At 73.5% G+C, this 56,999-nt stretch carries 47 protein-coding genes and 3 tRNA genes (2 of these 50 only partly in view); 22 read left to right on the top strand and 28 right to left on the bottom strand.

Features of this window, described 5'->3' with window-relative positions; translation table 11 throughout:
- The 3 genes from ACIP5O_RS06115 to ACIP5O_RS06125 form a co-directional block, all read right to left on the bottom strand.
- On the bottom strand, positions 1-1,198 hold the 5' portion of the coding sequence (locus ACIP5O_RS06115; RefSeq protein ID WP_401289113.1) for a molybdopterin oxidoreductase family protein. Its footprint begins 911 nt before the window's first position; only the first 1,198 of its 2,109 coding nucleotides appear in the window; the start codon lies at positions 1,196-1,198; its stop codon lies off the left edge, out of view.
- A 198-nt stretch (positions 1,199-1,396) separates the two neighbouring features.
- Complete coding sequence (locus tag ACIP5O_RS06120) at positions 1,397-2,083, bottom strand: vancomycin high temperature exclusion protein (RefSeq protein ID WP_401289115.1); 687 nt, start codon at positions 2,081-2,083, stop codon at positions 1,397-1,399.
- Between the two features lie 29 nt (positions 2,084-2,112).
- Positions 2,113-2,835 carry an aquaporin gene (locus tag ACIP5O_RS06125; protein ID WP_401289117.1) on the bottom strand — a complete coding sequence of 241 codons (723 nt, stop codon included), beginning with the start codon at positions 2,833-2,835 and terminating at the stop codon, positions 2,113-2,115.
- 76 nt (positions 2,836-2,911) lie between these two features.
- Between ACIP5O_RS06125 and ACIP5O_RS06130 the strand changes: the two genes are divergently transcribed.
- From ACIP5O_RS06130 to ACIP5O_RS06155, 6 genes are all read left to right on the top strand, one after another.
- Positions 2,912-3,385 (top strand): GNAT family N-acetyltransferase, encoded by a 474-nt coding sequence (locus tag ACIP5O_RS06130; RefSeq protein ID WP_401289120.1) that lies wholly within the window; start codon positions 2,912-2,914, stop codon positions 3,383-3,385.
- Between the two features lie 442 nt (positions 3,386-3,827).
- Positions 3,828-4,748, top strand: a complete 921-nt coding sequence (locus tag ACIP5O_RS06135) for a sirohydrochlorin chelatase (protein WP_401289122.1) — start codon at positions 3,828-3,830, stop codon at positions 4,746-4,748.
- A 36-nt stretch (positions 4,749-4,784) separates the two neighbouring features.
- On the top strand, positions 4,785-6,137 hold the full coding sequence (locus ACIP5O_RS06140) for a deoxyguanosinetriphosphate triphosphohydrolase (protein ID WP_401289125.1): 1,353 nt from the start codon (positions 4,785-4,787) through the stop codon (positions 6,135-6,137).
- A gap of 153 nt (positions 6,138-6,290) precedes the next feature.
- Positions 6,291-7,550: an NAD(P)/FAD-dependent oxidoreductase gene (locus tag ACIP5O_RS06145; RefSeq protein WP_401289128.1), complete on the top strand. Its 1,260-nt coding sequence runs from the start codon at positions 6,291-6,293 to the stop codon at positions 7,548-7,550.
- Between the two features lie 29 nt (positions 7,551-7,579).
- A complete protein-coding gene (dnaG, locus tag ACIP5O_RS06150) occupies positions 7,580-9,469 on the top strand; it encodes a DNA primase (RefSeq protein WP_401289130.1) in 1,890 nt (629 codons plus the stop codon).
- A gap of 113 nt (positions 9,470-9,582) precedes the next feature.
- Positions 9,583-10,635 (top strand): RNA polymerase sigma factor, encoded by a 1,053-nt coding sequence (locus ACIP5O_RS06155; RefSeq protein WP_401289133.1) that lies wholly within the window; start codon positions 9,583-9,585, stop codon positions 10,633-10,635.
- A 50-nt stretch (positions 10,636-10,685) separates the two neighbouring features.
- Here the strand turns inward: ACIP5O_RS06155 and ACIP5O_RS06160 are convergent, their stop codons facing one another.
- The 4 genes from ACIP5O_RS06160 to ACIP5O_RS06175 form a co-directional block, all read right to left on the bottom strand.
- Complete coding sequence (locus tag ACIP5O_RS06160; RefSeq protein ID WP_401289136.1) at positions 10,686-12,614, bottom strand: ABC transporter ATP-binding protein; 1,929 nt, start codon at positions 12,612-12,614, stop codon at positions 10,686-10,688.
- The gene (locus tag ACIP5O_RS06165) at positions 12,614-14,347 is read right to left on the bottom strand and encodes an ABC transporter ATP-binding protein (protein WP_401289139.1); all 1,734 of its coding nucleotides are present in this window, start codon (positions 14,345-14,347) and stop codon (positions 12,614-12,616) included. The genes ACIP5O_RS06160 and ACIP5O_RS06165 overlap by 1 nt, the downstream gene beginning before the upstream one ends.
- Positions 14,348-14,479: 132 nt before the next feature.
- Complete coding sequence (locus ACIP5O_RS06170) at positions 14,480-15,919, bottom strand: FGGY family carbohydrate kinase (RefSeq protein ID WP_401289142.1); 1,440 nt, start codon at positions 15,917-15,919, stop codon at positions 14,480-14,482.
- A gap of 27 nt (positions 15,920-15,946) precedes the next feature.
- Positions 15,947-16,258 carry a YtxH domain-containing protein gene (locus ACIP5O_RS06175; RefSeq protein ID WP_125665157.1) on the bottom strand — a complete coding sequence of 104 codons (312 nt, stop codon included), beginning with the start codon at positions 16,256-16,258 and terminating at the stop codon, positions 15,947-15,949.
- Between the two features lie 182 nt (positions 16,259-16,440).
- On the opposite strand from ACIP5O_RS06175, the gene ACIP5O_RS06180 reads away from it, so the two are divergent.
- The 3 genes from ACIP5O_RS06180 (at position 16,441) to ACIP5O_RS06190 (ending at position 16,831) form a co-directional block, all read left to right on the top strand.
- A tRNA-Asn gene (locus tag ACIP5O_RS06180) sits at positions 16,441-16,513 on the top strand.
- A 5-nt stretch (positions 16,514-16,518) separates the two neighbouring features.
- Positions 16,519-16,591, top strand: a tRNA-Asn gene (locus ACIP5O_RS06185).
- 166 nt (positions 16,592-16,757) lie between these two features.
- A tRNA-Ile gene (locus ACIP5O_RS06190) sits at positions 16,758-16,831 on the top strand.
- A gap of 204 nt (positions 16,832-17,035) precedes the next feature.
- Here the strand turns inward: ACIP5O_RS06190 and ACIP5O_RS06195 are convergent.
- Entirely contained in the window at positions 17,036-19,090 is a 2,055-nt protein-coding gene (locus ACIP5O_RS06195; RefSeq protein WP_401289145.1) for a phosphocholine-specific phospholipase C, read from the bottom strand.
- 285 nt (positions 19,091-19,375) lie between these two features.
- The gene (locus ACIP5O_RS06200; protein WP_125668527.1) at positions 19,376-19,792 is read right to left on the bottom strand and encodes an organic hydroperoxide resistance protein; all 417 of its coding nucleotides are present in this window, start codon (positions 19,790-19,792) and stop codon (positions 19,376-19,378) included.
- A gap of 110 nt (positions 19,793-19,902) precedes the next feature.
- Here ACIP5O_RS06200 and ACIP5O_RS06205 point away from each other — a divergent pair, with 110 nt between their 5' ends.
- Positions 19,903-20,406, top strand: a complete 504-nt coding sequence (locus tag ACIP5O_RS06205; protein ID WP_356544623.1) for a MarR family transcriptional regulator — start codon at positions 19,903-19,905, stop codon at positions 20,404-20,406.
- Positions 20,407-20,431: 25 nt separating this feature from the next.
- Here ACIP5O_RS06205 and ACIP5O_RS06210 read toward each other — a convergent pair whose 3' ends face one another.
- Positions 20,432-22,045 carry a prenyltransferase/squalene oxidase repeat-containing protein gene (locus ACIP5O_RS06210; RefSeq protein ID WP_401289149.1) on the bottom strand — a complete coding sequence of 538 codons (1,614 nt, stop codon included), beginning with the start codon at positions 22,043-22,045 and terminating at the stop codon, positions 20,432-20,434.
- Positions 22,046-22,577: 532 nt separating this feature from the next.
- Between ACIP5O_RS06210 and ACIP5O_RS06215 the strand changes: the two genes are divergently transcribed.
- The 3 genes from ACIP5O_RS06215 to ACIP5O_RS06225 all read left to right on the top strand — a co-directional run bounded on the left by ACIP5O_RS06215 (position 22,578) and on the right by ACIP5O_RS06225 (position 27,143).
- On the top strand, positions 22,578-23,072 hold the full coding sequence (locus tag ACIP5O_RS06215) for a GNAT family N-acetyltransferase (protein WP_401289151.1): 495 nt from the start codon (positions 22,578-22,580) through the stop codon (positions 23,070-23,072).
- Positions 23,069-23,254, top strand: a complete 186-nt coding sequence (locus ACIP5O_RS06220) for a hypothetical protein (RefSeq protein WP_401289153.1) — start codon at positions 23,069-23,071, stop codon at positions 23,252-23,254. The genes ACIP5O_RS06215 and ACIP5O_RS06220 overlap by 4 nt, the downstream gene beginning before the upstream one ends.
- Positions 23,255-23,468: 214 nt before the next feature.
- On the top strand, positions 23,469-27,143 hold the full coding sequence (locus ACIP5O_RS06225; RefSeq protein ID WP_401289156.1) for a S8 family serine peptidase: 3,675 nt from the start codon (positions 23,469-23,471) through the stop codon (positions 27,141-27,143).
- Between the two features lie 50 nt (positions 27,144-27,193).
- On the opposite strand, the gene ACIP5O_RS06230 is transcribed toward ACIP5O_RS06225, so the two are convergent.
- The 4 genes from ACIP5O_RS06230 to ACIP5O_RS06245 all read right to left on the bottom strand — a co-directional run bounded on the left by ACIP5O_RS06230 (position 27,194) and on the right by ACIP5O_RS06245 (position 32,977).
- A complete protein-coding gene (locus tag ACIP5O_RS06230; protein ID WP_401289158.1) occupies positions 27,194-28,654 on the bottom strand; it encodes an acyl-CoA synthetase in 1,461 nt (486 codons plus the stop codon).
- Between the two features lie 125 nt (positions 28,655-28,779).
- Positions 28,780-29,964, bottom strand: a complete 1,185-nt coding sequence (locus ACIP5O_RS06235) for an MFS transporter (protein WP_401289365.1) — start codon at positions 29,962-29,964, stop codon at positions 28,780-28,782.
- Between the two features lie 215 nt (positions 29,965-30,179).
- Positions 30,180-31,838, bottom strand: coding sequence for a GAF domain-containing protein (locus ACIP5O_RS06240; RefSeq protein WP_401289161.1), 1,659 nt, complete (start codon positions 31,836-31,838; stop codon positions 30,180-30,182).
- Positions 31,839-31,891: 53 nt separating this feature from the next.
- A complete protein-coding gene (locus ACIP5O_RS06245; RefSeq protein WP_401289164.1) occupies positions 31,892-32,977 on the bottom strand; it encodes a rod shape-determining protein in 1,086 nt (361 codons plus the stop codon).
- Positions 32,978-33,403: 426 nt separating this feature from the next.
- Here ACIP5O_RS06245 and ACIP5O_RS06250 point away from each other — a divergent pair, with 426 nt between their 5' ends.
- The gene (locus ACIP5O_RS06250) at positions 33,404-34,402 is read left to right on the top strand and encodes a hypothetical protein (RefSeq protein ID WP_401289166.1); all 999 of its coding nucleotides are present in this window, start codon (positions 33,404-33,406) and stop codon (positions 34,400-34,402) included.
- A gap of 54 nt (positions 34,403-34,456) precedes the next feature.
- Here the strand turns inward: ACIP5O_RS06250 and ACIP5O_RS06255 are convergent, their stop codons facing one another.
- A complete protein-coding gene (locus tag ACIP5O_RS06255) occupies positions 34,457-34,891 on the bottom strand; it encodes a MarR family winged helix-turn-helix transcriptional regulator (RefSeq protein WP_401289168.1) in 435 nt (144 codons plus the stop codon).
- Positions 34,892-34,996: 105 nt separating this feature from the next.
- On the opposite strand from ACIP5O_RS06255, the gene ACIP5O_RS06260 reads away from it, so the two are divergent.
- From ACIP5O_RS06260 to ACIP5O_RS06270, 3 genes are all read left to right on the top strand, one after another.
- Positions 34,997-36,010, top strand: coding sequence for an NADP-dependent oxidoreductase (locus ACIP5O_RS06260; RefSeq protein ID WP_401289171.1), 1,014 nt, complete (start codon positions 34,997-34,999; stop codon positions 36,008-36,010).
- 72 nt (positions 36,011-36,082) lie between these two features.
- Entirely contained in the window at positions 36,083-36,505 is a 423-nt protein-coding gene (locus tag ACIP5O_RS06265; protein ID WP_383151116.1) for an organic hydroperoxide resistance protein, read from the top strand.
- A 156-nt stretch (positions 36,506-36,661) separates the two neighbouring features.
- A complete protein-coding gene (locus ACIP5O_RS06270; RefSeq protein WP_401289175.1) occupies positions 36,662-37,561 on the top strand; it encodes an EI24 domain-containing protein in 900 nt (299 codons plus the stop codon).
- A 65-nt stretch (positions 37,562-37,626) separates the two neighbouring features.
- On the opposite strand, the gene ACIP5O_RS06275 is transcribed toward ACIP5O_RS06270, so the two are convergent.
- Positions 37,627-38,610, bottom strand: a complete 984-nt coding sequence (locus tag ACIP5O_RS06275) for a LysR family transcriptional regulator (RefSeq protein WP_125665175.1) — start codon at positions 38,608-38,610, stop codon at positions 37,627-37,629.
- 264 nt (positions 38,611-38,874) lie between these two features.
- Between ACIP5O_RS06275 and ACIP5O_RS06280 the strand changes: the two genes are divergently transcribed.
- Entirely contained in the window at positions 38,875-41,085 is a 2,211-nt protein-coding gene (locus ACIP5O_RS06280) for a M4 family metallopeptidase (protein ID WP_401289178.1), read from the top strand.
- Positions 41,086-41,218: 133 nt separating this feature from the next.
- Here ACIP5O_RS06280 and ACIP5O_RS06285 read toward each other — a convergent pair whose 3' ends face one another.
- Both ACIP5O_RS06285 and ACIP5O_RS06290 read right to left on the bottom strand, forming a co-directional pair.
- Entirely contained in the window at positions 41,219-41,938 is a 720-nt protein-coding gene (locus ACIP5O_RS06285; protein ID WP_401289181.1) for a carbon-nitrogen hydrolase family protein, read from the bottom strand.
- Positions 41,939-41,971: 33 nt separating this feature from the next.
- Positions 41,972-42,547 carry a TetR/AcrR family transcriptional regulator gene (locus tag ACIP5O_RS06290; RefSeq protein WP_401289184.1) on the bottom strand — a complete coding sequence of 192 codons (576 nt, stop codon included), beginning with the start codon at positions 42,545-42,547 and terminating at the stop codon, positions 41,972-41,974.
- 160 nt (positions 42,548-42,707) lie between these two features.
- Between ACIP5O_RS06290 and ACIP5O_RS06295 the strand changes: the two genes are divergently transcribed.
- Positions 42,708-45,335: a beta-glucosidase gene (locus ACIP5O_RS06295; protein WP_401289185.1), complete on the top strand. Its 2,628-nt coding sequence runs from the start codon at positions 42,708-42,710 to the stop codon at positions 45,333-45,335.
- A 102-nt stretch (positions 45,336-45,437) separates the two neighbouring features.
- Here ACIP5O_RS06295 and ACIP5O_RS06300 read toward each other — a convergent pair whose 3' ends face one another.
- Positions 45,438-46,316, bottom strand: a complete 879-nt coding sequence (locus ACIP5O_RS06300; RefSeq protein ID WP_401289186.1) for an SGNH/GDSL hydrolase family protein — start codon at positions 46,314-46,316, stop codon at positions 45,438-45,440.
- Between the two features lie 259 nt (positions 46,317-46,575).
- Here ACIP5O_RS06300 and ACIP5O_RS06305 point away from each other — a divergent pair, with 259 nt between their 5' ends.
- Entirely contained in the window at positions 46,576-47,070 is a 495-nt protein-coding gene (locus tag ACIP5O_RS06305) for a DUF3145 domain-containing protein (RefSeq protein ID WP_401289189.1), read from the top strand.
- A 67-nt stretch (positions 47,071-47,137) separates the two neighbouring features.
- Here ACIP5O_RS06305 and fabF read toward each other — a convergent pair whose 3' ends face one another.
- The 5 genes from fabF to ACIP5O_RS06330 form a co-directional block, all read right to left on the bottom strand.
- Positions 47,138-48,400, bottom strand: coding sequence for a beta-ketoacyl-ACP synthase II (fabF, locus tag ACIP5O_RS06310; RefSeq protein WP_401289191.1), 1,263 nt, complete (start codon positions 48,398-48,400; stop codon positions 47,138-47,140).
- 79 nt (positions 48,401-48,479) lie between these two features.
- Positions 48,480-48,728, bottom strand: a complete 249-nt coding sequence (locus tag ACIP5O_RS06315) for an acyl carrier protein (RefSeq protein ID WP_356544583.1) — start codon at positions 48,726-48,728, stop codon at positions 48,480-48,482.
- A gap of 55 nt (positions 48,729-48,783) precedes the next feature.
- Positions 48,784-49,815 carry a ketoacyl-ACP synthase III gene (locus ACIP5O_RS06320; RefSeq protein ID WP_401289194.1) on the bottom strand — a complete coding sequence of 344 codons (1,032 nt, stop codon included), beginning with the start codon at positions 49,813-49,815 and terminating at the stop codon, positions 48,784-48,786.
- Positions 49,816-49,833: 18 nt separating this feature from the next.
- Complete coding sequence (locus ACIP5O_RS06325) at positions 49,834-50,754, bottom strand: ACP S-malonyltransferase (RefSeq protein ID WP_365537955.1); 921 nt, start codon at positions 50,752-50,754, stop codon at positions 49,834-49,836.
- Between the two features lie 89 nt (positions 50,755-50,843).
- Positions 50,844-52,025: a PucR family transcriptional regulator gene (locus ACIP5O_RS06330; protein WP_401289197.1), complete on the bottom strand. Its 1,182-nt coding sequence runs from the start codon at positions 52,023-52,025 to the stop codon at positions 50,844-50,846.
- 92 nt (positions 52,026-52,117) lie between these two features.
- On the opposite strand from ACIP5O_RS06330, the gene ACIP5O_RS06335 reads away from it, so the two are divergent.
- Positions 52,118-52,774 (top strand): pirin family protein, encoded by a 657-nt coding sequence (locus tag ACIP5O_RS06335; protein ID WP_401289200.1) that lies wholly within the window; start codon positions 52,118-52,120, stop codon positions 52,772-52,774.
- Here the strand turns inward: ACIP5O_RS06335 and ACIP5O_RS06340 are convergent.
- The 4 genes from ACIP5O_RS06340 to ACIP5O_RS06355 all read right to left on the bottom strand — a co-directional run bounded on the left by ACIP5O_RS06340 (position 52,771) and on the right by ACIP5O_RS06355 (position 55,625).
- A complete protein-coding gene (locus ACIP5O_RS06340; RefSeq protein ID WP_401289203.1) occupies positions 52,771-53,253 on the bottom strand; it encodes a hypothetical protein in 483 nt (160 codons plus the stop codon). The two genes, ACIP5O_RS06335 and ACIP5O_RS06340, sit on opposite strands and share 4 nt — an antisense overlap.
- 86 nt (positions 53,254-53,339) lie before the next feature.
- A complete protein-coding gene (locus ACIP5O_RS06345; protein WP_401289206.1) occupies positions 53,340-53,534 on the bottom strand; it encodes a DUF397 domain-containing protein in 195 nt (64 codons plus the stop codon).
- On the bottom strand, positions 53,518-54,342 hold the full coding sequence (locus ACIP5O_RS06350; protein ID WP_401289209.1) for a DUF5753 domain-containing protein: 825 nt from the start codon (positions 54,340-54,342) through the stop codon (positions 53,518-53,520). Before ACIP5O_RS06350 ends, ACIP5O_RS06345 begins: the two co-directional genes overlap by 17 nt.
- 122 nt (positions 54,343-54,464) lie before the next feature.
- The gene (locus ACIP5O_RS06355) at positions 54,465-55,625 is read right to left on the bottom strand and encodes an Ig-like domain-containing protein (RefSeq protein ID WP_401289211.1); all 1,161 of its coding nucleotides are present in this window, start codon (positions 55,623-55,625) and stop codon (positions 54,465-54,467) included.
- A 204-nt stretch (positions 55,626-55,829) separates the two neighbouring features.
- Here ACIP5O_RS06355 and ACIP5O_RS06360 point away from each other — a divergent pair, with 204 nt between their 5' ends.
- A protein-coding gene (locus ACIP5O_RS06360; RefSeq protein WP_401289214.1) for a lipid II:glycine glycyltransferase FemX crosses the window boundary here: on the top strand, positions 55,830-56,999 show its 5' portion. Its footprint extends 9 nt past the window's final position; only the first 1,170 of its 1,179 coding nucleotides appear in the window; its start codon is at positions 55,830-55,832; its stop codon lies off the right edge, out of view.

The following is a 56,999-nucleotide window of genomic DNA, read 5'->3' on the forward strand; positions in this document are numbered from 1 at the left end:
GGGCCCGCACGTCCCCGCCGAGCGCGTCGAGGAGCTCGTACGCGCTCCGCCCCGGCCCCGGCAGCGATTCGGGCGCGACGCCCCACACCCCGGCCACGTGCGCGCGTGCGGCCGGGTCGTCGAGCTTGCGGTAGCCGGGGAGCTGGTCGGCCTTCTGGCCGTGCTCGCGGCCGCCCTGGCCGTTGCCCTGGCCGGTGAGGCAGCCGTACCCGCTCAGCGGCCTGCCCGCCCGGCCGGTGGCCAGGCACAGGTTGATCCAGGCGCCGACGGTGTCGGTGCCCTTGGACTGCTGCTCGGGGCCGCGTGCGGTCAGCACCATGCCGCCGTCGGCGTCGCAGAACATCGCGACCGCCTCGCGCAGCAGCGGCACGGGGACCCCGGTGATCCGCTCGACCTGCTCGGGCCAGTGGGACATGGCCCCGGCGCGGGCGGCCTCCCAGCCGCCGGTCCGCTCCCGTACGAACTCCTCGTCGACCCGTCCCTCGGCGACCACCAGGTGCAGCAGGCCGAGGGCGAGCGCGAGGTCGGTGCCGGGGCGCGGGGCCAGGTGCAGGTCGGCCTGCTCGGCGGTGCGGGTGCGGCGCGGGTCGACGACGATCAGCTTCCCGCCGTTCTCCTTCAACTCCGTGAGGTAGCGCAGGGCGGGCGGCATGGTCTCGGCGAGGTTGGACCCGACGAGGATCACGCACCCGGTCCGGGGGACGTCCTCCAGGGGGAAGGGGAGCCCCCGGTCGAGGCCGAAGGCCCGCTGGTGCGCGGCGGCGGCCGACGACATGCAGAAGCGTCCGTTGTAGTCGATCTGCGAGGTGCCGAGGACGACCCGGGCGAACTTGCCCAGGGAGTACGCCTTCTCGTTGGTGAGGCCGCCGCCGCCGAAGACCCCCACGGCATCGGGGCCGTGGTCGGCGCGGGTCCGGCGCAGCCCGTCGGCGACGGCGGCGAGCGCCTCCTCCCAGGACGCGGGCGCCAGGGCCCCCGTGTCGGGGTTCCGGACCAGGGGCTCGGTGAGCCGGACCCGGGAGGAGAGCACGGCGGGGGCGGTGCGGCCCTTGCCGCACAGCGCGCCCCGGTTGACGGGGAAGTCGGTCCGCTCGACCACCTCGGCGGGCAGCTCGGGGGCGCCGGTGGGGCGCAGCGACATCCCGCACTGGAGGGCGCAGTAGGGGCAGTGGGTGGGGACGGCGGTGGCGTCGGACATGCCGCCAGGGTGGGCCGGGCGTGTTACGCGGGGCGGCGCGGCGTATTACGGGCGCGGTGCCATGCCCTCCGCCGGGCGGGCGGCGGAGGGTGAGGGTCCGTCCGGCCCCACCGCGCGGGTCGGGGGGTCCGTCCGGCCCCACCGCCCGAGTGAGGGTCCGTCCGGTCCCACCGCCCGCGGGTGGAGGTCCTTCCGGCCTCACCGCCCCCGGGGTGACGCGAGGGCCTCCGTGACGCCCTCCTCCTCCGGGCCGAGGAAGCGGGGATCGGGCCGCAGGCCGGCGTCGAGGGCCGCCTTGCCCGCCGCGAGGACCTCCCGGGTGGTGCCGTAGTACCAGGTGCGGTCGTGGGGTTCGGCGACCCCGACCCCGTACGCGTCGACGCCCGCCCGGCCGCACAGCGCGACGGCCCGCTTGACGTGGAAGTCCTGGGTGACGAGGACGGCCCGGTCGACGCCGAAGACCTTCCTGGCCCGGACGCAGGAGTCCCAGGTGTCGAAGCCCGCGTAGTCGCTGACGATCCGTCCGTCCGGCACCCCGCGCCCGGTGAGGTACGCGCGCATGGCGCTGGGCTCGTCGTACGCGGTCCGGCTGTTGTCGCCGGTGACGAGGAGGACCCGCACCTTGCCCGTGCGGTACAGCTCGGCGGCGGTGTCGAGCCGGTGCGCGAGGTACGGGGTGGGGCGGCCCTTCCACAGTCCGGCGCCGAAGACGACGGCGACGTCCCGGGCGGGCACGTCGGCGGTGGTGCGGAGCTTCCCGGCGGCGGCCGTGTGCATCCAGGTGGCGGGCAGGAGGGCGAGGACGGCGCCCGCCATCACGGCCTGGACGGCGCGGCGGCGGCCCCTGACGGTGCGGGGGAGCCACCGGGTGAACCGTGCCGGCATGCGGAAACCTCCAGAGGAGCGGTCTGCTGTCACCCCGTCCGACGCGCCTCGGCCGGGTTCGGTTCACCCGGAGCCCGGTCCGTGCCGTAGAGCACACCGGCCAGGACCAGGCCGCACAGCATCCCGAGGAGCTGCGCGCCGGCGAAGGCGGGCACCGAGGCGGGGGCGATCCCGGTGAAGGAGTCGGAGAGGGAACGTCCGACGGTGGCCGCCGGATTGGCGAAGGAGCCGGAGGAGGTGAACCAGATCGCCGCGCCGATGTAGCCGGCCACGGCGACCGGGGCGAGGGCGGGGCGGCCGATGCGCCGCAGGCCCTGCACGACCAGGACGAGCCCGGCGGTGGCGACGGCCTCGCCGAGCAGCAGGTGGAGCGCGGCGCGGGGCTCGGTGGCCCAGGCGCCGGGCGTCCGGCCGAACATCGCCTCGGCGAGCAGGGCGCCCGCGACGGCCCCCGCGAGCTGGGCGCCGATGTAGGCGAGGGCCTCGCGCCCTCCCCGCTCGGGGCGCCGGGACCACCACTCGGAGAGCGTCACGACGGGGTTGAAGTGGGCGCCGGAGAGCGGACCGATGAGGGCGATGAGCAGCCCGAGGCCGAGCGCGGAGGCGGAGGCGTTGGCCAGCAGCCGGACGCCGGTGTCCTGGCTGAGGGAGTCGGCGCGGATGCCGGAGCCGACGACGACGGCGACGAGGGCGGCGGTGCCGATGAACTCGGCGGCGGCGCGTCGGGGGAGCGACGCGGGGGACATTCTCATGGTGGAAAAGATATTCCGTGATTCGGAAGGAAAAAAGAGGGGAGGAGAGGGGCGCGGCCTCCGTACGATCCGGATCATGAAGGACACGAAGACCGACGACCTCGTCGTCCGCCGCGCGGTCGGCTCCGACGCCGGAGCGGCGGCCGAGGTCTGGCTGCGCTCCTACGCGGCGGCGCTCCCGGACGTGCGCCGGGCGCACACGGACGACCAGGTCAGGGCCTGGTTCCGGGAACTGCTCGTCCCCCACCGGGAGACCTGGGTGGCGACGGCCGGGGGCTCGGCCGTCGCCGTGATGGTCCTGGACGGCGAGGAGCTCGACCAGCTCTACGTCGACCCGCCGTGGCGCGGCCGGGGCGTCGGCGAGCGGCTCGTGGACCTGGCCAAGCGGCGCAGCCCGGCCGGCCTGGAGCTCTGGACGTTCCAGGTCAACGCCCCGGCACGGCGCTTCTACGAACGGCACGGCTTCGTCGCCGCCGAGCACACCGACGGCTCGCGCAACGAGGAACGCGAGCCGGACGTCCGGTACGCGTGGCGCCCGGAAACGACCTGACAGGGCGCGCACGGCGACGGTGAGGCCCCGGCAAACAACCGTGACCCCGGCGCAACGAGCGGGCAACGCGCCCCCGCCAGGATCGGTCCATGACGGAGCCGGACAGCGCGTTCGACACCACCGCCGAACTGCTCACCAGGATCACCGAGCGGCTCGGGAACCGGCTCGGCGAGGTGCGTCCGCACGGTGCCCGCCGCGCGGGGGCTCGGGCGCCGGGGGTACGGGCGCCGGGAGTACGGGCGCCGGGAGTACGGGCACCGGAGACCCGGACGCCCTCGCCCGGCACCGACCCGCCGCAGGCGCGGACGTTCCCGTCCGGTCTCCGCCCGCCGACGACGTCGGGCACCGCGCCCCCGCCCCGTGGCCGCCCGCCGGAGGAATCCGGCCGGGTGCGTCCGTACGGCCTCCCGCAGGGGAAGTCCGACGAGGAGGTACACCCGCCATGCACCACCGCACCGCTCCCGCGCACCACCGCACCGCCCCCACCGCCGGTCGCCGTCCGGCGACCCTCGTGGCCGTCGGGCACGGCAGCCGCGACCCCCGCGCCCGCGCCACCCTCCTCCGGCTCCTCGACCGGGTCCGCGCGCTCCGTCCCGGGCTCGACGTGCGCCTCGCCCACATCGAGCTGAACGCCCCCCTCCTCGACGAGACCCTCGCCGGCCTCGCCGCCGAGGGCCGGGAGGCGGTCCTCGTCCCCCTCCTCTTCGCCCCCGGCCACCACGTCACCCACGACCTGCCCGCCGCCGTCGCCGCCGTGCCCGGCCTCCGGGCCCGCGTCGCCGCGCCCCTCGGCGCCCACCCCCTCCTCGCCGAGGCCCTCGCCGGCCGCCTCGCCGAAGCGGGCTGGACCCCCGACGGACGTCCCGACGAGCACCTCGACGGACGTCCCGACGAGCACCCCGACGAGCACCCCGACGAGCACCCCGACGAGCACCCCGACGAGCACCCCGACGAGCACCCCGACGAGCACCCCGATGAGCACCCCGGCGCGCACGACCGGCGCACCACCGGCGTCGTCCTCGCCGCCGCCGGCTCCCGCGACCCCCGGTCCGGCGCCGAGACCCGCCGCATCGCCGCCCTCCTCGGCGAGCGCCTCGGCGTGCCCGTCGTCCCCGCGTACGCCTCCGCCGCCGCGCCCACCGTCCCCGAGGCCGTCGCCGCCCTCGCCGCCCGGGGCCGCCACCGGGTCGCGGTCGCCTCCTGCTTCACCGCCCCCGGCCTCTTCGCCGCCCGCGCCGCCGCCCACGCCCCCTGGATCGCCGCCGCGCCGCTCGGCGCCCATCCGGCCCTCGCCCGCCTGGTCCTCCACCGCCACGACCGCGCCCTCGCCGCCGCTCGCGGGCGGGAACTCGCCGCCGTCTGAGGGCTTCTGTCGGCCCCTCCGGTTACCTTCGGGGACATGGAAGGCATCAAGGACACCAAGGACAGCACCGACACCCCCGAGATCCCCGGATACGACCCCGCCGCGACCGAGCGCTGGGACCCCGAGCCCGACAAGCAGCCGGGCCGCACCGCCTTCCAGCGCGACCGCGCCCGCGTGCTGCACTCCGCCGCGCTCCGCCGCCTCGCCGGCAAGACCCAGGTCGTCACCCCCGGCACCCGCAGCCACGCCTGGGACGCCAGTCCCCGCACCCGGCTCACCCACTCCCTGGAGTGCGCCCAGGTCGGCCGCGAACTCGGCGCCGCCCTCGGCTGCGACCCCGACCTCGTCGAGGCCGCCTGCCTCTCCCACGACATGGGCCACCCGCCCTTCGGGCACAACGGCGAACAGGCGCTCAACGACGTCGCCGAGGACTGCGGCGGCTTCGAGGGCAACGCCCAGTCGCTCCGCCTCCTCACCCGCATCGAGCCCAAGCGCTTCGTCAAGGACGCCGACGGCGAGCTCGTCAGCGTCGGCCTCAACCTCACCCGCGCCGCCCTCGACGCCGCCACCAAGTACCCGTGGGGGCGCGGCGGCCACCCCCAGGACCCCGGCTCGCCCAAGTTCGGCGTGTACGAGGACGACCTGCCCGTCTTCGAGTGGGTCCGGCAGGGCGCCCCCGCCCACCGCAAGTGCTTCGAGGCCCAGGTCATGGACTGGTCCGACGACGTGGCCTACTCGGTCCACGACTTCGAGGACGGCCTGCACGCCGGGCACATCGACCCCAACCTCCTCCTCGCCGAGCCCGAGCGCGCCGACATCTGGCAGGTCGCGATCGGCCGCTACGTACCCGGGGACACCGACCCGCAGGAGCTGGCCGAGGCCCTGGACCGGCTCGTCGACCAGGAGTGGTGGCCGCACGGCTACGACGGCTCGGCCGTCGCCCAGGCCCGCCTCAAGGACGCCACCAGCCAGCTCATCGGCCGCTTCTGCCTCGCCGCCGAGGGCGCCACCCGGCAGGCATGGGGGCACCGCCCAGGCCGTTCAGGCACTGGGGGAGGATCCGGCCGCCTCACACGGTACGCCGCCGAGCTCGTCGTCCCCCGCTCCACGCGCAACGAATGCGCCGTCCTCAAGGCCGTCGCCGACCGGTACGTGATGCAGCGCGCCGAGCAGGAGGCCCTCCGCGCCGACCAGCGGATCGTCGTCGCCGAACTCGCCGAGGCGCTCGTCGCCCGCGCCCCCGACGGCCTCGAACCGCAGTTCCGCGCCGCGTACGACAGGGCCCCCGACGACCGGGCCCGCAAGCGCGTGGTCGTCGACCAGATCGCCTCCCTCACCGACGCCTCCGCCCGCGCCCTCCACGCCCGCTTCCACCAGCCGCGCATCTAGGGCCTGTCCGGCGGATCATGGCCGGGGCCGCGCCCCGGCCCCCTTCCGCCGTCCCCCTCCGTGCGGGACGCTCGCATGCGGCCCCGGGGCGGTACGGCCCGAAGAACGCCCGGGGGCGTAGGTTGGAACCGGTCGCAACGAGGAGGAAACGACGTGGTCGACGCAGATCAGACCTTTGTCATCGTCGGCGGGGGCCTGGCAGGGGCCAAGGCCGCGGAGACCCTGCGCGCCGAGGGGTTCAACGGCCGGGTGATCCTCATCGGCGACGAACGCGACCACCCCTACGAGCGCCCACCCCTCTCCAAGGGCTACCTCACCGGGGCGAAGGAGCGCGACAGCACCCTCGTCCACGAGCCCGCCTGGTACGCGGCGAACGACGTCGAGCTGCACCTCGGGCAGGCCGTCACCGCGATCGACCGCGAGGCCCGCACGGTCCGCCTCGGCGACGGCACCGTCATCCGCTACGACAAGCTGCTCCTGGCCACCGGCTCCGAGCCCCGCCGCCTCGACGTCCCCGGCACCGACCTCACCGGCGTCCACCACCTGCGCCGGCTCGCCCACGCCGACCGGCTCCGCCAGGTCCTCGCCGGCCTCGGCCGGGACAACGGACACCTGGTGATCGCCGGCGGCGGCTGGATCGGCCTGGAGGTCGCCGCCGCCGCCCGCGGCTACGGCGCCGAGGTCACCGTCGTCGAGGCCGACCCCACCCCGCTGCACCGGGTCCTCGGCCCCGAGCTCGGCCAGCTCTTCGCCGACCTCCACAGCGACCACGGCGTCCGCTTCCACTTCGGCGCCCGGCTCACCGAGATCGTCGGCCAGGACGGCCTGGTCCTCGCCGTCCGCACCGACGACGGCGAGGAGCACCCGGCGCACGCCGTCCTCGCCGCGATCGGCGCCGCCCCCCGCACCGCCCTCGCCGAGAACTCCGGACTCGCCCTCGTCGACCGGGCCGACGGCGGCGGCGTCGCCGTCGACGAGTCCCTGCGCACCTCCGACCCCGACATCTTCGCCGCCGGCGACGTGGCCGCCGCCCACCACCCGCTCCTGCGCACCCGGCTGCGCGTCGAGCACTGGGCCAACGCCCTCGACGGCGGCCCCGCCGCCGCCCGCGCCATGCTCGGCAAGCCCGTCTCGTACGACCGCGTGCCCTACTTCTTCACCGACCAGTACGACCTGGGCATGGAGTACTCGGGCTGGGCGCCCCCCGGCTCGTACGACCAGGTCGTGGTCCGCGGCGACACCGGCAAGCGCGAGTTCATCGCCTTCTGGCTCAAGGAGGGGCGCGTCCTCGCCGGGATGAACGTGAACGTGTGGGACGTCACAGAGCCGATCCAGAACCTCGTCCGCTCCCGGATGCCGGTGGACCCCGAGGCCCTCGCGGACCCCTCCGCACCCCTGGACGGCCTGATCTGATCACCCCCGTCTCCCCGTAGACTTCACGCGTGGCAGGCAGGATCAACGACGACGACGTGAAGGCGGTACGGGACGCGGTCCCGATCGACGCCGTCGTGTCCGAATACCTCCAGCTGCGCAACGCGGGCGGCGGGAACCTCAAGGGGCTCTGCCCCTTCCACGACGAGAAGTCGCCCTCCTTCCAGGTCAGCCCGAGCAAGGGACTCTTCCACTGCTTCGGCTGCCAGGAGGGCGGCGACACCATCGCCTTCGTGATGAAGATCGACCACCTCTCCTTCTCGGAGACGGTCGAGCGCCTCGCCGCCAAGGCGGGCATCACGCTGCGGTACGAGGAGGGCGGCTACAACCCCGGCCACCAGCGCGGCGAACGCATCCGCCTGATCGAGGCCCACCAGGTCGCCGCCCGCTACTACGCCGAGCAGCTCGGCTCCGCCGAGGCCGAGATCGGCCGGAAGTTCCTCGCCGAGCGCGGCTTCGACCAGGCCGCCGCCGAGCACTTCGGCGTCGGCTACTCCCCGGCCGGCTGGGACCACCTCACCCGCTTCCTGCGCGGCAAGGGCTTCTCCGACAAGGAGCTGATCCTCTCCGGGCTCTCCCAGGACGGCCGCCGCGGCCCCATCGACCGCTTCCGCGGCCGGCTCATGTGGCCGATCAAGGACGTCGGCGGCGAGATCGTCGGCTTCGGCGCGCGCAAGCTCCGCGACGACGACAACGGCCCCAAGTACCTCAACACCCCCGAGACCCCGGTCTACAAGAAGTCGCAGGTCCTCTACGGCATCGACCTCGCCAAGAAGGAGATCGCCAAGAGCAGCCGGGCCGTCGTCGTCGAGGGCTACACCGACGTCATGGCCTGCCACCTCGCCGGGGTCACCACCGCCATCGCCACCTGCGGCACCGCCTTCGGCGGCGACCACGTCAAGATCCTCCGCCGCCTCCTCATGGACAACGGCTCGGCCCGCGTCATTTTCACCTTCGACGGCGACGCCGCCGGCCAGAAGGCCGCCCTGCGCGCCTTCGAGGACGACCAGAAGTTCGCCGCCGAGACGTACATCGCGGTCGCCCCCGAGGGCATGGACCCCTGTGACCTGCGGCTCGCCAAGGGCGACGAGGCCGTCGCCGACCTGGTCGAACCCCGCACCCCGCTCTTCGAGTTCGCCCTCCGCCAGATCGTGCGGCGCTACGACCTGGAGACCCCGGCGGGCCGGGCCGCCGCCCTGGACGAGGCCGCCCCGATCGTCGCCAAGCTCAAGAACCTGGCCGTGCGGCACGGCGTCGCCGTCCAGCTCGCCGGCATGCTCGGGATCATGGACGAGCGGTTCGTCGTGCACCGGGTCAGCCAGATCGCCCACTGGCAGCGCGACCGCGGCGGCCGGGGCCGCACCGACGACCGGCCACGCCGCGAGATGCCGCAGATCCAGGCCCCCGCGGCACAGCCCGGCCCGGCCCTCAACCTGCGCAGCCCCGCCCACCGCACCGAGCGCGAACTCCTCAAGCTCGCCCTCCAGCGGCCCGAGCTGGTCTCCCCGGCCTTCGACGCCTACGGCGTCGACGAGTTCACCGCCCCGCCCTACGCGGCCGTGCGCCAGTGCGTCCAGGACGCGGGCGGCGCCACCGGCGCCCCCCCCGACTACCTCGACGCGGTCCGCGCGGCCGCCCCGAACGACACCGTCCGGGCCCTCGTCACCGAACTCGCCGTCGAGACGATCTTCGCCAAGACGGTCGACGAGGCCTACGCCGGCGACCAGCTCGTCACCGTCCGCCTGCGCGCCGTCGACCGCCGCATCCGCGACGTCCAGGGCGCCCTGGCCCGCCTCGGCCCGAACGGCGACCCGGAGAAGGTCGCGGCCGTGCAGAACGAGCTGTGGGTGCTCACCCAGTACGGGCAGTCCCTGCGGAACAACGGCGCCGCCGCGCTCTGACGCACGGTCACCCGGCGGACTCAAAAAGTCACCGCACGCCCCTCGTGGCGGCGATGTGTCGTACCCCACACTGGACGACGGTGCCGTTCCGCTCCTCCTGGAGGTCGCCCGCCGTGCAGACCCAGACCGTGCCGCAGGACCAGCAGGACCAGCAGGACCAGCAGGACCGGGCAGCGTCCGGCGAAAACGTGGAAGACGCGGAGGAGCCCGCGGCCGTCCCGCCCCGGCGGAGCCGCCCGGACCCCGGCGGCAACGGTCCCTCCTCCGACCTCTTCCGCCAGTACCTGCGCGAGATCGGCCGCATCCCCCTCCTCACCGCCGAGGAGGAGGTCGAACTGGCCCGCCGCGTCGAGGCCGGCCTCTTCGCCGAGGAGAAACTGGCCGGCACCCCGGACCCGGACACCCGCCTCGCGAGCGACCTGGACCGCCTCGTCGTCCTCGGCAGGATCGCGAAGCGCAGGCTCATCGAGGCCAACCTGCGCCTCGTCGTCTCCGTCGCCAAGCGGTACGTGGGCCGGGGCCTGACCATGCTCGACCTGGTCCAGGAGGGCAACCTCGGCCTCATCCGGGCCGTCGAGAAGTTCGACTACGCGCGCGGCTACAAGTTCTCCACGTACGCCACCTGGTGGATCCGCCAGGCCATGTCCCGGGCCCTCGCCGACCAGGCCCGCACCATCCGCGTCCCCGTCCACGTCGTCGAACTCATCAACCGGGTCATCCGCGTCCAGCGCCGCATGCTCCAGGAACGCGGCTACGAACCCACCGCCGAAGAGGTCGCCGCGCACCTGGACCTGCCCCCCGAGCGCATCGGGGAGGTCCTCCGCCTCGCCCAGGAGCCGGTCTCCCTGCACACCCCCGTCGGCGAGGAGGAGGACGTCGCCCTCGGCGACCTCATCGAGGACGGCGACGCCGCCTCCCCGGTCGAGTCCGCCGCCTTCCTCCTCCTGCGCCGCCACCTGGAGGACGTCCTCTCCACCCTGGGCGAACGCGAACGCAAGGTCGTCCAGCTCCGCTACGGCCTCGACGACGGCCGCCCCCGCACCCTGGAGGAGATAGGCCGGCTCTTCGGCGTCACCCGCGAACGCATCCGCCAGATCGAGTCCAAGACCCTCAACAAACTCCGCGACCACGCCTACGCGGACCAGCTCAGGGGGTATCTGGACTGAGGTCGGCCCGCGGCCCGTACCGCCCGTGGAGCGGTACGGGCCACCGGCCGTCAGTCGACCTCGACGACCGCCTGCGCGAACTGCGCCGCGTAGAGCCGGGAGTACGCCCCGCCCGACGCCAGCAGCTCCTCGTGCGTGCCCTGCTCCACGATCGAGCCGTTCTCCATCACCAGGATCACGTCCGCGTCGCGGATCGTGGAGAGGCGGTGGGCGATCACGAACGAGGTGCGGCCGTGGGCGAGGCGGGCCATCGCCTTCTGGATCAGGACCTCGGTGCGGGTGTCGACCGAGCTGGTGGCCTCGTCCAGGACGAGGATCACCGGGTCGGAGAGGAACGCGCGCGCGATGGTGATGAGCTGCTTCTCGCCCGCGCTCACCCCCGACCCCTCGTCGTCGAGGACCGTGTCGTAGCCGTCGGGCAGGGTCCGGACGAACCGGTCGGCGTGCGCGGCCCGCGCCGCCTCCTCGATCTCCTCGCGGGTCACCGGACGCGTCGCGCCGTACGCGATGTTGTCCGCGATCGTCCCGCCGAAGAGCCAGGTGTCCTGGAGGACCATCCCGATCCCGCTCCGCAGCCGCTCGCGGGACGTCTTCGCGATGTCCACCCCGTCCAGGGTGATCCGGCCGCCCGTCACCTCGTAGAACCGCATCAGCAGGTTCACCAGGGTCGTCTTGCCCGCGCCCGTCGGACCGACGATCGCGACCGTCTGGCCCGGCTCCACCGTCAGGGACAGGTCCTCGATGAGCGGCTTGTCCTCCTCGTAGCGGAAGGAGACGTGCTCCAGGGCGACCCGGCCCCGGGATTCCAGTGGCTCCTCGCCCGTCGGGGCGTCCGGCTCCTGCTCCTCCGCGTCGAGCAGCTCGAAGACCCGCTCGGCCGAGGCCACGCCCGACTGCACCAGGTTCGCCATCGACGCCACCTGCGTCAGCGGCATCGAGAACTGGCGCGAGTACTGGATGAAGGCCTGCACGTCACCGATGGAGAGCGTGCCGCTCGCCACCCGCAGACCGCCGACCACGGCCACCAGGACGTAGTTGATGTTCGACACGAAGAACATCACCGGCTGCATCACGCCGGAGTTGAACTGCGCCTTGAACCCGGCCTCGTACAGCGCCTCGTTCTGCTCGCGGAAGTCCCGCGCGGACTCCTCCTGCCGCCCGAAGACCTTCACCAGGGCGTGCCCGGTGTACATCTCCTCGATGTGCGCGTTGAGCGTGCCCGTGGACTTCCACTGCTGCACGAAGTGCGGCTGCGAGCGCTTGCCGATCCGCGCCGCCACGAACACCGACACCGGCACCGTCACCAGCGCCACCAGGGCGAGCAGCGGCGAGATCCAGAACATCATCGCGAGGACGCCCACGATCGTGAGCAGCGAGTTGATCAGCTGGCCCATCGACTGCTGGAGCGTCTGCGAGACGTTGTCGATGTCGTTGGTCGCCCGGGACAGCACCTCGCCGCGCTTGGCCCTGTCGAAGTACGACAGCGGCAGCCGCGCCAGCTTCGTCTGGACGTCCTCCCGCATCCGGTAGACCGTCCGGTTGATCACCTTGATCGACAGCCGGGTGGAGACCAGCATCAGCAGGCCCGCCGCCACGTACACCGCGAGGACCAGGAGCAGCACCCCGCCCACGGCCGGGAAGTCGATCCCCTGCCCCGGGATGAAGTCGACCCCGGACAGCATGTCCGCCATGCCGTCCTGCCCCCCGGCGCGCAGCCGCTCCAGGGTCTCCGCCTTCGTCGTGCCCGGGTCCGTCTGCCGCCCGATCACACCGGCGAAGATCAGGTCCGTCGCCCGGCCCAGGATCTTCGGCCCGACCACGGAGGCCGCCACCGAGAGCACGCCGGCGACCAGCATCACCCAGAGCGTCCCGCGCTCCGGCGCGAGCTGCCGCAGCAACCGCCTGCCCGAGCCCTTGAAGTCCATCGACCGCTGGTCGGGGCCGCCACCGGCCATCATGCGTCCGCCAGGACCGGCCATCAGGCTGCCTCCGCCTCGGTCAGCTGGGAGAGCACGATCTCCCGGTACGTCTCGTTGTCCGCCATCAGCTCGTGGTGCCGCCCGGTGCCCACGACCCGGCCCTCGTCGAGGACCACGATCCGGTCGGCGTCCCGGATGGTCGACACCCGCTGGGCGACGATCACCACGGTCGCGTCGGCCGTCTCCTCGGCGAGCGCGGCCCGCAGCAGGGCGTCCGTCTCGTAGTCGAGCGCGGAGAACGAGTCGTCGAACAGGTAGATCTCCGGCCGCTGCACGAGCGTCCGCGCGATGGCGAGCCGCTGCCGCTGCCCGCCGGAGACGTTGGTGCCGCCCTGCGCGATCGGTGCGTTCAGACCGTGTTCCAGCTTCCGTACGAAGTCGGCGGCCTGGGCGGTCTCCAGGGCGTGCCACAGCTCCTCGTCGGTCGCGTCGGGCTTCCCGTACCGCAGGTTCGTCGCCACCGTCCCCGAGAAGAGGTACGGCTTCTGGGGCACGAGCCCGACGGTCCTGGCCATGAGGGCGGGGTCGAGGACGCGGACGTCCACGCCGTCCACGAGGACCTCGCCGCCGGTCGCGTCGAAGAGCCGGGGCACGAGCCCGAGCAGGGTCGACTTGCCGCTGCCCGTCGAACCGATGATCGCGGTGGTCTCGCCGGGCCGGGCGACGAGCCCGACGTCCTTGAGGACCGGCTCCTCCGCGCCCGGGTAGCGGAACTCCGCGCCCCTGACCTCCAGGTGCCCGCGCCGGTCGAGCGCCGTCACGGGGTCGGCCGGCGGCACCACGCTGGAGTCGGTCGCGAGGACCTCCTCGATGCGCTCGGCGCACACCTCGGCGCGCGGCACCATCATGAACATGAAGGTGGCCATCATGACGGCCATCACGATCTGCATCAGATAGGCGAGGAAGGCGGTCAGCGCGCCGATCTCCATGTCGCCGCCGTCGATGCGGTGCGCGCCGAACCAGACCACGGCCACGCTGGACACGTTCACGACCGTCATCACCGTCGGGAACATCAGCGCCATCAGCCGGCCGGTCGCCATCGACACGTCGGTCAGCTCGCCGTTCGCACCCCGGAAGCGCTCCTCCTCGTACCCGTCCTTCACGAAGGCCCGGATGACCCGGTTGCCGGTGATCTGCTCGCGCAGCACCCGGTTCACCGTGTCGAGGCGCGTCTGCATGGTCCGGAAGAGCGGCCGCATCCGCCGCACGATCAGCGACACGGAGACGCCGAGCACCGGGACCACCGCGAGCAGCACGCCCGAGAGCGGCACGTCCTGGCCGAGCGCCATCACGATGCCGCCGACGCACATGATGGGCGCGGAGACCATCAGCGTGAACGCCATGAGGACCAGCGTCTGGACCTGCTGCACGTCGTTGGTCGTACGGGTGATCAGCGAGGGCGCGCCGAAGTGCCCCAGCTCCCGGGCGGAGAAGGACTGCACCCGGTCGAAGACGGCGCCGCGCACGTCCCGGCCGAGGGCGGACGCGGTCCGCGCGCCGTAGTACACGGCCCCGACGTTGCAGACGACCTGCACGACGGAGACGCCGACCATCAGGGCGCCGAACCGCAGGATGTAGCCGGTGTCCCCGTGCACGACGCCGTTGTCGATGATGTCGGCGTTCAGGGTCGGCAGGTAGAGGCTCGCGCAGGTCTGCAGGAACTGGAGCAGCACGAGCAGCGCGACGGGTTTTCGATACGGCCGTAGGTGGGTCCGGAGAAGTCTTATGAGCACGGGACTTACTATCGCCCGCCGCCCCGGGCCGTTACGACCGGTTTCCGGGGCGGTGGAAACCCTGGGGAAGTCTTTACGAAGGACCCGTGAGGGGTCTTCCGCACGCGCCCCGCCGGGGCTTCCCGGGCCCCGCTACCCGCCGAACGCGCCCGGGTGGATCTGCTCCCGCGTCGCCGTGTACTGCTGCCGCACGGCCTGCCCCTCCGCCCGCTCGTCGCCCGGCTCCAGGACCTGCGCGGCGGCGCCCTGCCAGGCCGGGGGAGCGGAGGGCGAGAGCGTGCCCCGCGCGACCCCGAGGGCCCAGGCGGCCTGCCGGGCCGCGCCGAGCGCCGCGTAGTCGGCCGGCTGCGGGACGACGACCTGCGCGCCGAAGAGGGCGGGCGAGAGCGCCTGCACCGCGTGCAGCGCGGCGGCGGCGCCGAGCAGGAAGACCCGTCGCACCTCCACGCCCCGTCCGCGCAGCACGTCCAGGGCGTCGGTGAGCGAGCAGAGCATCCCCTCGAACGCCGCCCGCGCCAGGTGCTCGGGCTTCATCGACTCGCGCCGCAGCCCGCTGAGCGTGCCCGCCGCGTGCGGCAGGCTCGGGGTCCGCTCGCCCTCCAGGTAGGGCAGCAGGACGAGCCCGGAGGCGCCCGGCGTCGACTTCAGGGCGAGCGCGGAGAGCTCTTCGAGGGAGTCGAGGCCCAGCATCTCGGCGGTGCCGCGCAGCGCCCGCACCGCGTTGGAGGTGGAGACGACCGGCAGGTGCATGCCGGTGGCGTCGGCGAAGGAGGTGATCATGCCGCCGGGGTCGGCGAGGGCCTCGTGGTGCACGGCCATCACGGAGCCGGAGGCGCCGAGGGAGACCACCGCGTCGCCGGGGCCGAGCCCGAGGCCGAGGGCGGCGGCCATCGTCTCGCCGGTGCCGGCGGAGATCAGCAGGCCCTCGGGGGTGGTGCCGGCGGCGTCGGCGGGCCCGAGGACCTCGGGCAGCGCGGCCTGGTGCCCGAGCGCGAGCTCGACCAGGTCGGGGCGGTACGCGCCGGTGCGGGCCGACCAGTAGCCGGTGGCGGAGGCGGCGCCGCGGTCGGTGGTGCGGCGCGCGGGGCGGCCGAGGAGCTGCCAGACCAGCCAGTCGTGCGGCTGGAGGACGAGGGCGGTGCGCCGGGCGTGCTCGGGCTCGGTGCGGGCCAGCCAGCGCAGCTTGGCGACCGGCTGCCCGGCGGAGGGCACGCTGCCGACGGCCTCGGCCCAGGCGTGCCGCCCGCCGAGCCCGTCGACGAGGTCGGCGGCGGCGACCTGCGCCCGCTTGTCGTTGCGCACGAGCGCGGGCCGCACGAGGCCGCCCTGCGCGTCGAGCGGCACGAGCCCGTGCTGCTGCGCGGAGACGCCGATCGCCTCCACGCCCTCGAGGAGGCCGCCGGTGGCGGCCTCCCCGAGCGAGAGCAGCCAGGTCTGCGGATCGACGTCCACGGCCTTCGGCTCGCCGGGATGCGGGGCGTACCCCTGGCGCAGTACGGCACCCGTGTCGGTGTCACAGACGACGATGCGTGTGAACTCAGCAGAGCTGTCCAGTCCGGCGACTATCCCCATGACACAGATTCTGCCGCACGCGGGGCCTCAGGTGTTGCTGGTGCCCCACTCGTCGTTCGCGACCTTCCCGTTGCTCTGGCCGCGCTCGCGCAGCGCGTGGACCTTGTCGGCCACGGCGGGCGGCAGGTGGTCGCCCACCTTGTCGCCCACGACGTGCGCGGCCTTGCCGGCGACCTGCCGCCCGGTCTGGGCGGCGGACTCGGCGGCGTTCCGCACGGCCGGGTTGTCGGTGAACTCCTTGGCGGACTTCTTCAACTGCTCGTAGCGCTCGCGTCCGGCCCGCGTTCCGATCACGTAGCCGAGGGCGAGTCCGATGACGAAGGTCAGCTTGTATCGCATGGCCATCACCTTCCCTGAAGAGCTTCACTGATGCGCCCCCGGACGCATCCCCGGTGTCCACGGCGGTGCCACGGCGATACCGATTGGCGGAGCACCCCCCTGCTTGCGCTAATGTATGTGTCGCAGCGAGCGAGCGCCGCCCGGGAAGGTCCGAGGTGGATCCGTTCGGTGCAACGCAGCAATCCCCTGTAGCTCAATTGGCAGAGCAGCCGGCTGTTAACCGGCAGGTTACTGGTTCGAGTCCAGTCGGGGGAGCGCGATCCCCTGTAGCTCAATTGGCAGAGCATTCGGCTGTTAACCGGAGGGTTGCTGGTTCGAGTCCAGCCGGGGGAGCGGAACGGAAGAGGACCCTTCGGGGTCCTTTTTCGCGTTCCGGGGAACCGTACGGGGCGCGGCGGAGTCCTCATGATCGAGCAGAGCCGATCATCCGGAGCAGGAGATCGTATGAGCGGCTATGCTGCGGCAGACGGCGCGCACACATGTACGCGCCTCACCGAACGGGGCGGTAGCTCAGCCGGTTAGAGCAGCGGACTCATAATCCGTCGGCCGTGGGTTCGAGTCCCACCCGCCCCACTCACCGTTCGTGGGCGCAGGAAGGTTTTGCCCGTGGATGCGCCGGGCATCCGCGATGCCTGCGCCCACGATGCACCCGTCGTGACGCGTGCCACCAGAGGGACACGCCGGAATCACCCGTTCGCCACTCCGAGCGCCTTTCGAGCGCGCGTGCGCCCGCGTCCCGCGCCGACGGGAGCCGGTGCGGGACGCGGGGCGGACCGGTCAGTACGTCAGGATCCCCGGGTCCGAGACGTCCGGGGCGCCCGTCTCCACGTGGCCCGCCAGGCGGCGGAGGTAGTCGGGGGAGACGGGCGAGGTGATCGTCACGTCGTACCAGCGGTGGCCTGGGGCCGGCACGACGGTGTGGGTGGCCGTGGCGTCCTTGGCGACCGTCAGGGTCTTCGGGGTGCCCCCGTAGGCGTCGGTGACGGTCACCGTCGTGGTCGCACCCGCGTTGGTGAAGGTCAGGTCCAGGCGGCCCGTGGCGGCGTTGTGGCGGGCGGCGATCTCGGGGACGGCCGTCTTCCCGGGGGAGCGGAAGCGGCGCAGGAAGCCGTTCGGGCCGTGGACCGTGAGGTCGGTGACGCCGGCCGAGTACTTCGTGTTCCAGGTGTCCGCGATCGACTTGCCCGCCTCCGCCGTGTACGTCCAGGGCGCGTCCGTGCGGTTCGCCGAGGTGACGTGGAACTGCGCGCCCGCGCCGGGGCCCGCGCCGAAGGTCAGGCGGTAGGTGCCGGCCGTCGTGTCGGCGGCGCCGTCCACGTACGGGGCGTACTTCAGCGGACGGGTCGGCTTCGCGCCCCGCTCCTGGCGGGGCATCGTGCCCGTCGCGGGCGCGGTGGCCGGGAAGTCGGGGTGGCGGTCCCGGTCCGGCGGGTAGTAGCCGGCGGTCGGCGGCAGGGAGGCCGGCCGGGCGTCCGTGCGCGTGAAGTCGAAGGCCGAGGTCAGGTCGCCGCAGACGGCCCGCCGCCAGGGGGAGATCTGCGGCTCCCGGACGCCGAAGCGCGCCTCCATGAAGCGGATGACCGAGGTGTGGTCGAAGGTCTCCGAGCAGGTGTAACCGCCCTTCGACCAGGGTGAGACGACGATCATCGGGACGCGCGGCCCGAGGCCGTAGGGACCGGCGACGTATCCCGTCTTCCCGGGGAAGTGGTCCAGGGCGGTCGCGACCGTGGAGAGGCCCTGCGCCGCCGAGGCCGGGACGTACGGCGGGACCACGTGGTCGAAGAAGCCGTCGTTCTCGTCGTACGTGATGAACAGCGCCGTGCGCGCCCACACGTCCGGGTTCGAGGTCAGCGCGTCCAGGACCTGCGCGATGTACCAGGCGCCGTAGTTGGACGGCCAGTTCGCGTGCTCGGAGAAGGCCTCCGGGGCCGCGATCCAGGAGACCTTCGGCAGCCGGCCGCCCTGGACGTCGGCGCGCAGCCGGTCGAAGAGGCCCTCGCCGTTCTTGGCGTTCGTGCCCGTGCGGGCCTTGTCGTACAGCGGGTTCCCCGGCTGGGCGTTGCGGTAGCTGTTGAAGTAGAGGAGGGAGTTGTCGCCGTAGTTGCCCCGGTACGCGTCGTTGATCCAGCCCCAGGAGCCCGCCGCGTCCAGGCCGTCGCCGACGTCCTGGTAGATCCGCCAGGAGACCCCGGCCGCCTCCAGGCGCTCGGGGTACGTCTTCCAGCCGTAGCCCGCCTCGGCGTTGTTGAGGACCGGGCCGCCGCCCGTGCCGTCGTTCCCGGTGTGGCCGCTCCACAGGTAGTAGCGGTTCGGGTCGGTGGAGCCGATGAACGAGCAGTGGTAGGCGTCGCAGATCGTGAACGCGTCGGCGAGCGCGTAGTGGAACGGGATGTCCTCGCGCGTGAGGTACGCCATCGTGGCCTTGGTCTTGGCCGGGATCCACTGGTCGTACCGGCCCTGCGCGAAGGCCTTCTGGCCGCCCGCCCAGTCGTGGTTGAGGCCCTGGAGGAACTCCATGCCCAGCTTCGTGCTCTGCGGCCGGAACGGCAGGGTCACCTTGGAGCCGTCGGACTGGTTCCAGACGGACTTCCCGCCGGGCAGGGTCACCGGCCGGGGGTCGCCGAAGCCGCGCACCCCCTTCAGCGAGCCGAAGTAGTGGTCGAAGGACCGGTTCTCCTGCATCAGGACCACGATGTGTTCGACGTCCTGCAGGGTGCCGGTGGAACCCTGCGCCGGTATCGCGGCGGCGCGGGCGATGCTCTCCGAGAGCAGGGTGAACGCGGCGGCGCCGCCGGTCAGCTGAAGGAACCGGCGGCGGTCGAGGTCGGCCATGGGGGAGTTCTCCTCCGGGTGGGGGCGGGCACGGGTGGGGCGCGCGTGCGGCGGCCGGGCTCCTGCCCGACGGGCGCCCCAAGGACAGCGCCCACGGGCCACCGCCCGGCGGCCGTCCCATGGCTGCCCGCCGTACGGCGGACGAACCCCCGGTGCCGGTCGTGCGAAGGTCCCGGCGCGCGGGGGCGGCACCGGGACCTTCGTACGGCTCCCGCGCGGAGGCGGCTCCCGCCCGGAGGCGGGGGCGGGAGCGCGGGCTGGGTGGAGGCGTAAGCGGGGGCGTGGTTACTCGACGACCAGCTCGACCTCGATGTTGCCGCGGGTGGCCTTGGAGTACGGGCAGAAGGCGTGGGTCTTCTTCAGGAGGGCCAGGCCCGCCTCGCCCTGGAGGTGCTCCGGGAACTCGGCGCGCATGACGACCGCGAGGCCGAAGCCGCCGTCGGCGGGGTCCTTGCCGATGGAGACCTCGGCGGTGACGGAGGCGTCCGTGATGTCGATCTTCTCCTGGCGGGCGACCACGCCCATCGCGCTCGCGAAACAGGCCGCGTACCCGGCGGCGAAGAGCTGCTCGGGGTTGGTGCCCTGCCCGTTGCCGCCGAGGGCCTGCGGGTGGGCGAGCGGGAGGTCGATGTGGCCGTCGGAGCTGACGGCGCGGCCCTCGCGGCCGTTGGCGGTGGCGACGGCGGTGTAGATCGCGTCCATGGGTTCCTCTTCCGTCCTGTCCTGGGATGCGGTGGCCCTTTATTTGTAGCGCGCTATTTAGTTGTGCGCAACTCAATTGGGTGTGATGCGCCCTCGCGTATCCTGGGGGCATGGAGATGTCCGAGATCCTCCCCGACGACCTCGCCGGTCTTCCCGACGGGGACTTCCTGCGCCTCGACCGGCAGATCTGCTTCTCGCTGCACGCGGCGACCCGCGCCTTCAACGGCGTCTACCGCGAGGCCCTCAAGGAGCTCGGGCTCACCTACCCCCAGTACCTCGTGATGCTCGTGCTCTGGGAGCACCGCGAGCTGTCCGTGAAGGGCATCGGGGAGCGGGTGCGCCTCGACTCCGGGACCCTGTCGCCGCTGCTCAAGCGGCTGGAGGCGGCCGGGTACGTCGAGCGGCGGCGCAGCCCCGAGGACGAGCGGTCCGTCACCGTGCGCCTCACGGGGGCCGGGGTCGCGCTGCGGGAGAAGGCCCTCGGCGTGCCGCGCCGGATCGCCGCCGCCACCGGCCTCGACCTCGCGGAACTCGGCGACCTGCGCGAACGGCTCCACGCGCTGGCCGTCCGGCTCGACGCGGCCGACCCCGAGGACCTCTCCGGCTGCGCCTGAGTCTCCCGGGGCCCTGACGGTCCCGCTAGAGCCCCGGCAGTCCCGCGCGCGCGTGGTTCAGGCCGAGCAGCACGCAGACGTCCGTCAGGAGCGGTACGTGGTAGGCGAGCGGCCGGGGGCCCGCCTGGTCCGGGCGTGACGTGAAGCCGCCGTCCGGCCGCTGCCGCTCCAGGAGGTGGCGCACCGCCCGCGCGGTCGCGATCCGCGCGCCCGGCGTACGGGCCACGGCGATCAGCGCGTACGCCGTACTGATCGGGTCGCTCGGGTCCGACGGCACGTGCCCCCAGCCGCCGTCCCGGTTCTGGGTCTCCAGCAGCCGGGCCGCCGCCCGCGCCCGGGCCCGCGCCGCCCCGGCCGCCGCCGGGTGGCCGGGCGCCACCGCGAGGAAGGAGTCGTGGGCGAGGACCGTGCGGAACAGGGCGTTGCTCTCGTTGAGGCTCCAGCTCCGCTCGTACGGGCCGGCCGCCTCCTGCCGGGCCGTGACGAACCGGACGGCGGCCGCCACCGCCGCGCGGTGCGCGGGCTCGGGGGCCAGCGCGTTCACCGCCGCCGCCGTTATCGCCACCTCCGAGGCCGTCCCGCGCTCGAAGGTCGGGAAGCCGCCGTCCTCGCCCTGCCGGGCGAGCAGGTACCGCTCGCCGGCCGCCGTTTCGGTTCCGGGTCCGGGCCCGGCTCCGGGCCGCTCCGGGGGCACCGTCCGCAGGAACTCCACGCAGTACGCCGTGTCGTCCACGTCGCTCTGTCCGACACCCCGGTCGAACCCCCAGCCACCATCTCGATTCTGATGGGACGCCAGAGCTGCCGCGAGGGCTCGCAGAGTGGCGACGGGCGCCCCCGCGCCGGCCAGGGCGAGACCGCCCGTCGCCGTCGCGAAGACGTCCATGCCCGTGAGGAACGGCAGCCCGCCGTCCTCGCGCAGCACGTTCCGCAGCTCCCGCGCCCGCTCCCGGACGGCCGCCGCGTACCGGGGGCGTAACCGCAGCGCGAGCAGGGCGAGGACCCGGGCGAGGTGGTTGCCGTACGGGGGCGGGCCGGGGAGCGCGCAGGGCTCCAGGGCCCGCCAGTCGTCCTCGGTGACGAGCCGGGGCGAACGCGTGCCGAAGGCGTGCAGGACCTTCAGGGCGGCCATCTCCGTGATCAGCCAGCGCTGCTGGCCGCGCGCCTCGAAGGCGGAGCCGGGGTCGGGGAGTCCGGCGAACGCGTCGGCACCCAGCTCCGCCAGGACCGTCCGGAACATCAGGTGCTTGCGCCCGGCGGTGAAGTGGTCGAAGCCGCCGAGCAGGCGGGCCAGGGCGCCCCGCCCGTCCGCGTACTCGCCGAGGGCCGCGCGGGCCGCCGCCTCCTGCACGGGGTCGGGGGCGCCCTCGTCCAGACCGGTCTTCAGGCGCCGCGTGAGCCGCTCCCGCGCGTCCGGGTCCACGTCCGTCACCGTCAGCAGGCGCAGGGCCAGGGCGGTTTCCAGCATCCGGCTGTCACAGGGCGCCCGCAGCAGGCCGTCCGGCCCGGCGGCGGCCACGAGCCGGGCGGCGAGCCGGGCCCGCGCCCGGTCGAGCCCACCCGCGCCGGGGGACGGCGGCACCGGCCGGGGGCCGGGGGCGGCGAGGGAGACACCGGGTAAGGGTGGCGCGCAGTACGTCATGGTGGGGATGTCCTCGGTGAGGGCTGGTGGGGGCGTGGGGCGTGGGGTGTGGGGGCGGCAGGCCGGACCTGTCGGGGGTGGCGCGGTCGATCCGTTCGAAGGGGTGCGAGAGGGAGGGGCGTGCGGAGGACAAGCATGCGCTGGGGGCGTGCGGTTCCTGAGCCCGTGTGCTCACGTCCGCCCGTGACGATGCGTGACCCTCGGTCCGGCGGTCGGCGTTCCGTCACCAGGCAGGGGTGTTGCCCGGAAAGACCGAAGGGAGGGACCGGGGAGGGGTGCTCCGGAGGCCTGTGCGGCGCCCCCGTGAACGGGAGCCGGCGGCGCACCGAGAGTGACGCATCGTGCTTGCATGATGACGCATCGTAAACCCAGCGGCGATCTTCACCCTTCGCCCGCACCCCTCCCGGGTCGACTTTCGAACGATCTGCCGAATCTGCCGTTCGAATCCCGGAAGGTCGGGCTTCCGCCCTCCCGTCTCCCCGCTCGCCAAGCGGTAAGGAGTCAGTTCCCCATCCGTCCCTATACTCGCCCCATGTCCGACATCACCATCCGGCGCGCCACCGCCGACGACTCCCGGCGGCTCACCCGGCTCGTACGGGGCTCCCGGGCCTACCGGGGGGACTACGCCGCCATGGTCGAGGGGTACCAGGTGGGTGGTCCCTACATCGAGCACCATCCCGTCTTCGTCGCCGTCGACGGGGGCGGGGACGGGGACGGGGGCGGGAGCGGCAAGGTGCTCGGGTTCTACGCGCTCCTCGTCGACGGGGCCGGGGCCGGGGCCGGGGGCGAAGCCGAGCTCGACCTCACGTTCGTCGCCGACGAGGCCCAGGGGCTCGGCATCGGGCGGCTGCTCATGGAGCACATGGTCGGGCAGGCCGGGGCCGCCGGGGTCGGTTCCGTGAAGGTCGTCGCGCACCCGCCCGCCGAGGAGTTCTACCTGCGCACCGGCGCCGTCCGCACCGGCACCGTCCCGCCCTCCGGCCACGTCCACTGGGAGCGCCCCGAGCTGCGGTACGACGTCGCGTGACCGCCGCCGACGCGGGCGGGAACGGGAGCGGGAGCGTCGGCGGCTTTTCGCCGACCTCACCCCGCTGCACGCCTCTGCCCCCCACCGCCACCCCCGACGAGATGTGCGGCCGGCTCCAGGGTGCCTTCGCCGTGGTCGTCGCGATCACCGTTGGCGGGATCGCCCGCGTCGTCGCCGTCTGACTGCTCGCCCTGTACGGGCGCGGATTCCGCCGCTATGACGCGCTCGACCCGGCTCCGGGAGCAATCTCCCCGAACGACCCCGCCTGTCCTGGCGGTTGGCCGCCACGGCGCATAACCGCCAGGAAGGACAGGGGTCAACACCCCTTCCCTGAGCCAAGACTCCTCGCGGCACCCGGAACACCCCCGACCCCGGGCCACGAGGAGTACGTCGCCGATGTCCACACCCATCGCCAGAGGGAGGGCCGGGCTGCTCGCCGCGGGCGTCTCCCTCGTGATGCTCTCGGCCGGACAGACCGCCGCCGGGACCGCCGCCTCCGCCCTGCCGGACACCTTCAAGGCGTCCGCGACGAGCAGCACCGTCACCCTCGTGACCGGAGACCGCGTCACCCTCACCGAACTCGGCGACGGGCGGCGGACCGTCACCGTCGACCGGGCGAAGGGCGCCACCGGCGCGATCCGCACGCAGACCTCGAACGGCCGGATCACCGTGATCCCCGACGAGGCCCGCCCCCACCTGGCCTCCGGCGCGCTCGACCCGCGCCTCTTCGACGTCACCGGCCTCGTCGAGCAGGGCGTCACCGGCGACCTGCCCCTGATCGTCGCCTACGGCGGCAAGGGCGCCCGGAGCCCGGTCGCCGCCCCGCGCGGCGCCGAGACCGTCCGCACCCTGCCCAGCATCGGCGGCGCCGCCGTCACGGCCACCGACCCCGCCGCCTTCTGGCAGGCCTTCACCGCCCCGGCCGCCCGCGGCGCCGCCGCCCCCGTCAAGGTCTGGCTCGACGGCCGGGTCCGGGCCGCCATGGCCGACTCCAACGCCCAGATCGGCACCCCGAAGGCCTGGGAGGCCGGGCTCACCGGCAAGGGCGTCAAGGTCGCCGTCCTCGACACCGGCGCCGACCTCGCCCACCCCGACCTCGCCGGCCGGGTCGCCGAGTCGAAGTCCTTCATCGAGGGCGAGGAGGTCGCCGACCGCAACGGCCACGGCACCCACGTCGCCTCCACCGTCGGCGGCAGCGGCGCCGGCTCCGACGGCAGGGAGAAGGGCGTCGCCCCCGGCGCCGTCCTCGCCGTCGGCAAGGTCCTCAGCGACGAGGGCTCCGGCACCGAGTCGCAGATCATCGCCGGCATGGAGTGGGCCGCCGAGGACATCGACGCGAAGATCGTCTCGATGAGCCTCGGCTCCCCCGAACCCAGCGACGGCACCGACCCGATGGCCCAAGCCGTCAACACCCTCTCCGCCGAGACCGGCGCCCTCTTCGTCGTCGCCGCCGGCAACTCCGGCGCCCCCGGCTCCATCGGTTCGCCCGGCGCCGCCGACTCCGCGCTCACCATCGGCGCCGTCGACTCCGACGACCGCGCCGCCTCCTTCACCAGCCAGGGCCCCCGCCACGGCGACCAGGCCCTCAAGCCCGACCTCTCGGCCCCCGGCGTCGACATCCTCGCCGCCCGCTCCCGACTCGCCTCCGGCAGCGGCCTCTACACCGCGATGAGCGGCACGTCCATGGCGACCCCGCACGTCGCCGGCGTCGCCGCCCTCCTCGCCGAACGGCACCCCGACTGGACCGGCGCCCGCCTCAAGGACGCGCTGATGTCCTCGTCGAAGCCGCTCGACGCCACCGCGTACGCGCTCGGCGCCGGCCGGGTCGACGTGCCCGCCGCGATCTCCGCGCACGTCACCGCCACCGGCTCCGCCGACCTCGGCTTCACCTCCTGGCCGTACGAGGAGAACGAGCCGGTCACGAAGACCGTCGCCTACACCAACTCCTCCGACATTCCCGTCGAGTTGAGCCTCGCCGTCGAGGGCATGCCCGCCGGGGTCGCCGCCCTCGCCGACACCACCCTCACCGTCCCCGCCCACGGCACCGCGTCCACCACCGTCACCGGCGACGGCACCAGGGCCCCCGTCGGACAGTCCTCCGGCCGGATCACCGCCACCGCCGGCGGTACGCCCGTCGCCCGCACCGCCCTCGGCCTGGTCAAGGAGGAGGAGCGCCACACCCTCACCGTCCACGTCAAGGACCGCGACGGCGCCCCCGCCCCCGCCTCCCTCGGCGTGCAGCAGCTCGCCCCGGGCGTGGACCCGTTCCCGGCCGCCGTCGGCGGGTCCGGCACCCTCGAACTGCGCCTGAAGCCCGGCACGTACACCGTCGACACCTTCCTCGACGTGCGCGGCTCCCACGGCCCGGACTCCCTCGGCCTCGGCTTCCTCACCGCGCCCGAGATCGTCCTCGACCGGGACCGCGAGATCACCCTCGACGGACGGCGGCTCCGCGAGATCCGCGCCGAGGTCGACAAGCGCACCGAGACCCGGCAGCTCCTCATGGAGTTCGACCGCGAGGCGAACGGCGCCTCCTACGGCGGAGCCGTCCAGGTCCCCCCGACCTACGACTCGATCTTCGCCGCGCCCACCGCCGAGCCCGCCACCGGCACCTTCGAGTACCAGACCGTCTGGCGCCTCGGCAAGCCGCTCCTGGAGGCCTCCGTCGACGGCGCCCGCCTCTCCGGCGCCACCCCGCAGGCCGGCACCGCCCTCCTCGAAGGCGGCCACCGCCTCGGCCTCGTCGACGCGGGCGACGGCACCCCCGGCGCGTACACCGGCAGGAACGTCACCGGCAGGGCCGTCCTCGTCCGCCTCACGGACGGCGCCGACCCCGTCCGGCTCGCCCAGACCGCCCAGGACGCGGGCGCCGAGGCCCTGTTCGTCACCGACGGCGAGCCCGGCCGCCTGATGAAGTGGTTCGGCACCGCCGACTACCAGGACCGCCCGCTCCCCGTCGCCACCGTGAACGCGGCCGACGCCCGGCGGCTCGCCAGCGCCGCCGCCCGCGGCAAGCGCGTCGACCTGACCGGCACCCGCTTCACCCCGTACACCTACGACCTCTCCGAGGGGCACCTCGGCGCCATCGGCGAGGACCTCGTCTTCCGCCCCGGCCGCAAGGACCTGGCCACGATCTCCTCCACCTTCCACGCGCCCACCGGGCGCGAGGAATCGGGCGGCGAGTTCCGCTACTCGATCACCGACACCTTCCCGATCGGCTTCGGCTTCAAGGAGCACATCGCCTTCCCCGCCGAGCGCACCGAGTACGTTTCCACCGGCACCGGCCAGCGCTGGCACGAGTCCGTCGACCTCGGCGACTCCCTGGAGGAGCGCGGCGGGACCCCGTCCTACCGGGGCGGCAGCCGCGTCGACCTCAACTGGTTCGGCCCCGTCTGGCACCCGTGGCTGGGCACCGGCCTCGGCTGGGGCCAGCAGCGCACCGGCAACGACCTGCGGTTCAACACCCCCGGCTGGGGCGACTCCGGCACCGACCACACCGGCTTCGGCAACGTGTGGAACGACGACTCGATGACCCAGTACACCGAGGTGTACGTCGACGGCGTCCGCGTCGACCGCGAGACGAGCTCCGCCGCCTACGCCTGGGACGCCCCGGCGCGGGAGGCGACCTACAAGGTCGTCACCGACACCGCGCTCGACCGGGACCGCTGGCGGCTCGGCACCGAGGGCCACAGCGAGTGGACCTTCCGCTCCGCCGAGACCCCGTCCGACCGGATCACCTACCTGCCGATGCTCAACCTCGGCTTCGACCTGGACACCGACCTCCACGGCGACGTGCGCGCCGGAGGCCGCCTGCCCGTCGGGATCTTCGCGGAGTACGTGAAGGGCGCGACCGGCACCGGCACCCTCCGCACCGGCACCCTGGAGGTCTCCTACGACGAGGGCAGGACCTGGCAGGAGGTCGCCCTGAGGAAGGACCGCCACGGCGCCTCCTGGAACGGCGAGCTGCGGATCCCGCGCGGCGCCGGTTCCGTCTCGCTGCGGGCCGGCGCGAGCGACGACCGGGGCGGCTCGGTCACGCAGGAGCTGATCCGCGCGGTGGGCGTGCGGTAGGCGCGCGCACGGCACGCGGGGCCGGGTTCCCTCCGGGGGGCCCGGCCTCCTCACGTCCGCCCCGCCGCCGGCAGCGCCTTCTTCAGGACCTTCCCCATGTCGTTGCGGGGGAGCGCCTCCAGATAGCGCACCGCCCGGGGCCGCTTGTGCGGGGCGAGGAGTCCGGCCACGTGGTCCGCGAGCTCCGTCTCCACCGGGGGCGCCGAAGCGTCCGCCGGCACCACCCAGGCCACGATCCGCTCGCCCAGGTCCGGATCGGGCTCGCCGGTGACGGCCGCCTCCCGCACCCCCGGATGGTCGAGCAGCGCGTTCTCGATCTCGCCCGCCCCGATCTTGTAGCCGCCGCTCTTGATCAGGTCGGTCGCCCGGCGGCCCACCAGGCGCACCGTCCCGTCCGCCTCCCGCACCGCCACGTCACCGGTGCGGAACCAGTCCCCGTCGAAGGCCGCCGCCGTCGCCTCCGGGCGGTTCAGATAGCCGGAGAACAGGTTCGGCCCGCGCACCTGCACCTCCCCGACCGTCTCCCCGTCGTACGCGCCGAGCACCGAGCCGTCCTCGTCCACGAGCCGCAGCTCCACGCCCGGCAGCGGGGTCCCGACCGTCCCCGGCCGGGGCTCCCCGCCCGGCCGCACGCCGGTGTTCATCAGGGTCTCCGTCATCCCGTACCGCTCCACGACCGTCCGGCCCGTCGCCGCCGCGATCCGCTCGTGGTCGTGGACCGGCAGCGCCGCCGAACCGGAGACGAGGAGCCGCGCCCCGGCCAGCGCCCGGACCAGCCCCTCGTCGCCGGAGAGCGCGTCCGCGAGCCGGTGGTACATGGTCGGCACGCCGAACAGCACCGTGCCGCCCCCGGCGCCCAGCTCCCGCGCCACCCCCTCCACCGAGAACGCGCCCAGGTGCCGGACCTCGCCGCCGCGCCGCAGCGGGCCCAGGATCCCGAGGACCAGCCCGTGGACGTGGAACAGCGGCAGCGCGTGCACCAGGACGTCGTCGGCCGTCCACGCCCAGGCCTCGGCCAGCGCGTCCAGCGACGCGGCGACCGCCCGGCGGGAGAGCAGGACGCCCTTCGGCGGGCCCGTCGTGCCGGAGGTGTAGACGACCAGGGCGGGGGACTCGGGGTCGATGTCCTTCTCCCCGGCCCCGGGTGCGGGGCCCGTCGCGTCGAGCCCCACGTCGATCCGGGAGAGCTTCCCGAACCCCGCCGGCAGTATGTCCTCCGGGCCCGCGAGCACCGCGCCCGGAGCGCTGTCCCCGAGGATGTGCGCCAGCTCCCGCTCGCCCGTGCGCGGATTGAGCGGCACGGCGGGGACACCCGCGAGCAGGGCGGCGACCACCGCGACCGCCGTGCGCGCGGTCGGCGTCGCCCAGACGGCGACCCGCTCCACGCCGTCGAGCCGGGCGGCGAGGGAACCGGCGGCCCGCGCCAGCTCCCCGTACGTCAGCGAGTCCGCGCCGCAGCGCAGCGCGGGCCGGTCGGAACGGGCAGCGACGGCGGGAAAGAGCACACTCACCGGTCGTCCTCCTCGGGTCGGGGGCGAGGGGTCTCGCCAAGGTCACCGGGAGGATTCTGCCCGCACGGCGGAGGCATTCTCCGAACGCTTCCCCGAGCTTCCCCCGAGGTTGCCCCGAGACCTCCTCAGGGACGGCCCGCCGTCGCCCTCGCCGGCTCCGGGTCCGGCTCCTCACCGCCCGGCCGGAGCCCGCGCATCCGCCCGTACGCGTACACACAGCCCGCGAGCGCCAGGTCGGAGAGGAGCATGAAGCCGATCGAGTACGAGTCCTTGGCGCTGTAGATCGCGCCCATCACCAGCGGCGGCAGGAAGCCGCCCAGGCCGCCCATCGCGCCGACGATGCCGGTCACGCTGCCGACCTTGGCCTGCGGGGTCACCTGGGAGACCAGGGCGAAGACCGAACCGCTCGACGTGCCGAGCCCGGCCGCCATCACCAGGAGGGCGATCGTGCCGCCCGGGTACAGCGGCGGGTCGAAGGCCTGGACGATCGCGAACAGGGCGGCCGTGCCCAGCGCGGCGGCCGTCACGAGCGCCGGGTGGAACCGGTCAGAGAGCCAGCCGCCGATCGGCCGGAAGACGACGGTGACCAGGGCGAAGCCGGCGGCCTTGGTGCCCGCGTCCGTCGGGTCCAGCTCGTACCAGGTCTTCAGGTACGTCGGCAGGTAGACGCCGAACGCGACGATGCCGCCGAAGCCGATCGCGTACAGCGCCGACAGCTCCCACGTCACCCGCAGCCGCGCCGCCGAGCCCAGCCGGGTCGCGAGCGACGCGGTGGGCACGGGCCGGTCGGGCCGGTCGGTGATGAGGAAGAAGGCGAACACCGCGTACGCGGCGAGCGCGACCGCCACCACGAGGAACGGCAGGTTCTCGCCGTGCTTCGCGATCCGGGGCGTGAAGTAGCCGGAGAGCGCCACACCGCCCATGCCCATGCCGAACACCCCGAGCGCCAGGCCGCGCTTGGCGGGCGGGAACCAGGAGTTGACCAGCGGGATGCCGATCGCGAACGTGGTGCCGCCCAGGCCCAGGAGGAACCCGACGACCAGCATCAGGCCGTAGTTGTCCTTGACCACGGTCAGGAGCAGGACGGGGACGATCGTCAGCGCCGAGGCCAGCGGGAACATCAGCTTCGCCCCGTACCGGTCCGTCAGGGCGCCGGCCGGGACGCGGCCGACCGAGCCGACCAGGACGGGCACCGCGACGAGCAGCGACTGCTGGAAGGAGCTGAGGCCGAGCCGGTCGCCGTACCAGCTCGCGAGCGGTGCGATCAGGTTCCACGCCCAGAAGGTGAGCGTGAAGCCGATGGTGGCCATCACCAGATTGCGGTAGGCCGCCGCGGTCGGGGGCTTGGTGTCGGTGTCCACCCCTCCAGTCAAGATCCGGTGCGGGGGCGGGGCGCGCCGGACTGCTCCGTACGGGGATCCCGTACGTGATTCCCGTACGGAGCAGTCCGTGTTTCTCTACGGACCCCGTACGTGATTTTCCACGGGCGCCATACGTGATTCCCCACGGCCCCGTCCGTGCTTCCCTACGGGTCCTCGGGCCAGGTCACCACGGTCGGCGGGGTCCCGTCGTCCTCGATCCGCAGCCGGACGCCCCCGTCCCCGGCCGTCACCCCGACGGTGATCGCGCCGGTGCCGGGCCGCCGGTGCGCCGCCGCGAGCGCCCCGCGCAGGACGCCGAGGAGCCGCTCCCCGGTCTCCTCGTCGACGAGGGCGTCGACCGCGCCGGAGAAGTGCACGGACGGCTGGAAGCCGAGCAGGGCCGCCGCCCCGCCGGTCTCGCGCAGCACCCGCCCCCGGAAGGTCGTCGGGGCGTCCGCCGGCGGCTGCTGGAGCGCGAAGATGGCCGTGCGGACCTCCTGGATCGTGGAGTCCAGCTCGTCCACCGCCCGGCCGAGCAGCGTGCTCTCCTCGGAGGGCTCCGCCGCCCGCCGCCGGGTCGACTCCAGCATCATCTCCGTGGCGAACAGGCGCTGGACGACCAGGTCGTGCAGGTCCCGGGCGATCCGGTCCCGGTCCTCGTACACCGCGAGCCGCTCCCGGTCGTGGCGCGCGTCCGCGAGGACGAGCGCGAGCGCCGCCTGCGAGGCGAACTGCGAGGCGAGCAGCCGGTCCACCGCCGAGTACGGCGGGTCGCCGCGCCGCCGGGGGAGGGCGAGGGTGCCGATGAGCTTCCCGCCGCTCCGCAGCGGCAGCATCATCGACGGGCCGAAACGGGACCGGACGTGGGTCGTCATCCGCGGGTCGGTCGCCGAGTCCTCGACGAAGACGGGCTCCCCGCCGAGGAGCTGGACGAGCACGGGGGAGCCGGGCGCGATCGTCGTGCCGATCAGGTCGCCCGGGTCGTCCCGGGTCGAGGCCGCGACGATCTCCATCCCGCCCTCCGCGGTGGGCTGGAGGACCACCCCGGCCGCCGCGGAGGCGAGGGCGCGGGCCCGTTCGGCGACGGTCGTCAGGGCGTTCTCGGCGGACGCGCCGGTGAGCAGGGCCGTGGTCACCGCGGCCGCGCCCTCGATCCAGCGCTCCCGCTGCCGGGTCGTCTCGTACAGGCGGGCGTTGCCGATGGCGATTCCGGCCTGCGAGGCGAGCACCCGGAGCAGGGCGAGGTCCTCCTCGGTGAAGCGGCCCGCCCGCTTCTCGGTGAGGTAGAGGTTGCCGAAGACCTCGGTGTGGACCCGGATCGGGACGCCGAGGAAGGCGCGCATCTCCGGATGCCCCTCGGGCACGCCGGAGGAGCGCGGATCGGCCGTCAGGTCGTCGAGCCGCAGCGGCCGCGGGTCCCGGACCAGGGCGCCGGTCAGACCGGCGGTGCCGTCGGGGAGGCGGCCGACGCGCCGCCGCTCCTCCTCCGTCATGCCGGTGGTGAAGAGGTCGGTGAGCCGGTGGCGCTCGGGGTCGACGACCCCGAGCGCGCCGTAGCGGGCGCCGATCAGCTCGGTGGCGGAGTCCACGATGTGCTGGAGCGTGGCATGCAGTTCGAGGTCGGTGCCGACGCCGAGGACCGCTTCGAGGAGGAGGGGGAGACGGGACGGGTCTCCGCCCTGCGCGCCGGAGGTGTCCTCGGTCCTGCTCCTACTCCTGTTCCTTTTCTCGTTCCGGTCCCTGGCTCCGGAGGTGTCCTCGGTCCTGCCCCTGCCCCTCGCTCCGGAGACCCCCTCGTCCCTGTCCTCGTCCATGAGCGTCATGGTCTCATTGTCATACGAAGGGGTCTTTTCGGTGCTTTGTGGCAGACCGGGGGTCACACCTCTTCCTTCTCCTCCTCCTTCCCCTCCTCGGCGAAGGGGTCCCGCACCGACAGCGGGTCCAGCGTCATCGGCTGGACCCGGCCCTCCAGCATCGCGCCGAGGCCCAGGACCGCGCACACGTCCGGCCGTTCGGCGATCTGCACCGGCATCCCGGTCGCCTCGCGCAGCATCTCGTCGAGGCCCGGCAGCAGGGCGGAGCCGCCGACCATCATGATCCCCCGGTCCGCGAGGTCGGCCACCAGGTCCGGCGGGCAGTCCCGCAGCACCTTCCCGATGCCGTCGAGGACCGCCGTCAGCGGGGTGTGGATGGCCTCCCGCACGGCGGCGGTGTCGACGGTCACCGAACGGGCCAGGCCCGTGGCGACGTCCCGGCCGTGGATCTCGGTCCAGGCCGGGCCCTCGGCCGTCAGGCCGTTGCCCCTGAGGGCCAGTTGCAGCGGGCGCACCGACTGGCTCGGCAGCATCAGCTCGTGGTGGTGGCGCAGGTGCTGGACGATCGCGTGGTCGATGGCGTCACCGCCGACCGGCATTCGCTCCGCCGTGACGATCGCGCCCAGCGAGAGCACCGCGACCTGCGTGGTCGCCGCCCCGCAGACCATGATCATGGTCGCGGTCGGCTGCTCGACGGGCAGGTCGCAGCCCACGGCCGCCGCGATCAGGGTGTCGACCAGCTCGACCCGGCGCGCCCCGAGACCGACGAGGGTCTCCACGGTGGCGCGCTGCGCCAGCGGGTCGCTGCCGTGCGGGGTGCACGCGGCCGCGCGCAGCCGGGGCTTGCGGCGCAGCTGCCGGCGCAGCTTCTCGCCCAGGAGGTGACGGAGCATCCGCTGCGCCATCTCGATGTCGACGACCGTGCCGCCCGAGACCGGGCGCACGACCCGGATGTAGTCGGGGGTGCGGCCGGTCATCTTCTCGGCCAGCTCGCCCACGGCGATCAGCGCGCCGGTACGGATGTTGACGGCGGCGACGCTCGGCTCGTCGACGACGAGTCCGGCGCCCTTGACGAAGACCCGGGTGCGGGAGGCACCCAGGTCGACGGCGACATGGCAGCGGCGCAGCTGCTCAAGGCTGACGGTCATGGCGGATCCTCCGGAGTGCGGTGCCGGCACGTGCGAGGTGGTGCGCGGTCCTCTTCGCATCGTCCGGCCGTCCGGCCCCGGGCGCGCGCTGGGCTGCGCCGGCCGGGGCTTGCGGGGCTTGCGGGACGCCCTTTCCGCGGGGGCTTGCGGGACGCCCCTTCCGACGAAGGGGGACGGTTCGGAAGGATCCGGCGGAGCCGCCGACGGACTGCCCGGAAGCCGCGCGCCGACGGAAGCGAACCCTCCGGAGCCGGCCGGTTCCGGAGCGTCGGAAAGGGCCCCGGAGGCTCGGGAGAGGATCCGGAGGCGATCCTTCCCGAAGCGGGAGAATCGCGACGCACCGCCGCCGACCTGCGGTTTTCCTCACAGGATCCTCACGTTCGCGCCTACCTGACGGCGTGTCGGGCCGCATAGCCTGCGGGCCCCATGGACTACTGCCACGCGTGCCGGCGGCATCTCAACGGGGCCCTCGCCTGCGCCGGGTGCGGGACCCCCGTGGAGGAACTGCGGTACGAGACCTCCCACGGCCCCGCCTCCCGGCAGGCCCCGGCCGCCACCCCGGCTCCGGTCGCCACCCCGGCTCCGACCCCGGAACCCTCCCCGGCTCCGGCCGTGGCACCCTCCCCGGCCCCGGCCGTGGCGCCCGAGCACGTCTACGAACTGGACGTCGTCGAGCCGCCGCGCCCGCCCGCCGGCGGCCGCCGCGCCGCCCGCACCGCAGCGCGGGGCCGTTCCGCGCGTCGCGGGAGGCGTTCGCGGACGCGCCGGGGCCGCACGGTCCTGCTGGGGACGCTGGGCCTCGTACTCGCGGCCGGCACGCTGAGCCTGGCGAAACTGGCCCTGGAGGAGCCGCCGCCGGGCGGCCCCGCCACGGCCGTCCAGGAGTTGGAGGTCACCGAGACCCCACTGCCACCGGACCCCGTCGAGAGCGCCGGAGCGCCGGACGGCTCCGGCCCGGCCCCGGTGACGAGCGCCCCGGACTCCGCTTCCACCCGCCCCCGTCAGGTCGGCGCGGACTCCACCGCCGGAGCCGGTACGGAATCCGGTACGGGTTCCGGCACGGGCGTCGGTACGGGACCGGGGGTCGGCAAGGAAGCGGGCACGGGCTCCGGTCCCGGCACCGCGCCCGGCTACGGATCCGGCGGTTCCGGCTCCGGGTCCGATCCGGCCACCGGTCAGGGCGGGGACGGCGGCGCCCCGGCGCAGTCGCCCGACGCCACGCCCCCGGCCCCGCCCTCCGGCTCGCCCGACGCGACCCCGTCCGCCGACGACCCGACGTCCTCCGGTCCCGGAAGGCCCGGGACGCCGGGGAGCCCCGGCAAGCCGGGCAAGCCCACGCCCCCGGCCACCGGCCCCGCGCCGACCACGACCCCGACGCCGGACCCGACCCCCACCTGCACCCCCTTCCTCTGGTGGTGCGTGTAAGGGGGCGCGCACGGGCGCAGGTGCAGGCGCGAACTCCCGCCCTGCGTCCCCGCCCTACGCCGGGCCCTCGCCCAGCATCCGCTTCAGCAGGTCCCGCAGCAGGGTCCGCTCGACCTCGGTCAGCTCGCCGAGCGGCTCGCGCGCGAAGTCGAGCGACTCGCGCAACCGGCGGGCGACGGTCCGGCCCTCGTCCGTGGGGGCGGCCAGCTTGACCCGCCGGTCGTCCGGGGCGGACCGGCGCTCCACGAGGCCGCGCGCCTCCAGGCGGTCGACTATCCCGGTGATGTTGGACGGCTCGCACTTCAGCTTCTGGGCGATGCGCCGCATCGGCAGCGGTTCGAGCGAGAGCAGACCGAGGACCCGGGCCTGGGCTCCGGTCAGGGAGTGCTGCGCGGCCGCCTGCTCGTACTCCTCGTAGTAGCGCGCCACGACCGTGCCGATCAGCTCGACGACTTCGAAGGTCAGGGGGTCCGTGCGTGAGGTGGCCATGGGCTTCATCCTACCCGGGTGCTTGACAACATGAAATATCAAGGCGCATGGTTGTTTCAGGCAGTGAACCTTTTTTGATCTGAAGCTTTTCTGGAGGCCGTGCCCATGTCCGCTCTTCCCGCGTCCAGCCGTGAGTGGCACCTCGTCGCCCGCCCGCACGGCTGGCCCGTCCCCGCGGACTTCGCCCTGCGCGAGACCCCGGTCGCCGAGCCCGCCGAGGGCCGGATCCTCGTGCGCAACCTGCACTTCTCCGTCGACCCGTACATGCGCGGAAGGATGAACGACGTGAAGTCGTACGCCCCGCCGTTCAAGCTCGACCACCCCATGGGCGGCGGCGCGGTCGGCGAGGTCGTCGCCTCGAACGCCGAGGGCTTCGCCGTCGGCGACCACGTCCTGCACGGCCTCGGCTGGCGCGAGTACGCCGACGTGCCCGCCCAGCAGGCGACCAGGGTCGACCCCGACCTCGCCCCCCTCTCCGCCTACCTCGGCGTGCTCGGCATGACCGGTCTCACGGCCTACGCCGGCCTCTTCGAGGTGGCCTCCTTCAAGGAGGGCGACGCCGTCTTCGTCTCCGGCGCGGCCGGCGCCGTCGGCAGCCAGGTCGGCCAGATGGCCCGCATCAAGGGCGCCTCCCGGGTCATCGGCTCGGCCGGCTCCGACGAGAAGGTCAAGTGGCTGGTCGAGGAGCTCGGCTTCGACGCCGCCTTCAACTACAAGGACGGCCCGGTCAAGGACCAGCTCCGCGAGGCCGCCCCGGACGGCATCGACGTCTACTTCGACAACGTCGGCGGGGACCACCTCGAAGCCGCGATCTCCTCGCTCAAGGTGCACGGCCGCGCCACCATCTGCGGGATGATCGCCCAGTACAACGACACCGAGCCGGTCCCCGGCCCGCGCAACATGGTCCAGATCATCGGCAAGCGGCTGCGCCTCCAGGGCGTCCTCGTCGGCGACCACTACGACCTCCAGGAGCGGTTCGTCCAGGAGGTCGGCGGCTGGCTCGCCTCCGGCGAGCTCAAGCACCGCGAGACCTTCGTCGAGGGCATCGAGAACGGCGTGGACGCCTTCCTCGGCCTGCTGCGCGGCGACAACACCGGGAAGATGATCGTCTCGGTGTGACCCGCTAGGCTTCCCCCAGCCGTCGCGATCGTGGGCGCGAGTCGCGGCGAACCGCAGAAGGAAGTACCCAGCATGTCCATCCAGCACTCCGACGTCCTCTACACCGCGGTCGCCACCGCCGAGAACGGCCGCGACGGACGCGTCGCCACCGACGACGGCAAGCTCGACGTCGTCGTCAACCCGCCCAAGGCCATGGGCGGCTCCGGCGAGGGCACCAACCCCGAGCAGCTCTTCGCGGCCGGCTACAGCGCCTGCTTCCAGGGCGCCCTCGGGGTCGTCGCCCGCAACGAGAACGCCGACGTGTCCGGCTCGACCGTCACCGCCGAGGTCGGCATCGGCAAGAACGACGACGGCTTCGGCATCATCGTCAAGATCTCGGCGACCATCCCGAACGTGGACGCCGAGACCGCCAGGAGCCTCATCGAGAAGGCCCACCAGGTCTGCCCGTACTCCAAGGCGACCCGCGGCAACATCACGGTGGAGCTCGCGGTCTGAGCAGGGACCCCCGGGTCCGGACGCGCGACAGCGCACGAGGGCCGCACCCCGACCGACCGGGGTGCGGCCCTCGCCGTGTCCGGAAGCAGGTCCGTGTCCGGAAGCGGGTCCGTGGCCGGAAACAGGCCCCCGAACGGCCCCGATAGGGTGACCCCCATGCGTGATCTCGGGGCGGGTTTCGGATATCTGGTCAAGGGCCAGAAGTGGGTGGCCAAGCACGGACGGTGGTTCGGATTCGGGCTGCTGCCCGGGCTCGTGACCCTCGTCCTCTACGCGGGCGCCCTCGTCGGGCTCGGCTACGGCGCCGACGACCTGGCCGCCTGGGCGACCCCGTTCGCCGACGACTGGACCTCCCCCTGGATCGACGTCCTGCGCGGCGCCCTCACGGCCCTCGTCTTCCTCTTCGGCCTCTTCCTCGCCGTCATCACCTTCACCGCCGTCACCCTCCTCATCGGCCAGCCCTTCTACGAGTCGCTCTCCGAGGCGGTCGACCGCAGCGAGGGCGGCGAGGTCCCCGAGTCCGGGCTCCCGCTCTGGCGCGAGCTGTGGATCTCGGCCCGGGACAGCCTGCGGATCCTGCTGCGGGTCGCGTTCTACGGCGTCCTGCTCTTCGCCTGCGGCTTCATCCCGGTGGTCGGCCAGACCGTCGTCCCCGCCATCGGCTTCTGCGTCTCCGGCTTCTTCCTCACGGAGGAGCTGACCTCCGTCGCGCTCCAGCGCAGGGGCGTCGAGCTCAAGGAGCGGCTGGGGCTGCTCCGCGGACGCCGGTCCGCCGTCCTGGGCTTCGGGGTCCCGCTGACCCTCGCCTTCCTCGTGCCCTTCGTCGCCGTCTTCCTGATGCCGGGCGCGGTCGCCGGCGCCACCCTCATGGCCCGCGACCTGCGCGGCGAGACCGCCGACGCGGACCGGAACGACGCGGACCGGGACGACGCGGACCGGAACGACGAGGACCGGGACGACGCGGACCGGAACGACTTCCCCTCGCAGAACGAGCGACACGACGGCAAGCTTCCTCCGTCCGGCGGCGCCCAGGGTACGCACCCCTTCCACCACTGACGTAGAAGCACGACGACCTGCCGTCACCCGGCCGGGGACCTCTCCCGAGGGTGACCCCGGGGCCCCTACGAACGGCCCTCCCCGGACAAGTCCTCCAGCGCCGGATGCAGCTCCGGCCGCGCCTCCCACCACTCCCGGTGGAAGGCGTTCGTCCCCACGTTCGCCACGTAGGCACCCGCCGCCGCCCGGTACAGCAGCTCCGCGTGCCGGGCGGGCACCGCCGCCCGGTTCCAGGCCAGCCTGATCCGCCCCGTCACCGGATCGCCCTCCAGCGGCCGCAGCACCGTCCCCGCGGCCGGCGGCGCCGTCGGCTGGCTCAGCGAGATCGCCCGGCCCGCCGCGATCAGGTCGTAGTGCATCTTGCGGTCGGCCACCCGGTGCCGGAGCAGCGGGGCGAACCCGGCCCGCGCACAGGCCGCGACCAGCGCCTCCGGGCCGCCGTCGTCGTCCTCCACCAGCGTCATCCAGGACTCGCCCGCCAGCTCGGCGAGCGCGATCCGCTCCTTCGCGGCCAGCGGGTGGTCCGCCGAGAGGCGCACGCAGAACGGCTCCTTGGGGACCAGCGTCCGGGCCGTGGCACCCTCCGGCAGCGGCACCTCGTGGTCGTTGACCTCCCCGTAGAGCACGGCGTCGTACCGGCCCGCGCCGAGCTGCCGGGTCAGCGTGGTCACCGAGTGCTCCACGGTCACCGCGATCTCGCGCCCCGCCAGGACCTCTTCGAGCCGCTCCATCAGCCGGTCCACCAGGACGAGCAGGATGCAGCCGAGCCGCAGCGGGGCGTCCGGCGCGACCGCCCGCGCCCCGGCCGCCAGCGCGTCCATCTCGCCCAGGACCAGACGCGCCTTGGCGAGCACGAACTCGCCGAGCGGCGTGGGCTCCACACCGCTGCGACCGCGCAGGAACAGCTCCCCGCCCGCGACCCGCTCGATCCGCCGCAACTGCGCCGAAAGGGCCGGCTGCGAGACCCCGAGACGCACCGCCGCGCGCCCCAGACTGCCCGCTTCCGCTATCCGGCAGACGGCCTCGAGATGCCTCAACTCCAGTTGCATTTCAGCAGCGTACGCAGCACCGCGCGGGCGCACCATAACCCGCGTCTTATGCCGCATGGGATGTCCCGGACCGGCCATGTCCACGCCCATACTCGGCGCGACGATCCGACTTCCCCACCGCGGATCCTCACTCCGGACCCCCACTCCGGATCCCCACCCGATCCCGCACCCCGGATCCCCACCCGATCCCGCACCCCGGATCACCGGCCCGGAATCCCCACCCCGGAATCCCCACCCCGGGTCCCCACCTCGAACGGAGCCCACGTGCACCCCTCCAGACTCACGGCGGCCGTGGCCGCCCTGGCGCTCTCGGCGAGCCTCGCGACCGCCCTCGCCGGTACCGCCACCGCGGCCCCGCAGGCCCCGTCGGGCCCGCAGGCCCAGCCCGTACCGCCCGGCCACGGCAGGTCCCTCGCCCTGGCCGCCGCCGACACCGCCGCCGAGAGCGGCCTCGACGAACTGCGGCACGGCACCGACGAGGAGCTCGTCCGGACCTCCGTCACCCCCTGGGCGAACGGCCTGTACTACGCCGCCTACGAGCGCACCTACAAGGGCCTCCCGGTCGCCGGCGGCGGCGACGCGGTCGTCCTCACCGACTCCACGGGCGCGGTCCGCGAGGTCACCGGGGCCAAGGCCCCCGCGATCCGGCTCGCCACCACCACCGCCAAGGTCCCCGCCGCCGCGGCGCTCGCCACCGCACGCGGGCAGCTCGCCTCCGTCGAGTCCGCGGGCACCCCCGAACTGACCGTGCTCCTCAAGGCCGGCAAGCCCGTCCTGACCTGGCACACCCTGGTCGTCGGCCGGACCGCGAAGGGCGCCCCCAGCTCCCTCGACACCCACGTCGACGCCCGCACCGGAGCCGTCGCGCAGGCGGTCGAGAAGATCCTGCACGCCGACGGCCGCGGCTACCACAACGGCAACGTCACCATCGACACCGCCGCGAACTCCATGACCGACACCACCCGCGGCTCCTTCAAGTGCGGCGGACAGAACGGCAGCGCCTACACCGGCACCCCGCCCTGGGGCAACAACGGCGCCAACGACCTGGTGACCGCCTGCGTCGACATCATGTACGCGGCGCAGAAGGAACACTCCATGCTCAAGGAGTGGTTCGGCTACAACGGCCAGAACGGACAGGGCGGCATGGTCCCGGCCCGCGCCGGACTGAGCGAGGTCAACGCGTACTACGACGGTACGAAGACCACCTACGGCCGCAACCAGAACGGCACCAACCAGCTCACCGGCATCGACGTCGTGGCCCACGAGTACGGCCACGAGATCTTCGACCGGACCCCGGGCAGCGCCGGCTCCTCCAACGAGAACGGCGGCCTCAACGAGTCCACCGGCGACATCTTCGGCGCGCTCACCGAGCACTACGCCAACAACCCCAACGACACCCCGGACTACACGGTCGGCGAGAAGCTGAACTTCACCGGCAACAACCAGCCGATCCGCAACATGTACAACCCGTCGCTCGTCGGCAACGACCCCAACTGCTACACCCAGCTCAGCTCGGGCACCGAGGTGCACGCGGCGGCCGGCCCGCAGAACCACTGGTTCTACCTGCTCGCCGAGGGCTCCAACCCGGGCGGGGGCAAGCCCAACAGCCCCATATGTTCCGGCGGCCCCTCCTCGGTGACCGGCGTCGGCATCCAGAAGGCCGGCAAGATCTTCATGGGCGCCCTGCTGATGAAGACCTCGTCCTGGAACCACCTGGCCGCCCGCAGGGCGACCCTGACCAGCGCCAAGAACACCTACGGCAGCACCGAGTGCAACGCGGTGAAGGCCGCCTGGAACGCGATCGGCGTCCCCGCCCAGTCCGGTGAGACCGACTGCGGCGGCACCAGCACCCCGGACTTCTCGCTCGCCCTGAACCCGTCCTCGGGCTCGGTCCAGGCCGGCGCCTCCGTCACCTCCACGGTGAACACCACCACCGTCGGCGGGAACGCGCAGACCGTCCAGCTCTCCGCGAGCGGCGCCCCGAGCGGCGTCACCGTCTCCTTCAGCCCCTCCTCGGTGACCTCCGGCAACTCCTCCACGATGACCGTCCAGGTCGCGGCGGGCACCGCCAACGGCACGTACCCGATCACCGTCACCGGTACGGGCTCCGCCACCCACACCGTCACCTACCAGCTGTCGGTCGGCTCGACGACCCCGCCCACCGGCTGCGCGGGCGTCCAGCGCACCTACCAGGGCAGCCTGACGTCCGGCCAGACCGCGGTCCAGCCCGACGGCTCGTACTACTACTCGGCGGCGTCCGGCACCCACACGGGCTGCCTGCGCGGCCCGGCCGGCCAGGACTACGACCTGTACCTGCAGAAGTGGAACGGGTCCGGCTGGACCGACGTGGCCGTGGGCGGCACGGCGACCGCCGACGAGAACACCAGCTACAACGGCACCGCGGGCTACTACCGGTACGTGGTCCACGCGTACAGCGGCTCCGGCGCCTACACGCTGGGTCTGAGCGCCCCGTAGCGGGCCGGGGGTCCCGCACCACGGGGTCCCGCGCCGGGCGGCCGACCCGACGGCCGCCCGGCGTCCGCGCGCCCGCACACGAAGCGCCCGCACACGAAGCGCCCGCACACGAAGCGCCCGCACACGAAGCGCCTCAGCCCCCGCCGACCTCGGCGAGGACGAAGCCCGGCCGGTCCGGGCCCGCGTCCGCGAGCCGCTCCCCGTCCGGCCCCCAGACGCCGGCGCGGCCCTGGCCCACCCCGTCCTCGTTGGCCCCCAGGACGTTGCCGAGCACCACGTACAGGCCGAAGTCCCGGGCCCGTACCGGATAGACCTCCGTGAACGAGTCGTTGCCCTCGGTCAGCACCGAACTCGCCAGGTAGACCGCGCAGCCGTCGGCCGCCGCCCGCTCGGCGAGCTCCGGGAAGCGGTTGTCGTAGCAGGTGGCCGTCGCGAACCGGACCCCGTCGAGCACGAACCGCCCGTCCTCCGCGCCCGGCGCGAAGACCTCCCGCTCGACGCCGTACAGGTGCCGCTTGTCGTAGCGGGCGAGGAGCCCGCCGTCCGGGCCGATCACCAGCGAGGTGATGCCGGGCCGCCCGTCCGCCGTCCGCACCGGCCCGTTGACCACGGCCGCCGCCGACACCGCGCGGCACGCCTCCCGCACGGGGGCGAGCCGGGGGTCGTCCTCGGCGAGGACCGGACCGGGGGAGTCCCGTATCAGCGTGGGCTCGTACCCGCTGAGGCAGAGTTCGGCGAAGACGACCACGCGGGCGCCCGCCCCACCGGCCTCCCGGACCAGGCCGGCGACGGTCCGCGCGTTGGCGTCGACGTCCCCGGCGACCGGGGCGAACTGGGTGGCTGCGACGATCATGGCCCCATCATCCCGCCCGCGTCGCGGCACCGGTCAGGAAGGGTCCCCGCCGCCGTACAGCAGCCGTACGAAGTCCCGGAAGGCGCCCGGCATGTCGACCGCCGCCGGGTCCAGGAGCCACTGGTACTGGAGGCCGTCCATCACCGCCGTGAGCAGCGGCGCCGCGCGCTCCGGGGTGAGGCCGCCGGGCAGCCGCTCGCCGAACTCCAGGCGCAGCACCTCCGCCATGTGCGCCCGGACCTGGGCGTACCGCTCGGTGAAGAACTCCCGTGCCGGATGCCCCTCCGTGACGCTCTCGCCGAGCAGCGCGGAGAAGGTCTGCACGATCCCGGGGCGCATCGCGTTGTACTCCACGAGGGAGTCGATCAGGTCGAGGCGCCAGCCCTCGCGGCCCCGGCCGCCGCTCGTGTCCCAGCGGTCCCGCTCCTCCAGGACCGCGACGAGCAGGGCCTCCTTCGTCGGGAAGTGGTGCAGCAGCCCCTGCTGGGTCAGCCCGACGCGCTCGGCGACGGAGGCGAGCGTCGCGCCCCGGTAGCCGCGCTCGGCGATCACTTCGAGGGCGGCGCGCACGATGTCCGCGCGCCGCTCCTCGCTCCTGGCCCGCACCATCCCCGGGGCCCCCTTCCACCGGTCCGCCGGACGGGACCGTCGGACAGGACCGTACCTCTTCACCTCTTCGTAAAAATAACAGAATGATTACTTCGCCTACCTCCCTACAGGTAAACGGGTGCACGATGGGCCCATCAGCACTCGACGAGGAGGTACGGCCATGGCGGAGAGCGGCACGGACGCGGGCACGGCGGGGGAGGCCGCCCGGGAAGCGGCCGTCGAGGCGGCACTCGGCGAGCTCGACCTGGACGCCAAGGCCCGGTTGCTCGGCGGGCGGGACATGTGGAGCCTGCACCCCCTGCCCGGGATCGGGCTGAAGTCCCTGGTCATGTCCGACGGCCCCATCGGCGTCCGGGGCGTCCGCTGGACCGCCGACGACCCCTCCGTCGCCCTGCCCTCCCCGACCGCGCTCGCCGCCGCCTGGGACCCCGCGCTCGCCCGCCGGGCCGGCCGGCTCCTCGCCCAGGAGGCCCGCCGCAAGGGCGTGCACGTCCTGCTCGCCCCCACCGTCAACCTCCACCGCAGCCCCCTCGGCGGCCGCCACTTCGAGGCCTACGGCGAGGACCCGCTCCTCACCGGCGCGATCGGCACCGGCTACGTCCTCGGCGTCCAGGACGGCGGGGTCGGCACCACCGTCAAGCACTTCGTCGCCAACGACGCCGAGACCGACCGCTTCACCGTCGACAACCGCGTGGCCCCGCGCCCGCTCCGCGAGCTCTACCTCGCCCCCTTCGAGGCCATCGTCAAGAACGCCCGCCCCTGGGGGATCATGACCGCCTACAACCAGGTCAACGGCGTGACCATGACCGAACACCACGAGCTGGTGAACGAGGTCCTGCGCGGCGAGTGGGGCTTCGACGGCGTCAACGTCTCCGACTGGATGGCCGCCCGCTCCACCGCCGGCGCCCTCCGGGGCGGCCTCGACGTCGCCATGCCCGGACCGGTCACCGTCTACGGCGAGGCCCTCGCCGCCGCCGTCCGCGCCGGGGAGGTGGCGGAGTCCGCCGTCGACGCGGCCGTCCGCAACGTCCTGCGGCTCGCCGCCCGCGTCGGCGCCCTCGAAGGCGCCCCGCCGGCCGTCACGGAACCCCCCACCCCGATCGACGGCGACGCCCTGGCCCGCGAACTCGCCCACCGCGGCTTCGTCCTCGTACGGAACGCCGTACGGAAGCCCGCGGAGAGCCCCGTACGGACCGAGGACCCCGTACGGACCGGGGATCCCGTACGGACCGGGGATCCCGTACGGACCGGGGATCCCGTACGGACCGAGGACCCCGTACGGACCGGGGACCCCGTACGGACCGGGGATCCCGTACGCGACGGGGCCCCCGCCCTCCCCCTCGTCCCCGGCACCACCGTCGCCCTCTCCGGCGCCGCCGCCCGCGACGCCCGCGTCCTCGGCGGCGGCTCCGCCCAGGTCTTCCCCGACCACGTCGTCTCCCCGCTCGACGGCCTCGCCGCCGCCCTGCCCGAAGGCGCCCTGACGTACGCGGTCGGCGCCGACCCCAGCGACGAACCCGCCCCCGCCGGACAGGGCTTCGCCCTCCGCGCCCGCTGCCGCGACGCCGCCGGGAACCTGCTCGGCGAGGGCTCCCTGCCCGGCGGCCAGGTCCAGTGGATCGGCGACGACCTGCCCGAGGGCGTCACCCACGAGGCCCTCGCCTCCGTCGAGGTCGTCGGCACCTTCACCCCGCGCGAGACCGGCGCGCACTCCTTCGGCACCCGCGGCCTCGGCGCCTTCGTCCTCACCGTCGCCGGCGAGACCGTCTTCGACGGCGTCCAGGCCATGGGCTCCGAGACCGACCCCTTCGAGGCCTTCTTCGGCTCCCCGGTCGAGCGCGCCGAGGTCCCGCTCACCGCGGGCGAGACCGTCGAGGTCTCCCTGCTCCACACCCTGGACGAGGAGTTCGCGGCCCCGCTGCCGGTCGTCGCCTTCTCCCTCGTCCACCTCGGTCCGCGCCGCGACCCCGACGAACTGATCGCCGAAGCCGTCGGGGCCGCCCGCGCCGCCGACACCGCCGTCGTGGTCGTCGCCACCACCGAACGCGTCGAGTCCGAGGGCTTCGACCGCACGGACCTCAAGCTCCCCGGCCGCCAGGACGACCTCGTACGGGCCGTCGCCGCCGCCAACCCGAACACCGTGGTCGTGGTCAACGCCGGCTCCCCGGTCGAGATGCCCTGGCGCGAGGACGTGGCCGCGGTCCTGCTCACCTGGTTCCCGGGCCAGGAGGGCGGCGCCGCCCTCGCCGACGTCCTCACCGGCGCCGAGGAGCCCGGCGGACGCCTCCCCACCACCTGGCCCGCCGTCCTCGCCGACGCCCCCGTCACCGACGTCGTCCCCGTCGACGGGGAACTCGCCTACGCCGAGGGCCCCTTCATCGGCTACCGCGCCTGGGACCGGAGCGGGCGGACCCCCGCGTACGCCTTCGGCCACGGTCTCGGCTACACCACCTGGTCGTACGACTCCCTGGTCGCGGGCCCCGACACGGCCACCGTCCGGATCACCAACACCGGCGACCGGCCGGGCCGCGAGACCGTCCAGGTCTACCTGGCGCCCGCGTCCGGCACGGGGGCCCCCGACCGCCCCGGCCGCGTCCTCGCCGGTTTCACGAGCGTCACGGCGGGACCCGGCGAGACCGTCGAGACCGCGATCGCGCTCTCCCGCCGCGCCTTCGAGGTCTGGGACGAGGAGAAGGGCGACTGGGCCTTCGTGCCCGGGGTATACGAGGTCAGGGCCGCGCACTCCCTCGACGACGTGCGCCTGACGGCCGTGCTGGAGATCGACTGACCCTCCGGCGGGGGCCCCGCGCGGGGACCGGGCCCTCCGGGGGACCGGCCCCCGCGAAGAGACCGGGCCCCGGGGCGGAACCTGACAACCGCCCCGGGGTCCTCACTCCGCCGTGATCCGCCGGTACGCCAGCTCCGCCAGCCGCGCCTGGCCGTCCCGGCTCGGGTGGAACCAGTCCCAGGGGCTCAACTGCCCTTCGCCGAACCGGAACCCGTGGACCGCCCCGCCGTCGTACCGGCAGCGCTCGTCCTGCGTGCAGACCTCCGCCAGGACCCCGTTGTACGCGTCCACCCGCTCCGACACCGTCGCGCGCCGCCGCTCGGCCGCGGGCCCCAGGTCCGTCGCGTCCGCCAGCATCGCGCCGCAGATGCCCAGGTCCCACACGCTCGCCGCGCCGCCGATCCGGCCCGTCGACCACAGGTGCTTCAGGTCCGGCACGCTCGCCACGTACACCTGCGCCTTCGGCGCCGCCGTCCGCAGCCGGGCGAGCGCCGTCTCGAAGGAGGCGCGGAACTCCTCGACCGGGGTCATCAGGCCGGGGGTCGGCCGGCAGGCGTCGTTCGCGCCCATCATCACCGTCACCAGCTCCGGCTTCCGGGCCGCCGCGGCGGTCATCTGCCCGGGGAGGTCCGCCATCCGCGCCCCCGTCCGCGCCAGGTTCCAGCTCCGGCCGGCCGCCTTGTCCGGGCCCAGGAGGCGCAGCGCCAGGCTGTTGACGGCCGCGTCCGTCCCGGTCGCCCAGGAGGCCTCGGGGCAGTCCGAGAGGAGCGAGCAGGCGTCGAAGGCGCGGGTGACGGAGTCGCCGACGGCGGCGAGGGAGGAGGGGGAGACGTCCCAGGAGGAGTCGGAGGCGGGGGCCGGCGTACTCCTGGGCGCGGCCTTCTCCGGGGTCCCGGACGAACACCCGGCCAGCGCTCCCGCGCACAGCAGCGCCGCCGTCGCGGTGGCGACGGCGGTGCGGAAACGGCGTCGGCCGCGCATCCCGGGTCCCTCCTTCGGCGTCCTGGCGGGTGAAAGCTTCGTGTGCACCGTCATCGGTCCGACCGTACGTCACTCCGACGACGGTGCGGCACGGTAGCTTTTCCCCCGTCGAACCAGAGGCGCCCTCGCCGATCGGCTCCGGTAAATTACATCACGTCACAACCTGTCCACTTTTTGATGGTTTGTGAAGATCTACTCGCGATGATGTTTACTGAGGCCGCTGGGAAAAGGCGAACCTCGTCCCACACTGGAGGTCCCGGTGACGACACGTGGAGTCCTGTACGTACACTCCGCACCGCGCGCGCTCTGCCCGCACGTCGAATGGGCGGTGGCGGGCGTCCTCGGTGCGAGGGTCCAGCTCGACTGGGTCCGCCAGCCGGCGTCCCCCGGCACCTGGAGAGCCGAACTCTCCTGGCGGGGCGAGACCGGCACCGCCTCCCGGCTCGCCTCCGCCCTGCGCGGCTGGCAGATGCTCCGCTTCGAGGTCACCGCGGAGCCCTGCCCCACCGCCGAGGGCGAGCGCTACAGCGCCACCCCCGACCTGGGCATCTTCCACGCCGTCACCGGCATGCACGGCGACATCCTGGTCCCCGAGGACCGCCTCCGGGCCGCCCTGGCGCGCGCCGCACAGGGCGAGACCCAGCTGGAGACCGAGATCGCCACACTCCTCGGCAAGCCCTGGGACGACGAACTGGAACCCTTCCGCTACGCGGGCGAGGGCGCCCCGGTCCGCTGGCTCCACCAGGTCGTCTGACGCCCCCTGAACACGACGGAGGCCCGCCCCCGGGCCAGGGGGCGGGCCTCCGGTGCGTTCGCGTCGATCAGACCGTACGGAACGCCAGCACCACGTTGTGGCCGCCGAAGCCGAAGCTGTTGTTGATCGCGGCGATCGTGCCCTCCGGGAGCGCGCGGGGCTCGCCGCGGACCACGTCCGCGTCGATCTCCGGGTCCAGGTCGTCGACGTTGATCGTCGGCGGGGCGAGGCGGTGGTGGAGCGCCAGGACCGTCGCGACGGTCTCGATGCCGCCCGCGCCGCCCAGGAGGTGACCCGTCATCGACTTCGTCGCGGAGATCGCGACGTGGTCCAGGTCGTCGCCCAGGACCTTCCGCAGCGCCTTGACCTCGGCGACGTCGCCCTGCGGCGTCGACGTGGCGTGCGCGTTCAGGTGGACGACCTCCGACGGCTTCAGGTCCGTCGAGTCCAGCAGGTTCTGCATCGCGGCCGCGATGCCCCGGCCGGTCGGCTCGGGCTGCGCGATGTGGTGGCTGTCGGCCGACAGGCCCTGGCCCAGGACCTCGCAGTAGACGCGCGCGCCGCGCGCCTTCGCGTGCTCCTCGGACTCCAGGACCACGACGCCCGCGCCCTCGCCGAGCACGAAGCCGTCACGGCCGGTGTCGTACGGGCGCGAGGCCTTCTCCGGCTCGTCGTTGCTCTTGGACATCGCCATCATGTTGGCGAAGGCGGCGATCGGCAGCGGGTGGATCGCGGCCTCGGTACCACCGGCGACGACCACGTCGGCACGGCCGGTACGGATCATCTCGACGGCGTAGCCGATCGCCTCGGCGCCCGACGCGCACGCGGAGACCGGGGTGTGGACGCCCGCCCGGGCGTTCACCTCCAGACCCACGTTCGCCGAGGGGCTGTTGGGCATGAGCATGGGGACGGTGTGCGGGGAGACGCGGCGGACGCCCTTCTCCTTCAGCACGTCGTACTGGTCGAGCAGCGTGGTGACACCGCCGATGCCGGAGGCGATGACGGAACCGAGGCGCTCGGGGGTGATCTTCTCGTCCTCGCCCGCCGGAGCGGTGTAGCCCGCGTCGGCCCACGCCTCGCGGGCCGCGATCACGGCGAACTGCGCCGAGCGGTCCAGCTTGCGGGCGAGCGGACGGGGAAGGACGTCGCCGGGGTCGACGGCGGCCGTCGCGGCGATCTTGACGGGCAGCTCGGCGAAACGTTCGCCCTCGAGCGGACGGACGCCGGAGCGCCCCGCGATCAGACCTTCCCAGGTCGATGCGGAGTCGCCACCCAGCGGTGTGGTTGCGCCGATACCGGTGACGACCACGGTGCGATTGGTCGAGCTCACAGGAATTCGTTCTCCATGTGTGTGATGGTCGGAGTGCGGCGCCACCGCCGGGTGGCTGACCGGAACAGCGAGGGCCGGATCAGCCCTGGTGCTTCAGGATGTAGTCGACGGCGTCGCCCACGGTCTTGAGGTTCTTGACGTCCTCGTCCGGGATCTTGACCTCGAACCGCTCTTCGGCGGCGACGACGACCTCGACCATGGACAGCGAGTCGACGTCCAGGTCGTCGGTGAAGGACTTGTCGAGCTCGACGTCCTCGACCGGGATGCCGGCGATCTCGTTGACGATCTCGGCGAGACCTTCGACGATCTGCTCCTGGGTGAAGGCCATGGTGGCGCTCCTTCTGTGATTGCTTCGGTAAGGGGCTTCCGGGAGATCCGGGTGCCTAGGGGAGGGTAACGACCGTCGCGGCGTAGACGAGACCCGCCCCGAAGCCGATGACGAGCGCGGTGTCACCGCTCTTCGCCTTCCCGGTCGCCAGGAGCCGCTCCATCGCGAGCGGGATCGAGGCGGCCGAGGTGTTGCCGGTGGTCTCCACGTCACGGGCGACCGTGACGTGCTCCGGCAGCTTCAGAGTCTTCACCATCGAGTCGATGATCCGCATGTTCGCCTGGTGCGGGATGAAGACGTCCAGGTCGTCCGCCGTGATGCCGGCGGCGTCCAGGGCCTGCTGGGCGACCTTCGCCATCTCGAAGACGGCCCAGCGGAAGACCGCCTGGCCCTCCTGCGTGATGGCCGGGAACTTGATCGCGCCCTGCGAGTCGAGCGGCAGGGTCGAGACGTCGCCGCCGTGGAACGCGTCCCACGGCACGGTCTGCTTGATCGTCGTCGCCTTGTCGCCCTCGGAACCCCAGACCGTGGGGCCGATGTGCGGCTCGTCCGACGGGCCGACGACCACGGCGCCGGCACCGTCGCCGAACAGGAAGGCCGTCGCGCGGTCCTCCAGGTCCGTCAGGTCGCTGAGCCGCTCGACGCCGATGACGAGCACGTACTCCGCGGAACCCTCGACGATCATGCCCTTGGCGAGCGTCAGGCCGTAGCCGAAGCCCGCGCAGCCGGCGGAGATGTCGAACGCGGCGGGCTTGCCCGCGCCGATGCGGTCCGCGATCTCCGTGGCGATCGCCGGGGTCTGGTGGAAGTGCGACACCGTGGAGACGACCACGGCGCCGATCTGCTCCGGGCGGATCCCGGCGTCCGCGATGGCCTTCCCGGAGGCCTCCACCGACATCGCGGCGACGGTCTCCTCCGGGGAGGCCCAGTGGCGGGTGCCGATGCCGGAGCGCGAGCGGATCCACTCGTCGGACGAGTCGATCTTCTCGAGGATCACCTCGTTCGGCACGACCCGGGTGGGACGGTAACCGCCCACGCCGAGGATCCGCGCGTACGGGGCGCCCTTGCTGGGCTTGATCTTCGACATGCTTCTCGACACTCCTAGTCAGACGGCCGCGTGCTCGGCGACGAGCGTACGGGCCGCGTCGAGGTCGTCGGGCGTCTTCAGGGCGACCGTGGCCACGCCCGGCAGAGCCCGCTTGGCGATGCCGGTCAGGGTGCCGCCGGGGCACACCTCGATCAGCGCCGTCGCGCCCAGGTCGTGGAAGGTCTCCATGCACAGGTCCCAGCGGACCGGGTTCGCGACCTGGCCGACCAGCCGGGAGACGACCTCGGCGCCGTCCATGACGACCTGGCCGTCCTTGTTGGAGACGTAGCGGGTGGTCGGAGCGGCCGGCGACAGCAGGGCCGCGGCCTCCTCCAGCTTCGCCACGGCCGGGGCCATGTGGTGCGTGTGGAAGGCACCGGCCACCTTGAGGGCCACGACCCGGCGGACGCCCTCGGGCTTGTCCGCCTCCAGGGCGGCCAGCTGCTCCAGGGTGCCGGCGGCCACGATCTGGCCCGCGCCGTTCACGTTCGCGGCCGTCAGGCCGAGCTTCTCCAGGTGCGGGACGGTCACCTCGGGGTCACCGCCGAGCAGCGCCGACATGCCGGTCGGGGCGATCGCGGCGGCCTCCGCCATCGCGAGTCCGCGGGTCCGCACGAGACGCAGCGCCGCCGTGTCGTCGAGGACGCCCGCGAACGCGGCCGCGGTGAACTCGCCGACGCTGTGACCGGCGACGACGCCGGGCGCGAGGTCGTCGCCGAGCGCGGCGGCGGAGAGCAGTCCGGCGGCGACGAGGAGGGGCTGCGCCACGGCGGTGTCACGGATCTCGTCCGCGTCCGCCTTCGTGCCGTAGTGGGCGAGGTCGAGCCCGATGGCGTCGGACCAGGCCGCCACGCGGTCGGCGGCGCCGGGGAGTTCGAGCCAGGGGGTCAGGAAGCCGGGCGTCTGGGCGCCTTGGCCGGGAGCGACGAGTACGAGCACCCTCACACTCTCTCTTGGGGACGGCTCCGAGCGCCCGTGGGGACAAGGACGAAGAACCGTCGGGGGAATTGTTGGTGTTCGACAAAAGTCTAGGACTGCGTGTCGCCGTCGGCCAAGCGTCCCAGGATGAGCGCGATCCGCAGGGTGAAGGCGGAACGGACGTCGGAGGGTGACCAGCCGGTGACGTCGGTCACACGTCGAAGCCGGTAGCGCACGGTGTTCGGGTGGACGAAGAGCATCCGCGCCGCGCCTTCCAGGCTGCTCGCCTGCTCCAGGTACACACTGAGAGTTTCCAGAAGCGCCGACCCCGCTTCCTCCAGCGGTCTGTAGATCTCCTCCACCAACTGCTCGCGCGCCGAAGGGTCCGAGGCGATGGCGCGCTCCGGAAGGAGATCGTCCGCGAGGACGGGTCGCGGCGCGTCCTGCCAGGCCGAGCACGCCTTGAGCCCGGCCGCCGCCGCCTGCGCGGAACGCGTCGCCGCGAGCAGGTCCGGCACGACCGGACCGGCCACGACGGGACCCGCCGCGTACGGCCCGATCAGCGCCTTCGCCACCGCGAGGGGGTTGTCGCTGCCGCCCGCGATCACGACGAGGCGATTGCCCAGGACCCCGGTGAGCACCTGGAGCTTGGCGTGCCGGGCGGCCCGGCGGATCGCCTCCACCGTCAGCTCGCTGTCCCCGTCCGGAGCCGTGCCGAGCAGCACGCACACGTGCTCCGGGGAGCTCCAGCCGAGGGCGGCGGCCCGTGACACCGCGCCCTCGTCGGCCTCGCCGGACAGCACGGCGTTCACCACGAGCGACTCCAGGCGCGCGTCCCACGCGCCCCGGGCCTCGGCCGCCTGCGCGTACACCTGGGCGGTCGCGAAGGCGATCTCCCGGGCGTAGACGAGGAGCGCCTCGCGGAGCACCGACTCGTCGCCCGGGGCGGCGACCTCCTCGATCGCCGACTCCATCACCTCGATGGTGGTCCGGACCATCTCCACGGTCTGGCGCAGGGTGATCGCCCGGGTCAGCTCGCGGGGCGCGGTGCCGAAGACGTCCGTCGAGATCGCCTGCGGGGCCTCCGGGTGCCGGAACCACTCCGTGAACGCGGCGATGCCGGCCTGGGCGACCAGACCGATCCACGACCGGTTCTCGGGCGGCATCGCGCGGTACCACGGCAGCGTCTCGTCCATGCGGGCGATGGCGCCGGCGGCGAGCCGCCCCGAGGACTGTTCGAGGCGCTTCAGGGTCGCGGTGTGCGAAGGGGAGGCGTTCACGGGTTCAGGCACGGGGACAAGACTGCCTTATCCGGACGCCGACGTGCGGGGCCGGGGCGGGTTCCCCTCCGGCGGGGGGCGGCCGGACGATTACGGTGGGGCCCGTGATACGCATCCAGCGCGCGGGCGAGCGCCACCCCGGCGGCGACCCGGAGGCGGGCATCGTCACCCGGCACGCCTTCTCCTTCGGCCCGCACTACGACCCGGACAACCTCCGCTTCGGCTCGCTGATCGCCTGCAACGAGGAGCGCCTCGCCCCGGGGGCCGGCTTCGACGAGCACCCGCACGGCCACACCGAGATCGTCACCTGGGTCGTGGAGGGCGAACTCACCCACCGCGACTCGACGGGCCGTGCGACGCTCGTCCGCGCGGGCGACCTCCAGCACCTGAGCGCGGCGTCCGGCGTCCGCCACGTCGAACGCAACGACGGCGACACCCCGCTGACCTTCGTACAGATGTGGCTCGCCCCGCCGTCGTTCGACGGGGAACCGGCGTACGAGGTGGTACGGGGTCACGGGAAAGACCTCGCGTACGGGGTCCCGGGCGCGACCCTGCGCGTCCACCGCCTGGAGAAGAACGAACAGGCACCGCTCCCGGACGCCGACTTCGTGTACGTCCACGTCACACGCGGCACGGTCCGCGTCGGCGCCGAGGACCTCGCTCCCGGCGACGCGGCCCGCGCCACGGACGAGAAGGACCTCACCCTGCTCGCGACGGGTGACGCGGAGGTCCTGGTGTGGGAGATGCGGCGCGCGGACTAGGCGTGTTCCCCGGACCGCCCTGCGGACCGACCGATGCGTCGCGCCAGCAGAAAGGCCGCGAGGGGTACGAGAGCCGCGCCCGAGGTCATGACCGCAGCGGTCGCGACCGTCGACGCCACGTCCGTCGCCCCGGTGAACAGGCACGTACCGTTGGCGTCGCACCGCACCTCGTCGGAGCCGCCGACCGCCTTGCCGTCCGCGCCGGGCCATTTCAACCGGCTCGTCGCGACCGTGCGGCCGTCGTCCGAAGTGAAAGTCCCCGTGCAGGCGGTGTGTGCCCCGCCCCGTCCGCCGGACTCGACCTCGCAGGCCGTGGCGATGAACCGGCCCGGTACGCCGTCGAAGCCCAGGGCGATTCCGGACTCCTCCCACCCCCGCGCGGTAGCCGGTATGGCGAACGCCATGACGAACGCCCCTGCCAGGAGCACCAGCGCCCGCGCCGCCCACTTCTTCCCCGCCGTCAGCTCCCCCTCGTCCATGGGGTGCAGACTGGCACGGCGCGTGCCCTTCGGTCATTGCCGCTCACCGGCAACGTCGACCGCCGCTCCGTGCCGTGGACGGCGCTCTAGCGGAGCCCGTCCACGAACGTCTGCCACGCCCCGGGTCCCATGACCAGGGGCGGCCGGGAAGGGTCCTTGCTGTCGCGGACCGGGACGGCGCCGGGGAAGCCGTCCGCGACCTCGACGCACTCGCCGCCGTTGGTGCCGCTGTACGACGACTTCCGCCACCGCGCTCCGGTCAGGTCAGGACGGGTCTCCATAACGTTCCTCCATCACGCGCGCGATCAGTGCCGCCGAGTCCTCGACAGAGAGGGCCGTGGCTTGCAGTCGAGCGTAGCCGAAGGAACGCTCCTTGATCACGGGAGGATTGGCGGTCATGTGCCCCTGGTCGTAGCCGTCGATGTAGAAGATGTCGGGGTCGCCGTCGAACCTGAAGAGGGTGAACGACCCCATCAGTCCCGTGTGCTCTCCGGCGCCGAACGGAAGCACCTGGATCTGGACCCACGGGTTGTCGCGGAAGGTCAACAGGTGGGCCAGTTGGCCGCGCATGACCTCGCGGTCGCCCACCTTCTGCATCAGGACGGCCTCGCTCAGCACGACCCACAGGGCGGGCGGCTCTTCGCGCTCCAGGACGCGCTGGCGTTCCAGTCGGGCCGCCACCATCTCCTCGGCCTTGTCCGGGTAGTCGACGGCGAGTAGGGCCCGCGCGTACTCCGGCGTCTGCAACAGGCCGTACACGACCTGCGTCTGGAACGTGGAGATGTACGTGGCGCGGGCCTCCAGCTCCGCGACCGGCTGGAACCACGCCGGCAACTGGCTGCGCAGCACCAGGCCGATCAGGCGGGAGAACGTCCCGCCTGTGCCGAGTGCCGCGTCCACCCGCTCCGAGAACTCACGGGTGGGGACCTTCCTCGTCGTCTCGATCTGGCCCACCAGAGACCCCGTGCAGAAGATGACGTCCCCCAGCTGCTGCTGCGTGAGCCGGTGTTCCTCCCGTCGGCGGCGGAGTTCCCACCCGTAGTAGTCCAGCGGCGAAGCGCTGGGATCGAGCTCCTGAATGTTGACCACGGTCAGCACCTCCGGCCTGCGGCTCTCCTGTCGCTGCGTCGCCGAGCGTAGTCAGGAGGTCGCGGGCCGGAGGCGTGAATCGTATAAACCACTCCTGAGAGTGGGGCTGTTGGCGCCCCGGCTCAATTCAGGGCGCTCTTCGCCTTCCAGTCCGCCCAGCTCACGTTCCACGCGCCGTAGCCGTTGCCCTCGGCGACCGTGCCCTTCGTCTCGGCGCCCTTGATCTCGAAGGGGTCGCCCGGCTTCACCAGGGCGTAGAGGGCGGCGGCGTTCTCGTCGCTCATGCCGATGCAACCCGAGCTGTGGTTGGCGTTGCCGAAGTACCGCGCGTTCCACGGGGCCGCGTGCGCGTACATGCCCGACCAGGTCAGGCGCATCGAGTAGTCGACCATCTTGTCGTAGGCGTCGCCGAGGCCGACGGTCTCCGAGTTCATGTTGATGGTGCCCTCCTTCGCCATCAGGACGGCCGTGCCCCGCCAGGAGCGCTTGTCGCCGCCCGGGGTGCCGCCGGAGACCGGGATCGTGCGGACGGTGGCGCCGTTCTTCCGGACGGTGAGCTCGTGGCCGTCCAGGTCGACCTTCACCACCTGGGCGTCGCCGACCGTGAAGCCCGTGGCGTAGTCCCGCACGAACCAGCCGCCGCCCGAGTCCGTGCCGTTGAGGTCCGCCTCGAGCGTGACCTTCGTGCCGGGCTTCCAGTACTCCTTCGGCCGCCAGTCCGCCCGGTCCCGGCCCGACCAGTCTTTGATCCAGCCCCAGGAGCCCTCGGTGCCGTTCGAGGTCGTCACCTTGAGCTGCTTCTCGACCTCCGCCTTCTTCGTCACCGGGAGGTCGAAGACGATCGAGAGGGGGTGGGCGATGCCCACGGTGGTGTTCTTGCCCGGGGCCAGGGTCAGCTTGTTGACCTTCCCGGGGGCCGGGGTGGAGAAGGACGAACGGGTCGTCGTCTCCTTGTCGTCGGCGCCGCGGGAGGTGATCTCCGCCGTGTACGTGGTGCCCGGGGCCGCCTTGCGGTCCGACGTCCAGCGCGTGCCGTTCGCGTCCGTGCGGCCGGTGAGGGGCTCGCCCTTCGCGTCGGTGACCTTCACCGCGGTCAGCTTGCCGCCCGTGGCCGTCACGGTCACCGGCTTGCCCGCCGTCCGGTCCGCGACGGTCACCGCAGCCGGCGCCGCCGGGCGCCCCGCCGCCGGGTCCTTGTCCGCCGCCTGGGCCGAGCAGGCCGTGAGGGAGACGGCCAGGGCGACGGCCGCGAGGGTGGGACGGGATGTGCGTATCGGCAGCACGGAAAGGCCTCCGCGGAGTGGGAAAGGTGGATGTTCCGGACCCTATGACGGGCGGAATCGCCCAGGGGTTGCCGCATGCCGATGTGACGTGGGCTGCGGCGGAACGGTCATCGTCCGGTCACACGCGCCGCGCGGCTCCGTCGCATTCGGCTGTGAGCCTGCTGTGCGCCCCACCACCGGGGGGCGGAACCAGGAGGTCCTGTTGTGTCAGCGCTGCTCGTGACGGCCGCGTCCGTCGAACGGACCGTCCCCCTCCGGCTCGGTCCCGTGACGCCCGAGGCGTACCGCGCGTTCCTCGCGACCCGGACCGGCGCGGACGGGCCCAGCTTCCTCCAGGTGCCCGCCTGGGCCCGGGTGAAGGAGGGCTGGTGCCACCAGTTGGTGGGGTGGGGCCCCGAGGGCGGTGAACTGACCGGTGTCGCGCTGGTGCTCCTGCGGCCCTTCCCCGGGACCCGGAAGTACTTCGCCTACCTTCCCGAGGGGCCCGTCGCCGACTGGGCCGACCCCGACCTGGACGGCTGGCTCGGGCCGCTCCTCCGGCACCTGAGGGCCTCCGGCGCCTTCGCCGTCCGCATCGGACCCGGACCCGCCTACCGCCGGTGGAACGCCTCCACCGTCAAGGCCGCCACCGGACCCGGGCGGCGGCTCTCCGACGTCCTCGCCGACGAGGTCGACCCGCTCGGGACCGCCGTCGCCGAACGCCTGCGGGCCCGGGGGTGGCGGCGCTGCGGCGGCGACTCCGAGGACGGCGCCGACGCCCAGCCCCGGCACGTCTTCCAGGTCCCGCTGACCGGGCGCGGCGCCGACGACCTGTGGTCCGGGCTCAACCAGGAATGGCGGAGGAACGTGCGGAGGGCGCGCAAGTCGGGCGTCGAGGTCACGGTCGGGTCCGCCGCCGACCTGCCCGAGTTCCACCGGCTGCTGCGGATCACCGAGGAGCGGGACGGGTTCCGGCTCGGGCGGTCCCTCGCGTACTACGAGCGCCAGTACGCCGTCCTCAACGCCGAGGCGCCGGGGCGGATGAGGCTCTACCTGGCCCGGCACGAGGGCGAGGTCCTCGCCGCGCACACCATGGTCACCGTCGGCGGACGCGTCTGGTACCAGACCGGCGCCTCCGCCGACCACCGGCGCGAGGTCCGCCCCTCCAACGCCCTCCAGTGGCGCATGCTGCTCGACGCCCACGCCCTCGGCGCCGCCGTCTACGACCTGCGCGGGATACCCTCCACCCTCGATCCGGACGACCGCGCCCACGGCCTCCTCCGCTGGAAGCTCGGCACGGGCGGCCGGGTCGTCGAGACGCTGGGGGAGTGGGAGACACCGATGCACGGAGCGACCAACCAGGCGCTGTACCGCGCCTTCCAGGCGTACCTGGCC

The sequence above is a fragment of the Streptomyces sp. NPDC088915 genome (genome assembly GCF_044749825.1).
Lineage (GTDB): Bacteria > Actinomycetota > Actinomycetes > Streptomycetales > Streptomycetaceae > Streptomyces.

Excerpts from the sequence above, each read along its gene's own strand:
- ACIP5O_RS06120 (WP_401289115.1), bottom strand. The coding sequence starts at position 2,083 with ATGCCGGCACGGTTCACCCGGTGGCTCCCCCGCACCGTCAGGGGCCGC.
- ACIP5O_RS06125 (WP_401289117.1), bottom strand. The coding sequence starts at position 2,835 with ATGAGAATGTCCCCCGCGTCGCTCCCCCGACGCGCCGCCGCCGAGTTC.
- ACIP5O_RS06130 (WP_401289120.1), top strand. The coding sequence starts at position 2,912 with ATGAAGGACACGAAGACCGACGACCTCGTCGTCCGCCGCGCGGTCGGC.
- ACIP5O_RS06135 (WP_401289122.1), top strand. The coding sequence starts at position 3,828 with ATGCACCACCGCACCGCTCCCGCGCACCACCGCACCGCCCCCACCGCC.
- ACIP5O_RS06140 (WP_401289125.1), top strand. The coding sequence starts at position 4,785 with ATGGAAGGCATCAAGGACACCAAGGACAGCACCGACACCCCCGAGATC.
- ACIP5O_RS06160 (WP_401289136.1), bottom strand. The coding sequence starts at position 12,614 with ATGGCCGGTCCTGGCGGACGCATGATGGCCGGTGGCGGCCCCGACCAG.
- ACIP5O_RS06170 (WP_401289142.1), bottom strand. The coding sequence starts at position 15,919 with ATGGGGATAGTCGCCGGACTGGACAGCTCTGCTGAGTTCACACGCATC.
- ACIP5O_RS06175 (WP_125665157.1), bottom strand. The coding sequence starts at position 16,258 with ATGCGATACAAGCTGACCTTCGTCATCGGACTCGCCCTCGGCTACGTG.
- ACIP5O_RS06195 (WP_401289145.1), bottom strand. The coding sequence starts at position 19,090 with ATGGCCGACCTCGACCGCCGCCGGTTCCTTCAGCTGACCGGCGGCGCC.
- ACIP5O_RS06200 (WP_125668527.1), bottom strand. The coding sequence starts at position 19,792 with ATGGACGCGATCTACACCGCCGTCGCCACCGCCAACGGCCGCGAGGGC.
- ACIP5O_RS06205 (WP_356544623.1), top strand. The coding sequence starts at position 19,903 with ATGGAGATGTCCGAGATCCTCCCCGACGACCTCGCCGGTCTTCCCGAC.
- ACIP5O_RS06210 (WP_401289149.1), bottom strand. The coding sequence starts at position 22,045 with ATGACGTACTGCGCGCCACCCTTACCCGGTGTCTCCCTCGCCGCCCCC.
- ACIP5O_RS06215 (WP_401289151.1), top strand. The coding sequence starts at position 22,578 with ATGTCCGACATCACCATCCGGCGCGCCACCGCCGACGACTCCCGGCGG.
- ACIP5O_RS06225 (WP_401289156.1), top strand. The coding sequence starts at position 23,469 with ATGTCCACACCCATCGCCAGAGGGAGGGCCGGGCTGCTCGCCGCGGGC.
- ACIP5O_RS06235 (WP_401289365.1), bottom strand. The coding sequence starts at position 29,964 with ATGGCCACCATCGGCTTCACGCTCACCTTCTGGGCGTGGAACCTGATC.
- ACIP5O_RS06240 (WP_401289161.1), bottom strand. The coding sequence starts at position 31,838 with ATGACGCTCATGGACGAGGACAGGGACGAGGGGGTCTCCGGAGCGAGG.
- ACIP5O_RS06245 (WP_401289164.1), bottom strand. The coding sequence starts at position 32,977 with ATGACCGTCAGCCTTGAGCAGCTGCGCCGCTGCCATGTCGCCGTCGAC.
- ACIP5O_RS06250 (WP_401289166.1), top strand. The coding sequence starts at position 33,404 with ATGGACTACTGCCACGCGTGCCGGCGGCATCTCAACGGGGCCCTCGCC.
- ACIP5O_RS06255 (WP_401289168.1), bottom strand. The coding sequence starts at position 34,891 with ATGGCCACCTCACGCACGGACCCCCTGACCTTCGAAGTCGTCGAGCTG.
- ACIP5O_RS06260 (WP_401289171.1), top strand. The coding sequence starts at position 34,997 with ATGTCCGCTCTTCCCGCGTCCAGCCGTGAGTGGCACCTCGTCGCCCGC.
- ACIP5O_RS06265 (WP_383151116.1), top strand. The coding sequence starts at position 36,083 with ATGTCCATCCAGCACTCCGACGTCCTCTACACCGCGGTCGCCACCGCC.
- ACIP5O_RS06270 (WP_401289175.1), top strand. The coding sequence starts at position 36,662 with ATGCGTGATCTCGGGGCGGGTTTCGGATATCTGGTCAAGGGCCAGAAG.
- ACIP5O_RS06275 (WP_125665175.1), bottom strand. The coding sequence starts at position 38,610 with ATGCAACTGGAGTTGAGGCATCTCGAGGCCGTCTGCCGGATAGCGGAA.
- ACIP5O_RS06285 (WP_401289181.1), bottom strand. The coding sequence starts at position 41,938 with ATGATCGTCGCAGCCACCCAGTTCGCCCCGGTCGCCGGGGACGTCGAC.
- ACIP5O_RS06290 (WP_401289184.1), bottom strand. The coding sequence starts at position 42,547 with ATGGTGCGGGCCAGGAGCGAGGAGCGGCGCGCGGACATCGTGCGCGCC.
- ACIP5O_RS06295 (WP_401289185.1), top strand. The coding sequence starts at position 42,708 with ATGGCGGAGAGCGGCACGGACGCGGGCACGGCGGGGGAGGCCGCCCGG.
- ACIP5O_RS06300 (WP_401289186.1), bottom strand. The coding sequence starts at position 46,316 with ATGCGCGGCCGACGCCGTTTCCGCACCGCCGTCGCCACCGCGACGGCG.
- ACIP5O_RS06315 (WP_356544583.1), bottom strand. The coding sequence starts at position 48,728 with ATGGCCTTCACCCAGGAGCAGATCGTCGAAGGTCTCGCCGAGATCGTC.
- ACIP5O_RS06320 (WP_401289194.1), bottom strand. The coding sequence starts at position 49,815 with ATGTCGAAGATCAAGCCCAGCAAGGGCGCCCCGTACGCGCGGATCCTC.
- ACIP5O_RS06340 (WP_401289203.1), bottom strand. The coding sequence starts at position 53,253 with ATGGACGAGGGGGAGCTGACGGCGGGGAAGAAGTGGGCGGCGCGGGCG.
- ACIP5O_RS06345 (WP_401289206.1), bottom strand. The coding sequence starts at position 53,534 with ATGGAGACCCGTCCTGACCTGACCGGAGCGCGGTGGCGGAAGTCGTCG.